The 57,553-nt window shown below is 67.0% G+C and carries 50 protein-coding genes (2 of these 50 cut by a window edge); 22 read left to right on the top strand and 28 right to left on the bottom strand.

Translation table 11 applies throughout. From position 1 onward, the window contains the following. Positions 1–467 carry the 3' portion of a carboxymuconolactone decarboxylase family protein gene (locus CFB47_RS26760; protein WP_089457971.1) on the top strand. It extends 88 nt beyond the left edge of the window, so 467 of the gene's 555 nt are visible here — the last part of the coding sequence; its start codon lies beyond the left edge, outside the window; it ends in the stop codon at positions 465–467. Between the two features lie 160 nt (positions 468–627). After that, the gene (locus CFB47_RS26755; RefSeq protein ID WP_089462824.1) at positions 628–1,407 is read left to right on the top strand and encodes an extensin; all 780 of its coding nucleotides are present in this window, start codon (positions 628–630) and stop codon (positions 1,405–1,407) included. A gap of 95 nt (positions 1,408–1,502) precedes the next feature. Here the strand turns inward: CFB47_RS26755 and ahpF are convergent, their stop codons facing one another. The 4 genes from ahpF to CFB47_RS26735 form a co-directional block, all read right to left on the bottom strand. Continuing rightward, on the bottom strand, positions 1,503–3,101 hold the full coding sequence (ahpF, locus tag CFB47_RS26750) for an alkyl hydroperoxide reductase subunit F (protein ID WP_089457973.1): 1,599 nt from the start codon (positions 3,099–3,101) through the stop codon (positions 1,503–1,505). A 128-nt stretch (positions 3,102–3,229) separates the two neighbouring features. After that, positions 3,230–3,793, bottom strand: a complete 564-nt coding sequence (gene ahpC / locus CFB47_RS26745; protein WP_034179823.1) for an alkyl hydroperoxide reductase subunit C — start codon at positions 3,791–3,793, stop codon at positions 3,230–3,232. Positions 3,794–4,063: 270 nt separating this feature from the next. Further along, positions 4,064–4,273 (bottom strand): hypothetical protein, encoded by a 210-nt coding sequence (locus CFB47_RS26740; RefSeq protein ID WP_089462823.1) that lies wholly within the window; start codon positions 4,271–4,273, stop codon positions 4,064–4,066. 128 nt (positions 4,274–4,401) lie between these two features. Next, the gene (locus CFB47_RS26735) at positions 4,402–5,298 is read right to left on the bottom strand and encodes a LysR substrate-binding domain-containing protein (protein ID WP_089442808.1); all 897 of its coding nucleotides are present in this window, start codon (positions 5,296–5,298) and stop codon (positions 4,402–4,404) included. Between the two features lie 178 nt (positions 5,299–5,476). Here CFB47_RS26735 and CFB47_RS26730 point away from each other — a divergent pair, with 178 nt between their 5' ends. Genes CFB47_RS26730 through CFB47_RS26720 form a run of 3 tightly spaced genes read left to right on the top strand, consistent with a single transcriptional unit; the run spans position 5,477 to position 8,480 of the window. Beyond that, a complete protein-coding gene (locus CFB47_RS26730; protein WP_089462822.1) occupies positions 5,477–6,643 on the top strand; it encodes a branched-chain amino acid ABC transporter substrate-binding protein in 1,167 nt (388 codons plus the stop codon). Between the two features lie 54 nt (positions 6,644–6,697). After that, positions 6,698–7,222: an L-2-amino-thiazoline-4-carboxylic acid hydrolase gene (locus CFB47_RS26725; protein WP_089462821.1), complete on the top strand. Its 525-nt coding sequence runs from the start codon at positions 6,698–6,700 to the stop codon at positions 7,220–7,222. After that, complete coding sequence (locus tag CFB47_RS26720; RefSeq protein WP_089462820.1) at positions 7,215–8,480, top strand: Zn-dependent hydrolase; 1,266 nt, start codon at positions 7,215–7,217, stop codon at positions 8,478–8,480. The genes CFB47_RS26725 and CFB47_RS26720 overlap by 8 nt, the downstream gene beginning before the upstream one ends. A gap of 90 nt (positions 8,481–8,570) precedes the next feature. Here CFB47_RS26720 and CFB47_RS26715 read toward each other — a convergent pair whose 3' ends face one another. Both CFB47_RS26715 and CFB47_RS26710 read right to left on the bottom strand, forming a co-directional pair. Further along, entirely contained in the window at positions 8,571–9,050 is a 480-nt protein-coding gene (locus tag CFB47_RS26715) for a GNAT family N-acetyltransferase (protein ID WP_089462819.1), read from the bottom strand. 34 nt (positions 9,051–9,084) lie between these two features. Next, positions 9,085–9,918 (bottom strand): cytochrome c, encoded by an 834-nt coding sequence (locus tag CFB47_RS26710; protein ID WP_089462818.1) that lies wholly within the window; start codon positions 9,916–9,918, stop codon positions 9,085–9,087. 130 nt (positions 9,919–10,048) lie between these two features. On the opposite strand from CFB47_RS26710, the gene CFB47_RS26705 reads away from it, so the two are divergent. Continuing rightward, positions 10,049–10,234, top strand: a complete 186-nt coding sequence (locus CFB47_RS26705) for a hypothetical protein (protein ID WP_143330870.1) — start codon at positions 10,049–10,051, stop codon at positions 10,232–10,234. 49 nt (positions 10,235–10,283) lie between these two features. On the opposite strand, the gene CFB47_RS26700 is transcribed toward CFB47_RS26705, so the two are convergent. From CFB47_RS26700 to CFB47_RS26655, 9 genes are all read right to left on the bottom strand, one after another. Beyond that, positions 10,284–11,552: a hypothetical protein gene (locus CFB47_RS26700; RefSeq protein ID WP_089462816.1), complete on the bottom strand. Its 1,269-nt coding sequence runs from the start codon at positions 11,550–11,552 to the stop codon at positions 10,284–10,286. Further along, a complete protein-coding gene (glmS, locus tag CFB47_RS26695) occupies positions 11,549–13,372 on the bottom strand; it encodes a glutamine--fructose-6-phosphate transaminase (isomerizing) (protein ID WP_089442801.1) in 1,824 nt (607 codons plus the stop codon). Before glmS ends, CFB47_RS26700 begins: the two co-directional genes overlap by 4 nt. A 118-nt stretch (positions 13,373–13,490) precedes the next feature. Next, positions 13,491–13,979, bottom strand: coding sequence for a Biofilm PGA synthesis auxiliary protein PgaD (locus CFB47_RS26690; protein ID WP_089442800.1), 489 nt, complete (start codon positions 13,977–13,979; stop codon positions 13,491–13,493). Then, on the bottom strand, positions 13,957–15,228 hold the full coding sequence (gene pgaC / locus CFB47_RS26685; protein ID WP_089442799.1) for a poly-beta-1,6-N-acetyl-D-glucosamine synthase: 1,272 nt from the start codon (positions 15,226–15,228) through the stop codon (positions 13,957–13,959). The genes CFB47_RS26690 and pgaC overlap by 23 nt, the downstream gene beginning before the upstream one ends. Continuing rightward, positions 15,225–17,315, bottom strand: coding sequence for a poly-beta-1,6-N-acetyl-D-glucosamine N-deacetylase PgaB (gene pgaB / locus CFB47_RS26680; RefSeq protein ID WP_089443355.1), 2,091 nt, complete (start codon positions 17,313–17,315; stop codon positions 15,225–15,227). Before pgaB ends, pgaC begins: the two co-directional genes overlap by 4 nt. A gap of 18 nt (positions 17,316–17,333) precedes the next feature. Then, positions 17,334–20,060 carry a poly-beta-1,6 N-acetyl-D-glucosamine export porin PgaA gene (gene pgaA, locus CFB47_RS26675; RefSeq protein ID WP_089462815.1) on the bottom strand — a complete coding sequence of 909 codons (2,727 nt, stop codon included), beginning with the start codon at positions 20,058–20,060 and terminating at the stop codon, positions 17,334–17,336. A 105-nt stretch (positions 20,061–20,165) separates the two neighbouring features. Further along, positions 20,166–20,969: a hypothetical protein gene (locus CFB47_RS26670; RefSeq protein WP_089462814.1), complete on the bottom strand. Its 804-nt coding sequence runs from the start codon at positions 20,967–20,969 to the stop codon at positions 20,166–20,168. 63 nt (positions 20,970–21,032) lie between these two features. Then, positions 21,033–21,476 (bottom strand): hypothetical protein, encoded by a 444-nt coding sequence (locus CFB47_RS26665; RefSeq protein WP_089462813.1) that lies wholly within the window; start codon positions 21,474–21,476, stop codon positions 21,033–21,035. A gap of 712 nt (positions 21,477–22,188) precedes the next feature. After that, the gene (locus CFB47_RS26655) at positions 22,189–23,187 is read right to left on the bottom strand and encodes a LysR substrate-binding domain-containing protein (protein ID WP_089432519.1); all 999 of its coding nucleotides are present in this window, start codon (positions 23,185–23,187) and stop codon (positions 22,189–22,191) included. A gap of 600 nt (positions 23,188–23,787) precedes the next feature. Here CFB47_RS26655 and CFB47_RS26645 point away from each other — a divergent pair. The 7 genes from CFB47_RS26645 (at position 23,788) to CFB47_RS26615 (ending at position 35,042) form a co-directional block, all read left to right on the top strand. Further along, entirely contained in the window at positions 23,788–25,203 is a 1,416-nt protein-coding gene (locus tag CFB47_RS26645; RefSeq protein WP_046547558.1) for a circularly permuted type 2 ATP-grasp protein, read from the top strand. Between the two features lie 64 nt (positions 25,204–25,267). After that, on the top strand, positions 25,268–26,209 hold the full coding sequence (locus CFB47_RS26640) for an alpha-E domain-containing protein (RefSeq protein WP_089462811.1): 942 nt from the start codon (positions 25,268–25,270) through the stop codon (positions 26,207–26,209). A gap of 8 nt (positions 26,210–26,217) precedes the next feature. Next, positions 26,218–27,213 (top strand): transglutaminase family protein, encoded by a 996-nt coding sequence (locus tag CFB47_RS26635; protein ID WP_089457988.1) that lies wholly within the window; start codon positions 26,218–26,220, stop codon positions 27,211–27,213. Between the two features lie 96 nt (positions 27,214–27,309). Beyond that, positions 27,310–30,723, top strand: a complete 3,414-nt coding sequence (locus CFB47_RS26630; RefSeq protein ID WP_089462810.1) for a DUF2126 domain-containing protein — start codon at positions 27,310–27,312, stop codon at positions 30,721–30,723. A gap of 214 nt (positions 30,724–30,937) precedes the next feature. After that, complete coding sequence (locus CFB47_RS26625; protein WP_242808639.1) at positions 30,938–33,544, top strand: circularly permuted type 2 ATP-grasp protein; 2,607 nt, start codon at positions 30,938–30,940, stop codon at positions 33,542–33,544. After that, the gene (locus CFB47_RS26620) at positions 33,538–34,584 is read left to right on the top strand and encodes a transglutaminase family protein (protein WP_089462809.1); all 1,047 of its coding nucleotides are present in this window, start codon (positions 33,538–33,540) and stop codon (positions 34,582–34,584) included. The genes CFB47_RS26625 and CFB47_RS26620 overlap by 7 nt, the downstream gene beginning before the upstream one ends. A 185-nt stretch (positions 34,585–34,769) precedes the next feature. Next, positions 34,770–35,042, top strand: a complete 273-nt coding sequence (locus CFB47_RS26615; RefSeq protein ID WP_089442789.1) for a hypothetical protein — start codon at positions 34,770–34,772, stop codon at positions 35,040–35,042. Positions 35,043–35,109: 67 nt separating this feature from the next. Here CFB47_RS26615 and pip read toward each other — a convergent pair whose 3' ends face one another. Then, on the bottom strand, positions 35,110–36,042 hold the full coding sequence (gene pip, locus CFB47_RS26610; protein ID WP_089462808.1) for a prolyl aminopeptidase: 933 nt from the start codon (positions 36,040–36,042) through the stop codon (positions 35,110–35,112). Between the two features lie 289 nt (positions 36,043–36,331). On the opposite strand from pip, the gene CFB47_RS26605 reads away from it, so the two are divergent. From CFB47_RS26605 to CFB47_RS26570, 8 genes are all read left to right on the top strand, one after another. Then, a complete protein-coding gene (locus tag CFB47_RS26605) occupies positions 36,332–36,580 on the top strand; it encodes a helix-turn-helix transcriptional regulator (protein ID WP_089442787.1) in 249 nt (82 codons plus the stop codon). Between the two features lie 7 nt (positions 36,581–36,587). Then, the gene (locus CFB47_RS26600) at positions 36,588–36,743 is read left to right on the top strand and encodes a LuxR C-terminal-related transcriptional regulator (RefSeq protein ID WP_236862379.1); all 156 of its coding nucleotides are present in this window, start codon (positions 36,588–36,590) and stop codon (positions 36,741–36,743) included. Between the two features lie 169 nt (positions 36,744–36,912). Beyond that, on the top strand, positions 36,913–37,275 hold the full coding sequence (locus CFB47_RS26595) for a hypothetical protein (protein ID WP_089462807.1): 363 nt from the start codon (positions 36,913–36,915) through the stop codon (positions 37,273–37,275). A 110-nt stretch (positions 37,276–37,385) separates the two neighbouring features. Then, on the top strand, positions 37,386–38,693 hold the full coding sequence (locus CFB47_RS26590; protein ID WP_089462806.1) for a DUF2589 domain-containing protein: 1,308 nt from the start codon (positions 37,386–37,388) through the stop codon (positions 38,691–38,693). A 61-nt stretch (positions 38,694–38,754) separates the two neighbouring features. Next, on the top strand, positions 38,755–39,606 hold the full coding sequence (locus CFB47_RS26585) for a hypothetical protein (protein ID WP_089462805.1): 852 nt from the start codon (positions 38,755–38,757) through the stop codon (positions 39,604–39,606). After that, complete coding sequence (locus CFB47_RS26580) at positions 39,575–40,252, top strand: DUF2589 domain-containing protein (protein ID WP_143330869.1); 678 nt, start codon at positions 39,575–39,577, stop codon at positions 40,250–40,252. The genes CFB47_RS26585 and CFB47_RS26580 overlap by 32 nt, the downstream gene beginning before the upstream one ends. Continuing rightward, positions 40,249–40,488, top strand: a complete 240-nt coding sequence (locus tag CFB47_RS26575; protein ID WP_089442781.1) for a hypothetical protein — start codon at positions 40,249–40,251, stop codon at positions 40,486–40,488. The genes CFB47_RS26580 and CFB47_RS26575 overlap by 4 nt, the downstream gene beginning before the upstream one ends. 235 nt (positions 40,489–40,723) lie before the next feature. Next, complete coding sequence (locus CFB47_RS26570; protein ID WP_089463561.1) at positions 40,724–41,875, top strand: acyltransferase; 1,152 nt, start codon at positions 40,724–40,726, stop codon at positions 41,873–41,875. A gap of 37 nt (positions 41,876–41,912) precedes the next feature. Here the strand turns inward: CFB47_RS26570 and CFB47_RS26565 are convergent, their stop codons facing one another. The 11 genes from CFB47_RS26565 to CFB47_RS26515 all read right to left on the bottom strand — a co-directional run bounded on the left by CFB47_RS26565 (position 41,913) and on the right by CFB47_RS26515 (position 53,861). Beyond that, positions 41,913–42,752, bottom strand: coding sequence for a multidrug ABC transporter ATPase (locus CFB47_RS26565; protein WP_179258985.1), 840 nt, complete (start codon positions 42,750–42,752; stop codon positions 41,913–41,915). A 224-nt stretch (positions 42,753–42,976) separates the two neighbouring features. Beyond that, positions 42,977–43,717 (bottom strand): GntR family transcriptional regulator, encoded by a 741-nt coding sequence (locus CFB47_RS26560; RefSeq protein ID WP_089462804.1) that lies wholly within the window; start codon positions 43,715–43,717, stop codon positions 42,977–42,979. Then, positions 43,714–45,096, bottom strand: a complete 1,383-nt coding sequence (locus tag CFB47_RS26555) for an aspartate aminotransferase family protein (protein ID WP_089462803.1) — start codon at positions 45,094–45,096, stop codon at positions 43,714–43,716. The genes CFB47_RS26560 and CFB47_RS26555 overlap by 4 nt, the downstream gene beginning before the upstream one ends. A gap of 10 nt (positions 45,097–45,106) precedes the next feature. Further along, positions 45,107–46,441: a glutamine synthetase family protein gene (locus CFB47_RS26550; protein WP_089462802.1), complete on the bottom strand. Its 1,335-nt coding sequence runs from the start codon at positions 46,439–46,441 to the stop codon at positions 45,107–45,109. A 189-nt stretch (positions 46,442–46,630) separates the two neighbouring features. After that, positions 46,631–47,695 (bottom strand): 2-aminoethylphosphonate aminotransferase, encoded by a 1,065-nt coding sequence (locus CFB47_RS26545; protein ID WP_089462801.1) that lies wholly within the window; start codon positions 47,693–47,695, stop codon positions 46,631–46,633. Next, positions 47,695–48,876 carry a phosphonopyruvate decarboxylase gene (gene aepY, locus CFB47_RS26540; protein WP_089462800.1) on the bottom strand — a complete coding sequence of 394 codons (1,182 nt, stop codon included), beginning with the start codon at positions 48,874–48,876 and terminating at the stop codon, positions 47,695–47,697. The genes CFB47_RS26545 and aepY overlap by 1 nt, the downstream gene beginning before the upstream one ends. Next, positions 48,873–50,558, bottom strand: coding sequence for a phosphoenolpyruvate mutase (gene aepX, locus CFB47_RS26535; protein ID WP_039357130.1), 1,686 nt, complete (start codon positions 50,556–50,558; stop codon positions 48,873–48,875). The genes aepY and aepX overlap by 4 nt, the downstream gene beginning before the upstream one ends. After that, positions 50,555–51,322 carry an NTP transferase domain-containing protein gene (locus CFB47_RS26530; RefSeq protein WP_089462799.1) on the bottom strand — a complete coding sequence of 256 codons (768 nt, stop codon included), beginning with the start codon at positions 51,320–51,322 and terminating at the stop codon, positions 50,555–50,557. Before CFB47_RS26530 ends, aepX begins: the two co-directional genes overlap by 4 nt. A 36-nt stretch (positions 51,323–51,358) precedes the next feature. Continuing rightward, complete coding sequence (locus tag CFB47_RS26525; protein WP_089458001.1) at positions 51,359–52,360, bottom strand: HpnL family protein; 1,002 nt, start codon at positions 52,358–52,360, stop codon at positions 51,359–51,361. Further along, a complete protein-coding gene (locus CFB47_RS26520; protein ID WP_089442773.1) occupies positions 52,357–53,166 on the bottom strand; it encodes a 2OG-Fe(II) oxygenase in 810 nt (269 codons plus the stop codon). The genes CFB47_RS26525 and CFB47_RS26520 overlap by 4 nt, the downstream gene beginning before the upstream one ends. Further along, entirely contained in the window at positions 53,163–53,861 is a 699-nt protein-coding gene (locus CFB47_RS26515; RefSeq protein WP_089458003.1) for a CDP-alcohol phosphatidyltransferase family protein, read from the bottom strand. Before CFB47_RS26515 ends, CFB47_RS26520 begins: the two co-directional genes overlap by 4 nt. 653 nt (positions 53,862–54,514) lie before the next feature. Here CFB47_RS26515 and CFB47_RS26510 point away from each other — a divergent pair. Continuing rightward, complete coding sequence (locus tag CFB47_RS26510) at positions 54,515–56,029, top strand: acetyl-CoA hydrolase/transferase family protein (protein WP_089462798.1); 1,515 nt, start codon at positions 54,515–54,517, stop codon at positions 56,027–56,029. 37 nt (positions 56,030–56,066) lie between these two features. Here the strand turns inward: CFB47_RS26510 and CFB47_RS26505 are convergent, their stop codons facing one another. Then, on the bottom strand, positions 56,067–57,553 hold the 3' portion of the coding sequence (locus CFB47_RS26505; RefSeq protein ID WP_089462797.1) for a DHA2 family efflux MFS transporter permease subunit. The gene runs 43 nt beyond the window's last position; 1,487 of the gene's 1,530 nt are visible here — the last part of the coding sequence; its start codon lies off the right edge, out of view; the stop codon is at positions 56,067–56,069.

Raw genomic sequence — 57,553 nt, 5'->3', positions numbered from 1 at the left:
GCAACCTGAACGGGCCGTTTCTCGGCTGGATCGCGAGCCCCGAGCTGGCGCAGCACGCGCAGAAGCTCGGCGCGTTCTGCCGCTATCGCACGGGCCTGCCGCTGCGCCTGTCGGAACTCGCGATTCTCGTGACGGCCGCGCGCTGGCGCTCGCAGGCCGAGTGGCACATCCACCATCCGATCGCACTCGACGCGGGCGTGCCGGCCGCGACGGCCGATGCGATCCGGCGCGGCGTCGCACCCGCATTCGAGTCGGACGACGATGCGCTGATCCATGCATTCGCGAGCGAGCTGTACGACACGCGGCGCGTGAGCGATGCGACGTTCGCACGGGCGCAAGCGCGCTTCGGCCACGAAACCGTCGTCAATCTCGTTGCGTTGCTCGGCTACTACGCGCTCGTCGCGATGACGCTGAACACGTTCGGCATGCGCGCGCAAGGGCAGACCGAACTGCCGTTTCCGGAGTGATGCCCGCGCGTTGATCGTGCCGGAGCAGCGGAAGCGATACGTCTGACGAACGTGTTGCCGACCTGTTCCGGCACAATGCAACCAAATGTATTCGTGCGGGATCGACGGCCCATCGCCGCGTATGATGGCTTGTTCACGTCGATATGAGCGGTGAGCAAGCATGACGAGTACCCGCAAAACCTTGATGATCGCCGGTGGGCTCCTGGTAGCCGCCGCCGGCACTGCCTACGTGATGCTCCTGCGTGCGGATCACCGCGCGATCGAGGATGCCGGCATCGGCGATTCGGCCGCGCCCGTTGCCGCGGCGCCCGCAGGCAACGATCACGCGGTGCAGGGCACCATCGCGCCGCCGGCCCCGGCCGCGGCGATGGCATCGAAACAGGCGGCTGTCGCGCCGCCGCCCCCCGCACCGGCGGCTGCTGCGCCGGCCGAAACCGCGCGCGTCAGTGCAGCGCCGGCCGTGCCGGTTGTCAGCGACAAATCGCAGCCGGTGACGAAGCCGAGCGCGCCGCCGCCGAAGGTCACCGTCGTGACCGTCGATGCGCAGGATTCGACCCCATCCGCACCGGCGCCAGCCGCCAAATCGGTTCAGCAGGCCGCACCGGCTCCGGCGCCCGCGCAGGTCACGCAACGCGCGGCGCGCAAGCGCGACGGCCTTGAACGCCACGCCGCCGCCGCACCCTCCGCAACGAAATCCGAAACGCCGGAGACGGCCGCGCTCGTCAGGGAATCGGCGAAACTCGACCCGTCGTTGCCACCGCCGTCGATGTCATCGGTATCGTCGATGTCGGCGGGCACCGGTTCGTACCGGCAGGGCAGTTCGTCATCGGGTGCGAATCCGGTTGCCGCCGCGATGACCGAGCAACTGGTCAGGCAGTCGAGCAGTTTCAAGTCGACGGCGCCAGCGCCAGCGGACGGCGGCCCGACTGCGACCAAGTAACCGCGAACGCCTTCGGCATAAAAAGGACCCCGCATGCCGACCAAAGCATGCGGGGCCAAGAGAGACAAACTGTTGTGCCGGCGGGCTGACGCGCGTTACGCGGCGACGGCTTCCTCGGCCTGCGGCTGCGCGGCGGCAGCCGGCGCAACGTCCTGGCGGATCAGGTGGTCGAATGCGCCGAGCGATGCCTTCGCGCCTTCGCCCACGGCGATCACGATCTGCTTGAACGGCACCGTCGTCACGTCGCCGGCCGCGAACACGCCCGGTACCGACGTCGCGCCGCGCGCATCGACGACGATCTCGCCGTGCTTCGACAGTTCGACCGTGCCCTTCAGCCATTCGGTGTTCGGCACGAGGCCGATCTGCACGAACACGCCTTCCAGGTCGATGCGCTGCGTGTCACCCGAGCGCAGATCCTTGTAGACGAGCCCGTTCAGCTTGCTGCCGTCGCCGGTCAGCTCGGTCGTTTGCGCCTGCGTGACGATCGTCACGTTCGGCAGGCTGCGCAGCTTGCGCTGCAGCACTTCGTCCGCGCGCAGTTGCGCGCCGTATTCGATCAGCGTGACTTCCTTCACGATGCCGGCGAGGTCGATCGCGGCCTCGACGCCCGAGTTGCCGCCGCCGACCACCGCGACGCGCTTGCCCTTGAACAGCGGGCCGTCGCAGTGCGGGCAGTACGCGACACCGCGGTTGCGGTATTCGCGCTCGCCCGGCACGTTGATTTCACGCCAGCGCGCGCCGGTCGCGAGGACGATCGTCTTCGCCTTCAGCACCGCGCCGTTCGCGAGGCGGATCTGGTGCACGTCGCCCGGAATCAGCGCATCGGCGCGCTGCACGTCCATGATGTCGACGTCGTACTGCTTCACGTGCTGTTCGAGCGCGGTCGCGAACTTCGGCCCTTCGGTTTCCTGCACCGACACGAAATTCTCGATCGCCATCGTGTCGAGCACCTGGCCGCCGAAACGCTCGGCCACGACACCCGTCGCGATGCCCTTGCGCGCCGAGTAGATCGCGGCCGCCGCGCCTGCCGGGCCGCCGCCGACGATCAGCGTATCGAACACCGGCTTGGTCTCGAGCGACTTCGCGGCACGTGCGCTGGCGCCCGTATCGAGCTTCGCGAGGATTTCCTTCACGCTGCTGCGGCCCTGGCCGAACGAGGCGCCGTTCAGGAACATCGTCGGCACGGCCATGATCTGGCGCGACTCGACTTCACCCTGGAACAGCGCGCCGTCGATCGCGACGTGACGGATGCGCGGGTTGATCAGCGACATCACGTTCAGCGCCTGCACGACTTCCGGGCAGTTCTGGCACGACAGCGAGAAATACGTCTCGAACGCGTAGTCGCCGTCGAGCGCGCGGATCTGTTCGATCACGTCGTCGTCGAGCTTGATCGGATGGCCGCCCGTCTGCAGCAGCGCGAGCACGAGCGACGTGAATTCATGGCCCATCGGGATGCCGGCGAAGCGGATGCCGGCCGGCTTGCCGGGCTCGCCGATCGAGAACGACGGCTTGCGCTCGGCGTCGTCGCGGCGTTCGGTCACGGTCACGCGATCCGTCAGCGACGCAATCTCGTTCAGCAGCGCCAGCAGTTCCTGCGATTTCGCGCTGTCGTCGAGCGAGGCGACGAGTTCGATCGGGCGCGTGATCTTTTCGAGGTACGCTTTGAGTTGGTTCTTGAGATTGGCGTCGAGCATGGCGTTTCGGATTCCGTATTAATGATTCTGGTCGGGCACGTCGTGCCGGAGGAGGGCGCGGGCCGCATGCCGCGGCGGCCCGTCATCGGGAGGCTCGCGCGCCTCGTGCGAGGCGCGCGGCGCGATCGTCAGATCTTGCCGATCAGGTCGAGCGACGGGGTCAGCGTTTCCGCACCCGGCGTCCACTTGGCCGGGCACACTTCACCCGGGTGCGCCGCGATGTATTGCGCCGCCTGCACCTTGCGCAGCAGTTCGCCTGCGTCGCGGCCGATGCCGTTGTCGTGGATTTCGCACAGCTTGATCTCGCCTTCCGGGTTGATCACGAACGTGCCGCGCAGGGCCATCCCTTCTTCCTCGATCAGCACGTCGAAGTTGCGCGACAGCGTGAGCGTCGGGTCGCCGATCATCGGGTACTTGATCTTGCCGATCGTGTCCGACGTGTCGTGCCATGCCTTGTGCGTGAAGTGCGTGTCGGTCGACACGCCGTAGATTTCGACACCCAGCTTCTGGAATTCCGCGTAACGGTCGGCGAGGTCGCCCAGCTCGGTCGGGCAGACGAACGTGAAGTCGGCCGGGTAGAACACGACGACGGACCACTTGCCCTTGAAGTTCTCTTCCGAGACGGGCACGAATTCGCCGTTGTGGTAAGCGGTTGCCTTGAACGGCTTGATTTGAGTGTTGATGATCGGCATCTGGACAATTCCTTTTCGTCAGGGGTGAGTGGAGTGTTGCCAGTATCCGGGTTCACCCTGAGCTTGTGAAATTGCTTGTTTCAATCCGGGGCATCAGGAATTTCTATCTGCTTCCGGCCCTTGATTGGCAGGGGGGCGGGGGAGGTCATTGACGCGCGGGTGTGTGGACGAGCGGTAACCGGGCGGAGATGCGGCGAGCGGGAATGCGCAGAAAGTCAAAAGCCGCGGTGGGTCGGCTCCAGGCGGCACCGAAGGTCGTCAGGGGCGCGTTCACCACTCCGAGCGCAAGTCTTCCTGGGTGACGGCATTGCACCCCTTCCAGAGGCCGAACACATTGTCAGCAAGTGTCCGGTTCCGTAGCGCGATGTAGGCGTCGATCGCGTCCCGGACGACCTCGGCTGAGGATCTGTTCTGGTGCGTGGCGATGCGGGTCAACGCGGCATGCTGGTCATCCGATAGATCGACTGGAATGCTGTCCATTTCAACCTCCGTGACGGGACACGACCATCGTGGCGATCCGGTCGGCCAAGTGCAAGTGCGCGGCACGTCCGATGCGAATGCGGCTTCCCGATTCGGCCGGTTGTCGGAGCGGCGTCTTCGTGCTCCGCTCAAATCCCCGCCATCTTCCTCAGCCACGCCGCCAGCCGCCTGGCCCCGTCCGGCATGTCCGCGTCCTCGCGCGTGCACAGGTAGTAATCGCGCCCGTCGTCGAGCGCGTGATCGAACAGCTTCACGAGCTCGCCATTCGCCAGCTCGCGCTCGACCAGCGGCGCGCGCAGCAAGGCCGCGCCGAGATCCGCGCGCGCGGCGCTCAGCGTGAGCTGGCCGTCCTCGAACATCGGGCCCACCGCATGCGACACATGCTTGACGCCCGCGCCCTGCAGCCAGTTGACCCACGTGCTGCGATCCTCGTCGTGCACGAGTGGGGCGCGCGCGAGATCGGCCGGCGTGCGAAACGGCCCGTGGCGCTTCAGGAACGACGGGCTGCACATCGGCACCATCGCGCCCGGCAGCAGCCGTTCGCAGCGGTAGCCGGGCCAGTCGCCGGTGCCGAAGCGGATCGACAGGTCCGATGCGTCGCTGCGGTAGTTGCGGTGATGCGCGTACAGCACGGTCACGTCGACATCCGTGTTGTCGGCCAGGAACGCGTGCAGCCGCGGAATGAACCAGCCGATGCCGAGCAGCGGAATCAGGCTGACGGTGATCTGCCGCAGCGACGAGCGGTCGCGCACGAAGCGCGTCGCACTGCGCAGCACCGAGAACGCGGCGCTGATCGAGCGGTAGTAGTCGCGGCCTTCGTCCGTGAGCGCGAGCAGCCGACCCTCGCGCACCGTCAGCGGCGTCTGGATGAACGCTTCGAGCAGTTGCAGCTGATGGCTGACCGCCGACGGCGTGATGTCGAGCTCGCCCGCCGCGGCCGTGACCGACCCGAGACGCGCGAACGCTTCGAACGCACGCACCGCGCGCAGCGGTGGATCGTGCGGTAATTGTTCGATATTTTTCATGTATCGAATTTTATCGAAAAGTCAGGGTAAGCGACAACACAAAAATATCCCGTGTTTACAGTGGTGTGCGTTAATGTGTCGGGAACGGCATAAGCATCCAACAATTGGATATTTGGGGTTTGGGTGCTGAATATTTAATATTTTTCATGTTTTGATTCGACTCACCGATCCCCCACACATGAAAATCGCCTTTCTTCTCGCCAGCCTCGCATTCTCGGCGGCCGCCCTGGTCGCCTCCGTTCCCGCGTTCGCACAATCCGCGCCGCAGACCGTCCTGATCGGTCTCGCTGCGCCGCTCACCGGCCCGTCCGCGCGGATCGGCAAGGATCTGCAGAACGGCGCGCAACTCGCGATCGACGACGCGAACGCGAAGCATCCGACCATCGGCGGCAAGCCGGTCGTCTACAAGCTCGTCGCGGCCGATGATCAATCCGATCCGCGCACGGCCGTCGCGGTTGCGCAGCAGCTCGTCGACCAGCACGTGATCGGCGTCGTCGGCCACTGGAACACGGGCTGCAGCGTGCCGGCGTCGCGGGTCTACCGCGATGCGGGCATCCCGGAGATCGCGCCGGCGTCCACCGGCCATCAATACACGCAGCAGGGCTACGCGACGGCCTTCCGCATCATGGGCCACGACGATGCGGGCGGTAATTTCACCGGCGCGTATGCGGTGAAGACGCTGAAGGCGAAGCGCATCGCGGTGATCGACGATCGCACGTCGTTCGGCTCGGGCCTGGCGGACCAGTTCATCAAGGGCGTGCAGGCGAACGGCGGCACGATCGTTGATCGCCAGTACGTGAACGACAAGACGACCGACTTCAGCGGCGTGCTGACCGCGATCAAGGGCAAGCGCGCGGATCTCGTGTTCTTCGGCGGCCTCGATGCGCAGGCCGCGCCGATCTCGCGCCGGATGCGTCAGCTCGGCGTGAACGCGCCGCTGCTCGGCGCGGGCGGCTTCGTGAGCCAGACCTTCCTGTCGCTGGCCGGCAAGGACGGCGACGGCGTGACCGCGCTCGAACCGGGCCTGCCGCTCGACCGGATGCCGGGCGGCAAGGCGTTCGACACGCAATACCAGGCACGCTTCCGTGCGCCGATCGAGCTGCATGCGCCGTTCGCGTACGACGCGGCCGCCACGCTGATCGCGGCCGCGCAGAAGGCCGGTACGACGCAGCCGGCGAAACTGGTCGCGGCGGTGCGTGCGATCGACCGGCCCGGCGTGACGGGGCGGATCGCGTTCGACAACGCAGGCAACCTGAAGGACCCGGCCTTCACGATCTACCAGGTGCGCAGTGGCAAGTGGGCCGTCGTCGACGTGCTCGGCGGCTCGCGTACCGCGACCAAGTAAGCGACCCATCGCGACAGAGCACGACACCGCGATAAGACAACCAAGACGATCCCCATGACCGAAGCCACCCAGACATCCGCCGCCGCACCCGAGGACACGCGCCTCGGGATCCTCGCGCGGCGCCGCATCGAAGCGGAAATCATCAAGCCGATCTACGAGATCATGAAGCGCGAGTTCGGCGCCGAGCGCGCGCAGGCCGTGATCGCGGAAGCCGTGCGCGGTGCGGCAGTGGAGGCCGGCCGCACGTTCGCCGCGCAGGAACCCGGCGGCACGAGCGTGAAGTCGTTCATCGCGCTGCAGGTGTTGTGGGAGAAGGACGATGCGCTCGACGTCGAGGTGCGGCGCGCGGACGACGCGCATTACGACTACGACGTGCATCGCTGCAGCTATGCGGAGATGTATCACGCGATGGGGCTCGGCGAGATCGGACACCTGTTGAGCTGCGCGCGCGACAGCTATTTCATCCAGGGCTATGCGCCGGACATCGCGCTCACGCGGACGAGCACGATCATGCAGGGCGGCAAGCGCTGCGATTTCCGTTACGCGCTGCAGGCCGCGCCGGAGAACGGCGATGCGTGACGACACCACGATTGCCGAACGCGTGAGCGCGCCGCGCGTCGACGGCGCCCGCCTGTGGGCGTCGCTCGAGCGGATGGCGCAGATCGGCGCGACGCCGAAGGGCGGCGTCTGCCGCCTCGCGCTGACCGATCTCGATCGCGAGTCGCGCGACCTGTTCGTGCAGTGGGCGCAAGACGCCGGCTGCACGGTGCGCGTGGACCGGATGGGCAACGTGTTCGCGCGCCGCGCGGGGCGCAACCCCGACGCCGCGCCGGTCATGACCGGCTCGCACGCCGATTCGCAGCCGACGGGCGGCCGCTACGACGGCATCTACGGCGTGCTCGGCGGGCTCGAGGTCGTGCGCGCGCTGAACGACGCGGGCATCGAGACCGAGCGCCCGATCGACGTCGTGATCTGGACCAACGAGGAAGGCTCGCGCTTCGCGCCGGCGATGGTGTCGGCCGGCGTGTTCTCGGGCGTCTATACGCTCGAATACGGGCTGTCGCGCACCGATGGCGCAGGCAGGACGATCGGCGAGGAACTGGCGCGGATCGGCTACGCGGGCGCCGAGCCCGTCGGCGGCTATCCGGTGCATGCGGCGTACGAACTGCATATCGAACAGGGCGCGATTCTCGAACGAGCCGGCAAGACGATCGGCGTCGTGACGGCCGGGCAGGGGCAGCGCTGGTACGAGGTGACGCTCACCGGTGTCGACGCGCATGCGGGCACGACGCCGATGGAATTCCGCCGCGATGCGCTGGTCGGCGCCGCACGGATGATCTCGTTCGTCGAAGTGCTCGGCCGCCGTTACGCGCCGTACGCGCGGGCGACCGTCGGTATGATCGAGGCTCGGCCGAACTCGCGGAATACCGTGCCGGGCGGCTGCTTCTTCACGGTCGAATTCCGTCATCCCGATGACGCGGTGCTCGACGAGCTCGACGCGACGCTGCGCGCGGAACTCGCACGGGTGGCCGACGAAACGGGCCTCGGTGCGCAGATCGAGCAGATCTTCACGTATGCGCCGATTCCGTTCGCGCCGCGTTGCATCGACACGGTGCGTGAGGCGGCGCAGGCGCTCAGGCTGTCGCACATGGATATCGTGTCCGGCGCCGGTCATGACGCGTGCTATGTCGCGCGCGTCGCGCCGACGGGGATGATCTTCGTCCCGTGCGTCGACGGGCTGAGCCACAACGAAGCCGAAACGATTACGCCCGAGTGGGCGGCGGCGGGCGCCGACGTGCTGTTGCGTGCGGTGCTGCGGAGCGCGCAGGAAAGCTGAACCGGAGTGTGACGGTAGTGGTCCGGCGGGAGCATCCGCGCCAGGCTGCGCCGGTCAATGCCTGACGATGCGAACGCGTGGGTTGCGTCGTCAGGCGCCCGGCGAATGCCGATCGATGTACCGCCGCATCACATGAAACGCGAGATCGGTGCGCTCCGGAATCGTGATCGTCGCGTCATCGGCTGCGAAGCCGAGTTTTTCATAGAACCGGTACGCGGATTCGCGTGCCGTACACCACACGAGTGCGGCCCCGTGTGCTTCCGCGTGCCGTACGCAGACCTGCACCAGCACACGCCCGAAGCCCATGCAACGGACGGCAGGATGGACGGCCATCCCGCGAAGCCGCCACGCCGGTCGCGCGGGATCGTCTTCGCGCACCTCCTCGCAGATCGACGCAACCGCGACGATGCCCGACGAATCACGGACGCCAACGTGCAGCGTCGTCGGCGCATGGTCGCCGGCCAGGTCGCACGCGTTCAGATCGTCGTTCAGCAGGATCATCGCGCGGAGCGGGTGCGTCTGCGCGGCATCGATCGGCGCGATGGTGAACAGCGTGTCGCCTGACGTCATCAATCTTCCTCGAGTCATTCGATTCAGCCGCGCGTTACTGAGCGGCCTTGCGCCGCGCCATATACGCGAGATACGCGACGATCTGGTCGAGCTCGCGGTCGCTCAGCTGGTCGGGCGGAAACGCCGGCATGCTGCGGCCCGGCCAGTCGCGCACCGACGCCGGGTTGCGGATATAGCGGCGCAGCGCGGCGGGCTGGAAGTAGTCGACCGGGTTCATCGGCGTGTTCAGGTCGGGGCCGGCGTGGCTGCTGCCCGCGCCGTCGAGGCGGTGGCACGCGAGGCATTGCGTGACGAACAGGCGCTGGCCCGCGCGAGCCGGATCGTTCGCGGGTAGCGCGGCATCGACGGCGAGCGACGGCCAGCGCGCGAGCGGCGACGATTCGATCGTGATGCGCACGATCTGGTACGGCCACTGCTCGCCGCGCACCGACGACGCGTCCGGCCCGAGCCAGACCAGGTAGAACGGCCCGGCGCTGACCTGTTTGCCGGGCAGCTTCGGCCATGGATGCGCCGGATCCTCGATCGCGAGCCACGGAATGGCGCCGGCCTGCGGGCGGCGGCGCACGAGATCCAGCGGCAGTTGCGCGGCGAAGCCGTCGGCGGCGCGGGTTTCGAGCACGCCGTCGGCCGGCAGCGTGTCGCCGAGCAGGTCGGCGAACGGCACCGCGCGGAACGTCATCGGCCGGCCGTACGCGATGTCGCGCGGCACGTGGATGTCGGCGGCATCGGGGCGCGCGAGCAGCGTCTGCCGGGTGAGGGCGCGGGCCGTGCCGTCGGTCTCGAGTTCGAGCGCGGACTGGGCCGACGCGCGTTGTCCGATCAGGCAAACCGTCAGCAGCAAAAGCAAAAACCACCGGCGCTTCAGCATTCGTTCTCCGGGAAAGGGCGTTCCGGCGGCGACCGGAGTGGCTGGCCGCGGCCGATGGAAGGAATCGGGCGACAGTCTATCCGGTACGCGCGGCGCTGGCGACTGCGGCGCGGGGATGGGGGCGGCGGTCATGATCGGGCCGTCCGGCGGCAGCGCGGCTGGCGGCCGGCCCGCGAGAGGGAGGCAGCATTGCGGGGCGAGGTTTGAGCACGAAGGAGCGGAAGAGGCGGAAGAGGCGGAAGAGGCGGAAGAGGCGGAAGAGGCGGAAGAGGCGGAAGAGGCGGAAGAGGCGGAAGAGGCGGAAGAGCCGGGGTGAGCGCATGCCGGCCCGCCGCGTCCACGGCGATCGCGCTACAGAGCCACCGTCAATGACTCGAACAAGTCACTTCGTTCTTCGGCAACGGCATTTCGTGCGCCGGGTCGAAATCGGCTTCGCGCGTGCCTGACGGCGTCAACGACACGAAATGCATCGCGGTGCCGCTTCCGGGGAAGCCGGCGATACCGGTCAACCCCCACGGAATCGGCGACCGCTGCACGCCGCTCGCTGAAATGTTCGCCGGCCCGAGCGCCAGCGTCAGCAGCCGCCCGTCGCGGATCGGTACGTACGCATGCGAGCCGGACACCCCGATACCGGATTCGCGCACCGACGCCGGCAGGCAGTCGAGCGTCGCCGTGCGGCGGCCGTCCGGCGCGATCAGCATCGCGACGCCGCGATCGTCCGCCGTCGTCGTGACGACGATGAAGCGGTCGATCTCCGGCACGTAAGCCGACGAATACACGTAGTACTGGATCGCGTCGTTCAGCGTCCCCAGCTTGTCCAGCTTCGCCGTGACGGGGTCGAACATCGCGTATTCGAGCGTCGCGTCCGTGCTGCCCTCGATGTATTTCTGCCAGACGAGCAGCGCGGTGTGCGGCGAGCCCGCGACGACGGGCCACCACTCGCGGCGGCGCGGCGCGACCGCGACATGGTTCAGCACGCGCCCGGCCGCGTCATAGGTTTTCACGTACACGCCGTTGCCGGTGCCGAGGTTGTCGACGCCGCCGCCGTCGACCCAGTCGGCGGAATAGAACACCACGAAGCGGTCGGCCGCCGTGGCGACATGCCCCGAGTGGCCGCCCGATTCGACGTCGTTCGGGTAGGGCTTGATCGGCTTCAGGTCGCGGCGGTAGACGCCGTAGCGCTGGCTGACTTCCTGCGGCGCGTTCCAGCCGTCCTCGAACGTGACGAAGATGTCGCCGCGCGCGTTCTGCGCGATCGACACGGGCTCCTGCGCCTCGGGGCGGCTGATGAACGTGTGGACGTGCAGCAGGTTCGGCTTGCCGGGCAGCCATTCGCCGACGTACACGTCATGCGGCCAGCTGCCGCCGCGCATCGCGCCGCGCGGCACGGTTCCCGAGCTGCTGAAGAACACCCAGCGCTTGCCGTTGCCGGCGTCGGCCACGCCGATGCCGTGCATGAAGCTGCGCGGATCGACGGCCGGGCGAGATGAAGGCGCGCCCTGCACGGTGACCGTATGCACGGCCGGCGTGGCGGCGAAGGCGGGCGGCATCGCCGTGACGATGCCGCATGCGCCGCACAGCACGGCCGCGACGCACTGCGCGACCGACTGTGCCGGGCGCGTTCGTCCCTTCATTCGACGGTCACCGATTTCGCGAGGTTGCGCGGCTTGTCGACATCGGCGCCGCGCGCGCAGCCGACGTGATAGGCAAGCAGCTGCAGCGGAATCACGTTGACGATCGGCGACAGCACGTCGCCCGATTCGCGCACGCGGATCAGGTGCGTGTCGCGGTCGGCGTCGATTCCGAGCTGGTCGCCGGCCAGCACGTAGAGCCGTCCGCCGCGCGCGCGTACCTCGGCCATGTTGGATTTCAGCTTGTGGAACAGGCGGTCGTCCGGCGCGATCGTGACGACCGGCATCGCGCTCGTGACGAGCGCGAGCGGGCCGTGCTTCAGTTCGCCGGCCGCATAGCCTTCCGCGTGGATGTACGACACCTCCTTGAGCTTCAGCGCACCCTCCATCGCGATCGGGAAATGAATGCCGCGCCCGAGGAACAGCGCATTCTCGGTGCGCGCGAACTTCGTGGCCCAGCCCATGATCTGCGTTTCGAGCGCGAGTGCATGGCCGATGCGCTCGGGCAGCGCATGCAGCTGCTTCAGGTGCAGCGCGACCTGCTTCGCGTCGAGCCGGCCGCGCAGCTGTGCGAGCGTCAGCGTCAGCACGAACAGCGCGACGAGCTGCGTGGTGAACGCCTTGGTCGACGCGACGCCGAGCTCGATGCCGGCCCGCGTCAGGAACCGCAGCGGCGCGTTGCGCGCGATCGTGCTGGTCGCCACGTTGCAGATCGCCATCGACAGTGCCTGGCCCATGTCGCGCGCCTGCTCGATCGCGCCGATCGTGTCGGCCGTCTCGCCCGATTGCGAAATGCCGACGACGAGCGTGCGCGGATCGGGTACCGTCTCGCGGTAGCGGAATTCACTGGCGATCTCGACCTGGGCGGGCACGCCCGCGATGGCCTCCAGCCAGTACTTCGCGGTCAGCCCCGCGTAGTAGCTGGTGCCGCAGCCGAGCAGCAGCACGTTCCTCACTCGCGACAGCAGCGCGCGCGTGTCGTCGGTCGCGTCGAACAGCGCCGGCGAAATCGTGTCGATGCCGTCGAGCGTGCTGGCGATCGCCTTCGGCTGCTCGAAGATCTCCTTCTGCATGAAATGCTGGTACGGGCCGAGCGCGGCGTCGCCTTCGCGCGCCTTCACCTGGCACAGCGGGCGCTGGGCCTCGTGCCCGCCCGAGTCGACCACGGCGATCCGGTCCGGCGTGATCAGCGCGACGTCGCCGTCTTCCAGGTAGACGAAGCGGTCGGTCAGGTCGCCGAGCGCCGCGCAGTCCGACGCGAGGTAGTTCTGTTCGGCGCCGATGCCGATCACGAGCGGCGAGCCGGCGCGCGCGGCGACGAGGCGCTGCGGCTCCTTCGCGCTCAGCACCGCGATCGCGTACGCGCCATGCAGCCGCTTGACGGCGCGCACGACGGCGTCGAACAGGTCGTCGCGATAGAGGCTGTGGATCAGGTGCGCGATCACCTCGGTGTCGGTCTGGCCGCGAAACGTATAGCCGCGCTCGCGCAGCTCCACGCGCAGCGCGTCGTGGTTCTCGATGATGCCGTTGTGCACGACCGCGATCGTGTCGCCCGACATGATCGGATGCGCGTTCATTTCGGACGGCGCGCCGTGGGTCGCCCAGCGCGTATGCGCGATGCAGGTTTGCGCTTCGAGACCCAGCGTCAGCACGCGGGCCTGCAGGTCGGTCACGCGCCGCAACGTGCGTTCGCTGCGCAGGCGGCCGTCGTCCTGTACGGCAATGCCGCACGAATCGTAGCCGCGATACTCGAGCCTGCTCAGCGCATTGACCAGTTGCGGCACCTGATTGTTCAGGCCGCTTGCTCCGACGATTCCGCACATGATTCACCTCGTCCACAAAAGGTTGCCGGGCTGCCGGCGAAGTGCGGCAGCGCGGTATCTGGAGTGGCGCCGCGTCGCACGAATGACGTCCCGTGCGCAGCGACGCGTCTCCGCTGACCTACTCGCGGGGCTGCGGCCCCGCATGGGCTACCCATTCGATGTCGGAAATCGAGCCGTTCGCGTCGTGCGACGCGACGAGAATGCGCGTCGTGCGCCGCGCGCCGCGCCGGCGGGCGCTTGCCAGCACGGTCGGCGGCACCGAGCGCACCTTCGCGCTGGCCGAGCGCCGCAGCATCTTCGACACGCGCAGCCGGTAGGCCAGCGGATGCACGACGCGTCCGGCGATCAGCCACATGACGATGGTGCCCGCGATGAGCGCGATGCTGGTCGCGTAGAACACCATCTGTTCGATCGGCATCTCGGCCGGATTGAACGGCAGCAGGTAGCGGTACGTGTAGATGCAGATCGATGCCCACACGGCGCCCACCAGCGCCGGCCGCAGGAGCCGGAACCAGATGGTCAGCACGGACCCGACGACGCGGCCGCGCTCGGCGATCAGTTCGCGCGGTGCGCGCAGGGAAAGGTCAATAATCGGTGCGTTCTTCATGTTGAATGCCTCGGTCGGGGCTGACCCATACGGCCCGCTTGCCGCGGCCCCGCAGCACGATGGCTGGCAGGGCGACGACGGTGGTGATCATGCTGATCAGCCAGAAGGCGACGGGATACCAGATGGTGTCCAGGAAATACATCAGGAGTTTTTCGTCGTAACGACGATCGATCATGCTGCCGATGATCAGTTGCAGGATGCAGGTGGCGACCAGCAGCATGCCGTGCCAGTGCGGCACGACCGATACGTGCCAGTCTTGCGGCAGCGGGTACACGACATTGATGAGCGCGAGCAGCAGGATGAACGTCATCGAGTACGCCCACGCGATGCCGATCAGGTACTCGGCGAACAGCGGCCACATCATCATCTGCGTCGGCCGCGCGAGCGTGCCCGCGTACTTCATCAGCACCTGGATGCCGCCTTTCGCCCAGCGTAGCCGCTGCCGGTACAGGCCCTTCACCGTCTCGGGCATCAGGATCCAGCTCAGCGCGTGCGGCTCGTACACGACGCGCCAGTCGCGGCACTGCAGCTTCCAGCTGATGTCGATGTCCTCGGTCAGCATGTCCGAGCTCCAGTAGCCGACGTCGGCGAGCGCGGTCTTGCGGAACATCGTGATCACGCCGGATACCGTGAAGATGCGGCCGTACACCTGCTGCGTGCGCTTGATCAGCCCGACGATCGACGAGAATTCGCCGACCTGCATGCGGCCGAGCAGCGACGTGCGCGTGCGGATGCGCGGGTTGCCGGTCACGGCGCCGACGCCCGGATCGGTCAGGAAATGCTCGAGCATCCAGCCGATCGCGTCGTGCGCGAGCAGCGCATCGCCGTCGATGCAGAGCAGGTATTCCGCGTTCGACACGGCCGCTGCGGTCGTGAGCCCGACCGCCTTGCCTTCGTTGCGCGCGTGATGGATCACGAGCAGCCGCGGGATCTCGACGGCCAGCTCGTTGAGGATCTCGCCGGTGCGATCCTGGCTGCCGTCGTTGACCGCGATGATGTCGTAGTTCGGATACTGCATCCGGTCCAGGTGGCTGATCACGCTGCGCGCGTTCGCGGCTTCGTTGAAGCAGGGCACGACGATCGAGATCTTCGGAATGCCGCTCGACGCGATCGTCCGCGTGGACAGCTCGCGGCCTTCCTCGAGCAGGAAGTAGTGCACGACGCCGCCGATCATCCACAGGTACGACATGAAGAACGGGTAGTAGAAGACGAAATCCTGCAGGCGCTGGATGATGCTGTGGGTGGTCATGGCGTCTTCGTCCCCTGCGTATGTTGTTGCATCAGCGCGTTGATCGAGGTCGGGTCGAGGCGCGACTTCAGCGACATCACGTCGCGCATCGCGTCGAGCTCCGGCTGCCCGTTCAGGAAGTTGTCCGGGTAGTAGCCGAAATTCACCGCGCCTTCGCTGCGCAGCCGCCGCATCTGCGCGAGCAGCGTGCTGGCCGGCACCGGCTTCTGTGCGTGCCAGTCGTACGACTGCAGTTCGAACACGGTGCGCTGCAGCCCGCGCTGCTTCGCGTGCACGGCTTTCACGAGCTGGTCCAGCCAGCCTTCGGGATCCTTCGCCTGCTCCATGTACGGCATCGCCATCAGTGCGACGTAGTCGTAGCTGGCGAGGAAATCGTCGTAGTTCTGCGCGTACCACGCTTCCGATTCGGGCTTGAGCACCGGCATCGCGAAGATGTTGCGCGCGGTCAGCACGTCGCCCACGTTCTGATGGGCCAGCACGATCTGCTCCAGTTGCCTGGTCAGGTCGATCAGGTAGCGCGACTTCTGCCGGGTCCAGCGCTTCAGCAGGTCGGGGTTCTCGCGGATCTTGCCGACGTCGGCCGGCAGCCCCCATTGCGAATAGATGCGCAGCGCGTGCCGGCCCGCATCCTCGTAGTCGTCGAGCACCGCGTCGTCGCTGAACAGGATGCCGCTGAACGACGCGTGCTTGCTGAGATCCTCGTAGACCTGCTGGATCATCAGCCGCGCATCCGGGTCGAACGGGCTCAGCCGGAACGTGCGCGTGCCGTTCTCGCGGGCCGGCGCGCCGCCGTAGGCGCTCACGGCCTCGAGCCCGCGCAGCTTGTCGGCCGGCGGCCGGAACGCGAGCACCGGCATCCACGCGTACACCTGCACGTTGGCGCGCGTATTGAGCTGCCACGCGGCACGCGAGAACAGGTCGGCGCGCATCGGCAGGTGCCGGTTCGGGAAATACACGGATTCGGCCACGCCGGTGCCTTTCGGGTCCGCATACGCCTGCAGGTACACCGATTTGGGCTGCATCCGGTAGATGCGTTCGATCAGCTTGCCGAGATTCGCTTCCTGCCGCGCGGGGTCCGGATCGTAGACCTGGTCGAGATCGACCTGCACGGTGCGCTCGGGCACGTCGACGTCGCCGCGGTTCGACGCCGGCTCGCGCATCGAGCGCTCGAACCCGCCGATGTCGACGTCGTACATCATCAGGATCCGCCGCAACCGGTCCAGTGGCACGTCCGGCGTATTCGGGCCGGCATCGAGACTGAACTGGATGTCCATCCCGAGCGACGTCGAGATCCGGCGCACCGGCTGGTTTTCCGCGCCGTATGGCCACACCATCGACCGTGCGACGATGCCGGTCCGTTCGCGGATCTGCCGCACGCAGGTCTGCAGGTCGTTGTGCACGCGCGCTTCGAATTCGGCGTCGGTTTCATAGCGCTTCTGGTCTTGCAGGTAGAGATGCGACGTGGTCGCCGGCAATTCGTTGCCCTGCGGATTCGCGACCGCGCCGTGATGGAGGTTGTGGGTGTGGCAACCGAGCTCGACGAACTCCGACTGGCCGAGTTTCTTCACCTCGTCCCACGACAGGAAATAGTCGCGCGGCACCTGGACCTTGTCGCTGATGCGGATCGGCGTATCGGGCGGGGTGTCGATCCACGCGGTGACGAGGCCCATCACCGCCGGATACTTGAAGCGCTCGAGCAGCGGCAGCACTTTCGTGTAGTGGCTGCGAAAGCCGTCGTCGAACGTGAGCAGCACCGAGCGCGGCGGCAGCGGCTTGCCGCCGTGCCGCGACTCCTCGATCTGCTTGACCGTGATGGTGTGGTAGTTGTTGGTCTGCAGCCACGAGAAGATGGCGGTCAGCGTGCCGGTATCGACCGCGAACGCGTCGACCATCGCCGTACCGGAGTTGAACGTCGCCATCAGGTTGTCGCGCACGTCATGCATGCAGATCACGCGAAACGTCTTGCCGTCGGCCGGATCGGACGGCGGAAGCAGGTCGATCATCCTGGCGCTGGTCACGCCCGGAAACAGCGAACAGGCGGCAAATGCGCCCATGCATCCGCACATGAAGGTCCGTCTGGATTGCAGCATGGCTCGATCTCCTTGCTAGAACGGCAGGTTGACCGACATGAAGCCGGTTTCGGAGCGTTCGCGCTGGCCGTCGTACGCGTGGCTGCCGACCTCCACGCCATAGCTCAGCGTGATGTCGTGCTTGAAGGTCCACGCGTGCTCGAGGCGCGCGCTCCACAGGGCGCTGGTGCCGAAGCCGCGCTCGTTGTACATGCCGCCGGACACCGAGACGCGCTGCTGCAACCCCATGTCGCCCTTCTTCCACAGCGTCAGCTGGTGCATGACGGTGGCCGCGGCCGCGTAGTCGCGGCCCGGGCTGAAGTAGGGCGCGTTCGTGCGCGTGTTGCTGTCGGTGCCGAGATCCAGCGAGACGTTGACCTGCTGGGTGGCGGTCGTGTACACGCGCTGCGTGGCGGTCGCCGAGATCTCCTGGTGGAAGTTCGAATCGCTGTAGCGGCTCACCCCGTAGCTCAGCTTGACCTCGCGACGGTCGTTCTGGCGATACACCACCGACACGTTCGCCGAGCGGCCCCAGATGTGCGCGGCGTACGCCTTCCACGGCAGCGAGTTGTCGTTGGAATCGAGTCCGCCGCTGACGGTCCAGTAGTCGTTCAGCGCATACGCGATCGATCCGCGGCCGCCCGTGCGTCCGTCCCCGCCGAGCGAGCGCGTGACTTCGCCCTGCACGGTGAGCGGCCCGTGCCGGTAGTCGCCGCCGATGCCCGTGCGCGTGCGGCTGACGCTGCCGCCGTCGGTTTGCGCATGGCCGTAGAACGTGTGCGCGAAGACCCGCCAGTTGTCGCCGAACGGTTGCGAATAGAGGTAGCTGTCCGACGTGAAGCTGTTGTCGGCCAGTGCGCTGTTGCCGTGCTCGAAGCTCAGGTCGGTGGTGAACACCGGGCTGCGGTACGCGTTGTAGTCGCGCTTGAAGCCCCGCACGGCGCCGCTGTCCGGGAACGTGTTGTCCAGCGTCTGGTCGACGTACTTCGCGGTCGCGTAGTCGTCGGCCGTGAGCGATGCGCGACCGAGGCCCGCGAGCATCTCGACGCTGTCGGGGTGGTCGGTCAGCGACGCGCGATACATCGCGATCGCCTGGCGCGGATGCGCCTGGCCCGACACCGCGTCGGCGTGCGCGGCGCGAACCTCCGCGTTGAACGGCACCTCTTTCTCGAGTTCTTCGAGTGCGGCGATCCCTTCATCGGGGTGGCCCGTGAAGACCAGGTATTGCGCACGCAGCCGGTAGTAGCGCAGATAGTCGCTTTCTCCCGGACCGACGTTGGTCACCTGCTTGGCCGGTGGCAGCGACGCGCCCATGTCGTCGAGCGCCCGCTTTGCGTCCGCCGCGCGTCCCTGGTCGACGTACGACCAGAACAGCCCTTCGCGCAGTTCGATCGGACGCGTGCGCTCGCCGTACTGGAAGCCGCGGGTCGCGCGATCCGTCGGCGACGCGGTGGCCTGCTTCAGCGCGCGCTGGTACACGGCATTCGCCTTGCCCGGTTCGCTCAGGTACAGGTAGGCGTCGCCCACGGCCGCCAGCGCGTCGATCGAGATTTCCGCGTTGGACGGAATCGTCTCGAACGTCGCGACGGCCTGCTTCATGTCGCCGCGTGCCGCAAGGGCGACCGTCCGGTCGCCCGCGAGCGCAGTCCTGACCGGCGTGTACTCGGGCGTGGCCGGCATCCGCTTGTCGAGGTCGTCTGCCGCGCGCAGTGCGTTGTCGATCCCGTCGAAGCGGTCGGCACTCGTCATCGAGCGCGACTTGTCGCGGCCGCCGCGCACCTGCTGGCGAATCGACAGTTCTTCCAGTTGCGCGATGTCGACGGCGGAGAACGCATCGGGGCGGGCCTTCGCTTCATCGAGCGCCTTGACCGCGCCGCCGCTCGCCGCGAGGCCGAACACGTCGTTGCGCACGGTCTCGACGTCGGCGGTACGCAGATTCGGTGCCTGGGCATTCGGCGTCTCGACGTCGGGCCCCTGCGATCGCTGGGTCGGCTCGCCGGGCAGCTGGGCGCCGGGCGTCTGCGCGTTCGGCGCCGGGGACGACGGCGGCGGCGCGCCAGGCATCTGGGGAACGGGCGCGGGCGAGTTCGGCATCGGGGTGCCGGATACTTGCGCGGTTTGCATCGGCGCGAGCGGCGGCGTGGCGGGTGCGGCTTGTTCGCGCTTCGGCGGGGTGGCCGAAGGCGGCGCGATCGGCGTCGGCGAAGGGGAGGCGGACGTGTCGGACATCGTCGAGGCGGCAGACGTCGTCGCTTCGGGCGGGCGGGCGTTCTCGGCCTGCGCAAGCAGCATCGGCGCTGTCGATGTGTGCGCGACCGGTGCCGGCGTATTCGCCGTATTCGCCGCATGCGCCGTATGCGCCGACTCCGTCGATCGCGCATCCGGTGCCGCGGCGCTCGATTGCGGCGCCTCCGGTTCCACTACGACCGTGGTCGGCAGGGTCGGCGGCTGCGGGTTCGACGCCTGCGCGATCTGCATCGACGCATCCGAAGCCTGCGCGATCGGCGTCGGCGCATGTGGGGGCGGGGGGACCTCGGCCTGGGCAATCTGGATCGACACGACCGTCGGCTGCGCACCGCGCGGCACCGCATCCGGGGTGTCGTGGGTCCCGGCGAATTCATTGACGCGGCCCGCTTCCGGATCGCCGTCGGCGGCGAAGCAGGGGCCGGACGCGACGAGCAGCAACACCAGCGGCGCATGCTGGAGGAGCCGTCGGCTGGACGGAGCGACGGTGGTGCATTGTTGTTTCCGATTGTTGTCCACGAGGTGTCCTCCTGTTGAAACGATCACGTCGGTGGCCCGCGTGACGACGCATGTCGTCGCACGTCGCGCGGCCGGGCTGCGAGCGCCCGGCGATGCGGACCCGACTTACAGCCGGTTGCGGATCGCCTGACCGAGCAACGCTCGCGATTCGCTGTTCCTGGGGTCGATCGCGAGCGCCCGGCTCGCGTTGTGTTCCACACAGTCCCATTCGTCGATCACCGCGCACGAGCGGGCCTTCGCCAGCGCACGCGCGCTTTCCAGCTCCGCATGCGTGATGCTGGCCGTCTGCATGCGCAGGGTGTCGGTGCCATACGGTCGGGGCTTGGGCGCGAAATCCATGCGCCTGCTCGTGCCGGCCAGCGCTTCGGCACGCTGCGCACGATGCGCGGCCCCGTGCCGCGTGGCGGCGCGACCGTAGGCCGATGCCGCATGCGTACCGGCCGCGAGCGTCACGGGCGGCGCATGCGCCGACTGCCCCTGTTTCGCGACGGCGTGGGGGGCGGGCTGCGGCGCGGTGTCCGGTTTGACCGCGAGGGTGACGGGCGGCACGGTGGAGACCTCGGGCGCACCCGAAGTCGACGCGATCTGCGGCAGCGGCGCGGGCGGTGAGGCCTGCGCGTGTGTCGCGGCTGGCCCGGGCTCGGCCGATGTACCGGACGTACCGGTTGCGGTTGCCCTCGACGCAAGCGTCATGATCGCGTTGCGGGTTTTCCCGACGGCGGTGCCGATCGCGCCGGCAATGTCGTGCGTCACGCTCGCATGGCCAACCGTCGTGTCCCGTTCGGCGTACGCGAAGATGCCGAAGATCGCGGCGAATGCGGCGAAGCTGAGCGCCGCGTTCTTTCCGGGACCCCAGGAGGGTTTCGGCTGGTGGGCGGGCGAGCCATCCTGTCGTTCTGCACGCGTCATTCATGTCTCCTCGGTTCGATACGGTGTGATGTAAGACCGTGATGGGGTGCGCTCAGATGGCGCTCACCATTTCAACTGCGTGGTCAGCGCACCGGTTTCGACGATCGCGAACTGGGTCGCGCCCTGATAGGTTCCTTCGACCCGGTAGCTCGCATCGGGCACGCTGAACAGGCAACGCGACCCTGCGGCATTGAATTCGACGAGTACGCGGCCATGTCGCCGCAGGCGCACCTGGACGTTGGAGAGCGGCTGCCCCGTCTTGGCCGAAGCAAACGACACACCCAGGTTGTACGGCCGGCCGTCGGGCGGCAGCGGCGCGGTACCGTCGATCCGCGCATCGCCGCAGATATACGAAATGACGTAGCGATCCCCACCCGGGCCGGATGCAGGCGCGGGCGCGGATGCGGGTGGCTGGGACGCGAGCGTCTGGGCCATTGCATTCATGCAGAGCGTGCCGATGAAGACGCCCAGCAAAGGGCGAGCATGCTGTCGAAACGAGGAAGACATCGCAACCTCCCGTCCGGAATGAATGGCGAGCATTTATTCCGAGTCAGATTTGCCAACGTTCTTTTTGCGACACGCTATTGATACACGATGGCTTTTGAACCAACAACCGCGTGTGGCCTGAATGGGACGCCGTTAAATGATCCTATTTAAATAGGATAACGACGGATTTGTATGATTCTCTTAACTATGAAGAAAGTCGATATTGCCGAATATGAAAATTGCTATTCGGTAGCGATGATCCTGCACGCATTGAATCACGTCGGATGTATCGACATTCGTGCCGAAAAATAACGACTGATAAAAGGAATTTTTGCGACTGTGTCCCGGCAGAATTGATATCGATCCAGATACAGGTCGCGCAATATGAAACGCGGAAGAGGTGTTGTTGGTAGTTTAGATTGTTACAGGTAAATCGAAACTTTTAATTTGTTCTGTAACAGGTTATTTCTGTCCAGATAATCAGACGGAAAATGCCGGTGTGCGCTGTCGGACGTAAAAAGTTCATCTTCGGAATGCAAACGATTGCGATTCGTCTGATATCGATTACGCGTCCGGAACGGGCATTTTTCAGGCTAAAGCGGGATCGTCGCTTGCTACCGAAAAGCGGGTCGTGTACTGCGGGAAGCGGCGCTGCGCGCATGCACGCGCATATCGGATTTCCGCCAACCGGACTGCGTTCGCGTCGTCCACGGGAACGACGCGAACGCGACGATCAGCGGCTGCCGCCCGCGCTGCGCCGGGCGATGCGCATCGCCGGTGCGGCTGCGGGTTCGGCCGCGCCGGCGGCCCCGTCGACCGCCGTGCGCGGCCGGTTCATGATGTAGGTCCACAGCTGCTCGGCCGCGAGCCCGCGCTTGCGGGCCGACCGGTACAGGCGGATTTCGAGCTCGGTGATCCAGTCGCCGGAACCCGCGCACACGAGCGTGCCTTCCGCGAGTTCCTTCGCGACGCAGCTTTCCGGCAGCCAGCCGATCCCGTGCCCGGCCACGACCATGCCCTTCAACGCCTCGGACATGTGCGTCTCGAAGCAGCGATGCAGCACGTACGGCTCGGTGGCGTTCAGCAGCAGCATCTCGACGATGTTGCCGAGAAACGCGCCCGACGAATACGCGAGCAGCGGCAGCGGGGCATCGGGGGTGCCCGGCAGCTGGAACACGGGCTTGCCGCGCGCATCGGGTGTCGACACGGGCAGGATCCGTTCGACGCCGAGGCTGACGAACGGGAAGTGGTTCGGGTCGAGCACGATCGGCAACTGCGGATGATGGTAGCCGAGCAGCAGGTCGCATTCGCCTTCGACGAGCTGCTGCACGCCTTCCGGCACGTTCACCGCGTTGACGCGCGCGGTGACGTGGCCGACTTCGCCGTTGAGCTGCTTGAGCCATTCGGGAAACAGCGTGAAGACGAGCGTATGGGCCACCGCGAAACGCACGACCTGGTCGCTGGCCGCGAACTGGTCGTAGCCGTTCACGAGATTGCGCGCCGCATACATGCTGCGCAGGATGTCCGCGGCGAGGCCGCGGAACATCTGGCCGGCTGGCGTGAGCGTGATCGGGTTGATGCTCCGGTCCACCAGCTTCGCGTCCATCCAGGTTTCGAGTGCCGCTATTCGTCTGCTGAATGCCGATTGCGTGAGGTGCCGGTTACGCGCGGCCCGGGAAAAGCTCTTGGTATCCGCAAGGCTCAGGAAATCTTCCAGCCACTTTGCTTCCATTTCGATCTTCGCTTTTTATAGTCGGGCGCCTGAAAGGCGGCGGCACCGTGTGCTGCACGAACGTTCTAGCGTACCGCGCCTCGCGCCGCTCGGCCCGATGTTTTTTTTCGATGGGTGTCAGTCGAAATATGCATGGGCGTTGTCGGCGGGATTACGGCTGCATAGCGTTGAGGTGCCGGACCCGGCTAACCGGACAGTTCATCGCGTCGAACTGCCGGTGCGGCCGCAGACGGTACTTCCCCCAGGGCCGGTTGCGCCGTGCGCGTGCCGGCCCGCCTTCCCAGTCTTTCGTTCCGGTGGCCCGGTGCCGGGGCGAGCCGTTTTTTGTGCAGTGCAGATTGCACATTCGTGACACGCGGGGGAACTATGTTCGACAGACGCGGCGCAGCATGAACCGTGCGCGCCGGCGACGCACCGTCGTCGCCCGTTGCGTCGGACGCTGCACCGTGATGGTGCGCAATGCCGCGCGGGCGTGCCCGGCGCGGCGCAAAAACGGGGGGATATCGAGGGGATCGCGCAAGGCACGTTCCTTGCAAAGCATTCATTACGCCGGTCCGGCATGCGCAATGCCGGGGAAAACGATCGATGGAGAAAAGATCGATGAAGCCATTCGATGAAATGCTGCAATCCGGCGACATGGTAAGGGCGCCCTACGCGCGCCTGAAGCAGTGGCTCGACACGCAGAATCCCGCGAGCCTCGCCCAGAAGGCCTACGACGCGGAAGGCGTGTTCCGCAAGACGGGCATCACGTTCGCCGTCTATGGCGACGCGGAGGCCGCCGAGCGGCTGATTCCGTTCGACATCGTCCCGCGCATCATCTCGGGCGCCGAATGGAGCCGGCTGTCGCTCGGCATCGAGCAGCGCGTGATGGCGCTCAACGCGTTCCTCGACGACATCTACCACCGCCAGGAAATCGTCCGCGCGGGCATCGTGCCGAAGCACCTGATCGCGCACAACGAGGCGTTCATCCCGGAAATGATCGATTTCCGGCCGCCCGGCAACGTTTACACGCACATCATCGGCGTGGACATCGTGCGCACCGGCGAGAACGAATTCTATGTGCTGGAGGACAACGCGCGCACACCGTCCGGCGTGTCGTACATGCTGGAAAACCGCGAGACGATGATGCAGCTCTTCCCGGAGCTGTTCCAGCAGGTGAAGGTGCGCCCGGTCGAGACCTATCCGCAGATGTTGCGCCAGTCGCTCGCGGCCGTGTGCCCGCCGGGCGGCAATGCCGACAACCCGACCGTCGCCGTGCTCACGCCCGGCATCCACAATTCCGCGTACTACGAACATTCGTTCCTCGCCGACCAGATGGGCGTGCATCTCGTCGAGGGCAGCGACCTGCAGGTGATCGACGGCCGCGTTGCGATGCGCACGACCGAAGGCTTCCAGCCGATCGACGTGCTGTATCGCCGCGTCGACGACGCGTTCCTCGATCCGCTCACGTTCCGCCCCGATTCGGTGCTCGGCGTCGCGGGGATCATGGACGTGTACCGCGCGGGCAACATCACGATCGCGAACGCGCCCGGCACCGGCATCGCCGACGACAAGGCGATCTACTCGTACATGCCGGAGATCGTCGAGTTCTACACGGGCCGCAAGGCGCTGCTGGAGAACGTGCCGACCTGGCGCTGCGGCGAAGCCGACAGCCTGAAATACGTGCTCGACCATCTCGACGAACTGGTCGTGAAGGAAGTGCACGGCTCGGGCGGCTACGGGATGCTGGTCGGGCCGTGCGCGTCGAAGGCCGAGCTCGAAGCGTTTGCCGCGAAGCTGCGCGCGCGCCCCGCGAACTACATCGCGCAGCCGACGCTCGCGCTGTCCACGACGCCGATCCTGACCGAAGCCGGCCTCGCGCCGCGCCACGTCGACCTGCGGCCGTTCGTGCTGGTGTCGGACCGGATCCGCATCACGCCGGGCGGGCTGACGCGCGTCGCGCTGAAGGAGGGGTCGCTCGTCGTCAACTCGAGCCAGGGCGGCGGCACCAAGGACACCTGGGTGCTGGCCGACTGAGCCGGACGCGACCGCGCGCCCCGCGACCGGGGCGCCAACCGAACGAAGACGGAGTGGACACGAGATGCTTCTGGGACGTACTGCAAGCGGTCTCTACTGGATGTACCGCTATATCGAGCGCGCGGAGAACATCGCGCGCATCGTCGATGCCGGGCTGCGGATGGCGCTCACGCGCACGTCCGACGCGCCGGCCGAATGGTCGTCGGTGCTCGTCAGCTCGGGCACGGACGACGGCTACCGGCAGAAATACGACGTGTATGCGGCCGATACCGTGACCGACTACCTGCTGCGCGACCGCGACAACCCGTCCAGCGTGCTGTCGTGCATCGACGCCGCGCGCTCGAACGCGCGGATGGTGCGCACGGCGCTCACCCGCGAGGCATGGGAGAGCGTGAACGGTGCGTGGCTCGCGCTGCGCCGCGCGCTCGCGCAGCCGGTGCCGGAGAGCGAGCTGCCGGCCGTGCTCGACCAGGTGAAGCGCGAAACCGCGCTGATCCTCGGCAGCTTCTACAGCACGATGCTGCGCAACGAGATCTTCGATTTCGCGCAGATCGGCGCCTTCGTCGAGCGCGCCGACAACACCGCGCGGATCATTGACGTGAAATACCACCTGCTGCTGCCGTCGGTGTCGCACGTCGGCACGATCCTCGACAACTACCAGTGGGAGACGATCCTGCGCTGCGTCGCCGCGCACCGTTCGTACCGCTGGGTGTACGACGTGCAGTACAAGCCGATGAACATCGCCGACTACCTGATCCTGAACGGCCGCATGCCGCGATCGCTGCGTTATTGCTACGGGCGCGTCGTGTCGAGCCTGAACCTGCTCGCAAAGGATTACGGCGTGACACACCCGTGTCACGACACGGCCACGAAGATCCTGCAAATGCTGTCCGATACCTCGGTCGAGCGGATCTTCAAGAGCGGCCTGCACGAGTTCCTGACCGACTTCATCGGCCGCAACAACAGCCTCGGGCTCGAAATCGCCCAGGCTTACAACTTCGACTGAGACTTGCCATGCGACTCGCCATCCGACACATCTCGCGTTATCAGTTCGACGATCAAGCCACCCATGCGCTGCAACGGCTGCGGCTGCGCCCGCAGTCGGGCCCCGGGCAGACGGTGCGCGCGTGGCAGGTCACGATCGACGGCGTCGAGCCGTCGCTGTCCTATGCCGACGGGCTCGGCAACCGGATCGACCTCGTGCGGCACGACCGCGGCGCGAAGGCCGAGATCGTCGTCGTCGCGGCCGGCGTCGTCGAGACGCAGGACCGCGCGGGCATACTCGGTCATCCTGAAGGTTATGCACCGCCGTGGATCTTCGAGCGCGAAACGGCGCTGACGAAGGCGGGCGACACCGTGCGCGCACTCGCGCAGGCGCTGCCGATCGAGCCGCACAGCCTCGACGCGCTGCACTGGCTGATGACGGAAGTGCACGACCGTATCGCGTATGCGCCGAACCTGGCCGCCGACGCTCCGGTCGACGCGGAAACCGCATTGCAAAGCGGCGAGGGCACGAGCCGCGACCATGCGCATGCGTTCATCGCGGCCGCGCGCGTGCTGAAGATTCCGGCGCGCTACATTTCGGGTTACGTGCTGGCGGACAGCGCGATGCAGCGCATCGCCGACGCGAAGCAGAACGCGGGCGACGTCGAGGAGGAAGAAGCGCTCGCGCTGCAGAGCGGCGAGGGCATGCAGCAGGTGCTCGGTGCATCGCATGCCGCGCAGTCCCAATCCCAGTCGCAATCGCAGGGGATGCCGCAGCCGGCGCACGGCGCGCAGTCGCAGGCGGCCGGGCTGACGCAGCAGCCCGCTGGCCATGCGTGGGCCGAGGCGTATGTGGAGGGGCTCGGCTGGGTCGGGTTCGATCCGTTCATGAATCGCTGCCCGGACGAGCGCTACGTGCGCATCGCGGTCGGCCTCGACTATCGCGACGCGCAGCCGGTGACGGGGCTCGGCGCGACGGCCGTCGGTGTCGAGATCAGCGTCGTGCAGACGCCCGAGCTCGTCTGACCTCGCGCACGTTTTCGCCGAATCCGCCAGGCCGGGGTGCCGCGTCGCATCGAGCGCGACGCGGCGCGCGGCCGGCCCAACCCGAACCGAGCTCCCATGTCCATCCACGTCGCGCTGCATCACACCACCCGCTATCGCTACGACCGGCTCGTCAATCTCGGCCCGCAGGTCGTGCGCCTGCGGCCCGCGCCGCACTGCCGGACGCCGATCCTCGCGTATTCGATGACGGTCGAGCCCGCGCAGCACTTCATCAACTGGCAGCAGGACCCGTTCTCGAACTATCTCGCGCGGCTCGTGTTTCCGGAGCGCACCGAGCACTTCGAGATCACGATCGATCTCGTCGCCGAGATGTCGGTGTACAACCCGTTCGACTTCTTCCTCGAAGCCAGCGCGGAGCAATACCCCTTCAGCTATGACGACGCGCTGAAGACCGAGCTCGCGCCGTATCTCGTGTGTGATCCGCAGACGAGTGCGTCGGCGCTGTTCCGCGCGTATCTCGACGGCGTCGACCGCACGCCGGCCGGCACCGTGAACTTCCTCGTCGCGCTGAACCAGCAACTGCAGCACGACATCGGCTATCTCGTGCGGATGGAGCCGGGCGTACAGACGCCCGAGCAGACGCTCGAACTGGCCTCGGGCTCGTGCCGCGACAGCGCATGGCTGCTCGTGCAGCTGTGCCGTCATCTCGGCATCGCCGCGCGCTTCGTGTCGGGCTACCTGATCCAGCTGACGCCCGACGTGAAGTCGCTCGACGGCCCGAGCGGCACGTCGGTCGACTTCACCGACCTGCACGCATGGTGCGAGGTGTACCTGCCGGGCGCCGGCTGGATCGGCTTCGATCCGACCTCCGGCCTGCTCGCCGGCGAAGGCCACATTCCGCTGGCCTGCACGCCGCAGCCGACCAGCGCCGCGCCGGTCGAGGGGCTGATCGACGAGTGCGAGGTGTCGTTCGAGCACGAGATGACCGTGACGCGCGTGTACGAATCGCCGCGCGTGACGAAGCCGTACACGGAATCGCAATGGGACGGCGTGCTGGCGCTCGGCACGCAGGTGGACGGCGCGCTGGCGGCCGGCGACGTGCGGCTCACGCAGGGCGGCGAGCCGACCTTCGTGTCGATCGACGATCGCGACGGCGCCGAGTGGAACACCGACGCGCTCGGCCCGACCAAGCGCGGCTATGCAACCGAACTCGTGCAGCGGCTGCGCGCGGAATATGGTGACGGCGGCTTCCTGCATTTCGGGCAGGGCAAGTGGTACCCGGGCGAGCAACTGCCGCGCTGGGCGCTGTCGATCTTCTGGCGTGCCGACGGCCAGCCCGTGTGGCACGATCCGTCGCTGTTCGCCGACGAGCGCGAGCCGTCCGCCTATACGACCGACGACGCGAAGCGCTTCATCGATGCGCTCGCCGCGCGGCTGAACCTGACCGACGAATTCATCCGGCCCGGCTACGAGGACGTGTGGTACTACCTGTGGCGCGAGCGCCGGCTGCCGGTCAACGTCGACCCGTTCGACTCGCGTCTCGACGACGAGCTCGAACGCGCGCGGTTGCGCAAGGTCTTCGAGCAGCAACTCGACAGCGTGGTCGGCTACGTGCTGCCGGTCAAGCGTACGGAAGCCGCGCCCGGCCTCGACGGCCCGCGCTGGCAGACGGGCCCGTGGTTCTTCCGCGACGAGCGGATGTACCTCGTGCCCGGCGATTCGCCGATGGGCTATCGGCTGCCGCTCGATTCGCTGCCGTGGGCGAGCCGCGCCGACTATCCGTATCTCGTCGAGCGCGACCCGTTCGCGCCGCGTGACGCGCTGCCGGATGCCGCCGCGATCCGCGCGCGCTACGCAGGCCCGGCCGATGCGCCGCGCTACCTGTCCGGCGTGCATCGCGAGGCGTCCGCGCAGACCGTGATGCAGTGGCGCGACGACGGCACGGCCGGCAACGGCCGGCCGGCCGCGCGCGATCCGGGTCGCCAGCCCGAGCGCTTCGAATCGGCCGCGTGGATCACGCGCACCGCGCTGTGCGTCGAAGTGCGCAACGGCATCCTGTACCTGTTCATGCCGCCGCTTGCCGCGCTCGAGGATTATCTCGAGCTGCTCGGCGCGATCGAGCTGACCGCGCACGCGCTGGGCGTGAAACTCGTGCTGGAAGGCTATCCGCCGCCGCGCGACGCGCGGCTGAAGCTGCTGCAGGTGACGCCCGATCCCGGCGTGATCGAGGTGAACATCCATCCGGCCGGCAACTTCGACGAGCTCGTCGACCACACCGAATTCCTGTACGACGCCGCGTGGCAATCGCGGCTGTGCAGCGAGAAGTTCATGGTCGACGGCCGCCACGTCGGCACGGGCGGCGGCAACCACTTCGTGCTCGGCGGCGCGACGCCGGCCGACAGCCCGTTCCTGCGCCGCCCGGACCTGCTCGCGAGCCTGATCGCGTACTGGCACAACCATCCGTCGCTGTCGTACCTGTTCTCCGGGCTCTTCATCGGGCCGACGAGCCAGGCGCCGCGTGTCGACGAGGCGCGCAACGACCAGCTCTACGAACTCGACATCGCGTTCGCCGAGATCCAGCGCAACAAGCTGCTGTTCGGGCAGGACATGCCGCCGTGGCTCGTCGACCGTGTGCTGCGCAACCTGCTGATCGACGTGACCGGCAACACGCACCGCAGCGAGTTCTGCATCGACAAGCTGTATTCGCCGGATTCGTCGACCGGCCGGCTCGGCCTGCTCGAACTGCGCGCGTTCGAGATGCCGCCGCATGCGCGGATGAGCATCGTGCAGCAATTGCTGCTGCGCGCGCTGGTCGCGCGTTTCTGGGCCGCGCCGTACACGACGCCGCTCACGCGCTGGGGCACCGCGCTGCATGACCGCTTCATGCTGCCCGCGTTTCTTCAGATGGATTTCGACGACGTGTTGACCGAACTGCGCGACGCCGGCTTCGCGTTCGATCCGGCATGGTTCGCGCCGCACTTCGAATTCCGCTTCCCGCTGTTCGGCCAGATCGCGGTGAACGGGATGCAGCTGTCGCTGCGCGGCGCGCTGGAGCCGTGGCACGTGATGGGCGAGGAGGGCGCGCCCGGCGGCACGGTGCGCTACGTCGATTCGTCGGTCGAACGGCTCGAAGTGCGCGTGACGGGCCTGAACGACAACCGGCACGTCGTGACGGTCAACGGCCGCGCGCTGCCGCTGCAGCCGACCGGCACCGTCGGCGAATACGTCGCGGGCGTGCGCTACAAGGCGTGGTCGCCGCCGTCCGCGCTGCATCCGACCCTCGGCGTGCACGCGCCGCTCACGTTCGACATCGTCGATACGTGGCTGCAGCGTTCGCTCGGCGGTTGCCGCTACCACGTCGCGCATCCGGGCGGGCGCAACTACGCGACGTTCCCGGTCAATGCGTACGAGGCCGAGAGCCGCCGGCTCGCGCGCTTCGTCGAGATGGGGCATACGCCGGGGCGGATGGATGTCGCGGCTGCCGCGCCGAGCCGCGAATTCCCGTTCACGCTCGACCTGCGGCGGCCGTGACCGGACGATGACGACGCGGATGACGATGCGCGGTTCGCGATACCCGGCGGTTTCGGTCGCTGGCGGCCGTGCCGGAATGCTAGGATGCGGGCAGATTGCGGACGCGCGCCGCAGCCCGCTGCCCGGGTGGCGGCGCGCGTGCGCGGCCGCGCCCTGACGACGGAACGACATCGTGCCGCCCATTGACACCGATCATCTCGCCGCCCTCGACGCGATGCCCACGCTTTTCGATACCGGCGCGCAGCCGGATGCCGCGGAACTGGCCGCCGCGCTCGCGGCGCCGGCTGCCGCCGGCCGCTACGACGAACTGCGCGGCAGCGCGGCCGGCCTGAACGCGCCTGCGCTGGCGCCCGCGTGGCGCAGTTTCTTCACGTCGATCGGCAGCGACGGCGTGGCCGACCTCGATCGCCGCGCCGACGCGCTGCACCGCCGCATGCGCGAGAACGGCCTGTTCTATCAACTGCACGAGCAGCGCGCCGGCGACGGCGCGGCCGGCCCGTGGTCGCTCGACCTGCTGCCGATGATCGTCACGCCCGAGGACTGGGTCGCGATCGAGCGCGGCGTGCTGCAGCGCGTGCGGTTGCTCAACGCGACACTGGCCGACCTGTACGGGCCGCAGACGATCCTCGAGCGCGGGCTGCTGCCGCCCGCGCTCGTCACCGGGCATCCCGGCTACCTGCGCGCGATGCGCGGTGCGCGCGTGCCGGGCGATACCTGGCTGCACGTCGTCGCGTTCGACCTCGCGCGCGGCCCGGACGGGCAGTGGCGGATCGTCGCGCAGCACACGCAGGGCGCGGCCGGCCTCGGCTACCTCCTCGAAAACCGCCTGATCGTGTCGCGGCTCTTTCCGCGCGGGTTTCGCGGGCTGCGCGTGCAGCGGCTCGCGTCGGCATACCGCGCGCTGCTGCAGAGCATGCAGGCGCTCAGCCCGACCCGAAAGAATTCGCGGATCGTGCTGCTCACACCGGGCCCGCACAGCGCGACGTATTTCGAGCACGCGTATCTCGCGCGCTACCTCGGCCTCACGCTCGTCGAAGGCGGCGACCTGACCGCACGCGACAACCGCGTCTTCCTGAAGACGCTGGCCGGGCTCGAACCGGTGCACGGCATCCTGCGGCGCGTCGACGACGCGTGGCTCGATCCGCTCGAACTGCGGCCCGATTCGATGCTCGGTGTGCCGGGGCTGCTGCAGGCGGTGCGCGCGGGCAACGTGCTGCTCGCGAACGCGCCGGGCTCGGGCTTCCTCGAATCGCCGGCGATGCTCGGCTTCATGCCGCGTCTCGCGGAAGCGCTGCTCGGCGAAACGCTGACGCTGCCGGCCGTGCATTCGTGGTGGTGCGGCGAGGCGGCCGCGTGCGACGACGCGCTGCCGCAGCTCGCGCGCGGCATCGTCAAGGCCTCCTATCCACCGGACGTGCAGGCCGGCGGGCCGTTCGAGCCGGTGATCGGCGCGCGGCTCACGCAGGCGCAGCTGGCCGAGTGGCGCGCGCGGATTCTCGCGCGGCCCGAGCACTACACGGTGCAGGCCGACCTGCCGCTGTCGCAGGCGCCGACCTGGCCGGGCCACGACGCGCCCGACAGCAACGGCGGCGCGCGTATCGTGCCGAAGCCGATGCTGCTGCGCGTGTTCGCGCTCGCCGACGGCGCGCAGCGCTGGCGGCTCCTGCCCGGCGGGCTGTCGCGGGTCGGCACGCGCGACACGCTGTTCAACGCGCCGATGCCGCGCGGCGGCAGTACCGTCGATACGTGGGTGATGACCGAGGGCATCGTCGATTCGACGACGCTGCTCCAGACGCACCTCGGTCCCGACGATCTCGTCGAACGCCCGCGCGCGATCGCGAGCCGCGCGGCTGAAAACCTGTTCTGGCTCGGCCGCTATACCGAGCGCGCGACCAACCTGATGCGCCTCGCGCGCGCAGCGCTCGAACGGCTGCGCGGCGAGGACGACGTCGACAGCCCCGCGCACCTGGAACTGCTCGACACGCTGTGCCGTGAGACGGGCCTGATCGCGGCCGACGCGCCGAACGCCGTCGATGCGCCGCGTGCGTTCCAGCACACGCTCGCGACGTCGCTGACGCGCGGCGCGGATCGCACGTCGGGCATTGCATCCTGCCTGTTCGGCATGCGGGGCGCGGCCGCCGCGATCCGCGAGCGACTGTCGAGCGATCAGTGGCGGCTGATCGACGACGCGACCCAGCTGTTCGCCGACAGCGCGGGCCTGCCGGAAGCTGAGGAGCAGATCGGCAACGAGGCGCTGCAGTTGCTGGAGCGCCTCGGCCTGCTGCTCGGCGCGATCACCGGCGCGCAGACCGACAACATGACGCGCGACGACGGCTGGCGATTGCTGTCGATCGGCCGGCAGATCGACCGGTTGGACTTCCTGTGCAGCGTGCTGAAGGCGGCCTTCGACGAAGGCGCGGTGCACCGGCAGGACGGCTTCGAGCTCGTGCTGGAACTGTTCGACAGCACGATCACGTTCCGCTCGCGGTTCCAGCGCGGCTTCGACGTCGCGCCGCTGCTGTCGCTCGTCGTGCTCGATACCGACAATCCGCGCTCGCTCGGCTGGGTCGTGCAGGCGCTGCGCGGCCGGTTGACGAAGGTCGAGCGCAGCGAAGGTTATGCGCTGTCCGAGCTGGCCGAGACGATTCCCGACGTTCCCGCATGGTCGCTTCACGAGCTATGCGAGACCGCCGACGGCGGCCGGCACGACAAGCTGCTCGAAGCGCTCGACACGACGGTGAAGGCGGTATGGGAATTGTCGAACCGGATCGGCGAGCGCTATTTCAGCCACGTGCGCGAGGCGGGCAGGACGTTATGGTGACGACGAAAGGCGCGGCGAAAGCGCCGCACGGTTCGGGCACGGCGCGGAATACATCGGCACCGCCATCGGCGCCGGCCGCAAAGGCCGACGTTGCGCCCGGCAGGTTGCTGCGCGTCACGCACGACACCGAATACCGTTACGCGGCGCGCGTCGAATCGGCGCAGCACCAGGCACGCCTGCAGCCGCTCGTCACGCCGCGCCAGCAGGTGCTGTCGTTCGCGCTCGACATCGACCCCGCGCCGGAATCCGTCGGGACCGAAGTCGACGCATTCGGCAACGCGCGCGCGTCGTTTGCGTTGAACCAGCCGCACGATGCGCTGCTCGTGCGCAGCCGCAGCACGGTACGCGTGACGCCGCCGGTGTGGTCGCGCGGGGCGCGCGGCGAGCCGCCGCCCGCCATCGCGAAACCCGACCCAAAACAGGCGATGGCGTGGGAAGCGGTGCGCGACCGCTTGCGGTTCCGCGCGGGGCAGCCCTACGACGCGGCGAGCGAATTCGTGTTCACGTCGCCGCATGTCGCGTGCGATCCCGAACTCGCCGCGTATGCGGCGTCGAGCTTCACGCCGCAGCGGCCGCTCGTGCAGGCCGCGTGGGAACTGATGCGGCGGGTGCATGCCGATTTTGCGTACACGCCGAACAGCACGGACATCACGACGTCGGCGCTCGACGCGCTGCGCTTGCGCAAGGGCGTGTGCCAGGATTTCGCGCACGTGATGATCGGCGCGCTGCGCTCGCTCGGACTGGCCGCGCGTTACGTGAGCGGCTACCTGCTCACGCAGCCGCCGCCCGGGCAGCCGCGATTGATCGGCGCCGACGCGTCGCATGCATGGGTCGAGGTGTACGACCCGGCATGGCCCGAGGACAACGGCTGGCTGCAGCTCGACCCGACCAACGATCGCGCGCCGGGCGACGACTACGTGATGCTGTCGATCGGCCGCGACTATGCGGACGTGACGCCGCTGCGCGGCGTGATTCGCGGCGGCGGCGCGGATCAGGAGCTGAAGGTCGGTGTGACGGTGGAGCCGCTCGACGCGCCCTGACGTATGCGGCATGCCGCGCGCCCACGCGATTGCCGTTTAAGTCTTCGTTAATACTGCACGCCTAGCATGATCATGCCGGCGAACGGATCGGACTCGATCCGGGGCACCGGCGGCACGCGCGGGTGCGTCGACGTCACGGCGCCGCACCGTCGCGCATCGCCATTCCCTTGCAACGGCGGCGGATCATGATCAAGAACTTCGACTACACACTCGGCAGCGACACGATTGCACTCTGCGCGAGCTTCGGCGCGGGGCCGGCGTGGCGCCGCGTGCTCGTGAGCCGTGCGGATTCGATGGAGACGCTGGTGGTGCTCGACGCGCGCGGGCTGTCGGGCTTGCTGAAGGTGGCGACCGAGGCGCCGGAAGGATTGCTCGACGATGCGATCCGCAAGGTCGGCGACGAGCAACTCGTCGAGCGGGCGATCAGCGGCAAGGCGATCGTCGAAGCGTCGCTTTGACCGGGCGGTGCGTGAGCGTGCCGACAGGCACGGCCGCACGCACCGCGTTGCATTGCGTTGATGACGCTTACGCGGCGAACCGGTCTGTCGCCGCGACCAGTGCTTCCAGAATTCCCGGCTCGTTGTACGCATGCCCCGCACCGGGCACGATCTCGAACGTCGCATCGGGCCACGCCTTCGACAACTCCCATGCGGTGCGCGCGGGTGTCGCGACGTCATAGCGACCCTGCACGATCACGCCCGGGATGCCGGCGAGGCGATGCGCGTCACGCAGCAACTGGCCTTCCTCGACGAAGCCGCGGTTCACGAAGTAGTGGTTCTCGATCCGCGCGAACGCGAGCGCGTAGTGACCGTCCGCGAAGTGCGCGGCGAGTTTGGGGTCGGGCAGCAGCGTGATCGTGCGGCCTTCCCAGATACTCCACGCACGTGCGGCTTCGAGCTTCACGGCTTCGTCTTCGCCGGTCAGCCGGCGATGGTAGGCGGCCATCAGGTCGCCGCGCTCGGCTTCCGGGATCGGTGCAACGAAGTCTTCCCACAGGTCGGGGAACAGCCACGATGCGCCTTCCTGGTAGTACCACAGCAATTCCGCGCGACGCATCGTGAAGATGCCGCGCACGACCAGTGCGCTCACACGCTCCGGGTGCGTCTCTGCATAGGCGATCGACAACGCACTGCCCCACGAGCCGCCGAACACGAGCCACTTTTCCGCGCCGACCATCTCGCGCAGGCGTTCGATATCGGCGACCAGATGCCAGGTCGTGTTGTTCTCGAGGCTGGCGTGTGGAGTCGAGCGCCCGCAGCCGCGCTGGTCGAACAGCAGGATGTCGTAGCGCTCGGGATCGAACAGGCGGCGATGGTCGGGGCTGCAGCCGGCGCCGGGGCCGCCGTGCAGGAACACGGCGGGCTTGCCGGCCGGGTTGCCGCAGCGCTCCCAGTAGATGCGATGGCCGTCGCCGGTGTCGAGGTGGCCGTGGGCGTAGGGTTCGATCGGTGGGTACATGACGTTTCCTGATTGAAAGGTCGGTGGGGTGCAGGGCAGCCGGTGCCGAAAGCAGTACGCCATTATGCCCAACTCGTCGAAATGGCGCGTTCCGGTTCCCGCATGCGGGACGACTGCCGCGTGGTCGATCGGTAATGAAAAAATCCGTAAAAAAACGCATCGCATCGGTCACGCATTCCGATTCAATATGCCTGTGTATTTCATGTGCGTGCCACACGTGAAATGCACTCATGACGCTGGCCATGCGTCGCGGATCAATGAGAAATCAAAATAATTCCGGGGATTGTGAATGGATAGCGATTCTCTGACGAGGAAGGAGCGCGAGATCGTGTCGTTGATCGCACGGGGGATGCGCTGTACGGAGATTGCCGCGGCATTGGGAGCCGCGCCGATGACGGTGCGCAAGCATCGCGCGAACATCGTGCGCAAGCTCGGCCTGACCGGCACCGCGCAACTCGTGGCCTACGCGGTCGAACACGCGCCGCCGCTCGCGGACGACGTCTCTCCTTGCGAAGATCGCCGCGCTCGGGCCGCGTGAGCGGGATGTGCTGCGCCTGATCGGCGCGGGTCTCGCGAGCAAGGAAATCGCAAGATTGCTCGATGTCAGCCCGCGCACGATCAGCAAGCATCGTGAAAACATCATGCGCAAGCTGTCCATTCACGAACTTGCCCGTCTGGTGAAAATCGGTCGCGAATTGTGATTCCGGTGATCCGTATTTTCGCTACGCAATCGGAGGTATTGAGGGGTATTCGCATTCGGCGCAATTTGAATGCCGAGCGGATATTGCATTGCATTCGCTCGCGGACGGGAGAATGCGCGATATTCCGAGGGCGAATTCACCCGATTTTCATCATGAAAAGGAGTGAAAAATGGAAAGCGAAAAAGTGATTGTCTGGAAGGACGATCGGGCCACTCAGGTCGAGGTGGCGACATTCGTCAATCAATCCACTGCGGCATTCGTGGTCGATGTCACCGAACCGCAGCAAGTCAAGGAGTGGACGAAACTGCTCGAGTCGACGACCGCCGACGATCACGCGCAAGGCGATGCCGCGCTGCTTCCGTGGCCTCGTCGCGTGCCGAACGCCGCGATCTATGGCGGGGTGGTGGTCACGACGGTCAGCACGTTCGCGCTGCTGACCGGCTTTGCGATCTGGCGGCGCTACACGGTGGATGCGGAACTGAGCCAGAACCGCATGCGCTTCCGCCTGCGCCCGCCGCCGCAGCAAGCATAACCGCCGGCCCGGCCGTCGCCCGATCGGGCGCGGCGGCCGCGTGACGCACCGCACGCGCCGGCGGGACAGCACGGCGGCGCGTGCGGAACCGGAATCACAGGAGATCAATCATGCCAGTTGACAATTCGGCGGCCGAGTCCGCCCGGAGTCTGTTGAACGGTATCGACTACAGCGCCCTGATCGGCGGCCCGTTGCAGGCCGCGATCACCGCGCAGGCGATGGCCGCGAAATCCACCTATGAGTTCATCGACAAGGTCGGCCTCACGACCGACAAGGACGGCGTGAAGCAGGCCGTCAACGTCACCTTCCTGTACCAGAAGGACGGGCAGATGGTGAAGCTGATCGTGCCGCTGCTGACGATCGTGCCGGTGCCGCTGATCCTGGTCGACGAAGTGACGATCCAGTTCAAGGCGAACATCAACGCGGCGGCGTCGTCGACGTCGGAAGAGTCGAAGTCGGAGGCGATCGCGGGTGAACTGTCGGCGCAGGGCAAGATCGGCTGGGGGCCGTTCAGCTTGTCGGCGCAGATGAAGGCAAGTTACTCGAGCAAGAAGGATTCGAAGGCGACGCAGGATTCGCGCTATTCGGTCGAGTACACGCAGGACGTGTTCGTGCATGCGTCGCAGGCCGGCGTGCCGGCCGGGCTCGCGACCGTGCTCAACATCCTGTCGAGTGCCGCGACCGGTGCGAGCCGCAACGGGGACATGCAGGTCAGCCCGGCGTTGTCGACCGTGATGTCCGGCGATCCGTCGCAGCAGCAGATGCTGCAGGTGCGTCTGCAGAATTCGAGCGGGCTGTTCGCCGGCGATACGCAAGTCGTGTTCCAGATCGATCCTGCGCTCGCCGACAAGTTCCGCATGAGTCGGGCGCCGTTCGGTTCGACCATCCCGTTCGATCAAACCGGCAAGATCGCGTCGTTCAAGACCGACGGCGACGGTTCGTTGTCCGTCCTGTTCTGGGCCGAAGGCGAGGTCGCCGCGCAGGCGATCGACCTGACGGTGTCCGCGTCGATCCCCGCACCGGACGGTGGCAACGCCGACGCAAAGACAGTCGTCGTGCCGGTGCGCGTGCTGCACCGGTTGCCGCCGCCGGCGGCACCGTCGCTCAAGAGCGCGCAGGCGATGCTGTCGATCGCCAAGGGGGACACCGGCAAGGACGTCCTGACCGCGCTGAAGCCGGACGGCACACCGGCGGTGGACGTCGAGCTGAATTTCACGTTCGACACCGGCGGCGCGGCGTTCGAGGTCGAGGCGAACGGCAAGAGCGTGGAGGGCAATTCGCCGAAGACGGATGCCAACGGCCAGGTCGAGATCGTCTGCAAGGCGCTTGACGACAGCAGCAAGTCGGTCATGACCGTCAACGCGACGATCGACGGCGCCACGGCGTCCACGAGCATCACGCTGCAGGCCAAGCCCTGATCCGCCCGATGTGACAACCCGCCCGCGCCGGCCTGCCGGCGCGGGTTAGAGGAGAACACCGATGACCAATCTGCGGGATATCGCCGCCGCGTTCCTCGACAGTCTCGCGGGCGCGCAGCACGAAGCGAACCTGTATTCGAAGCGCCTTGCGGTGCAGTATCGCGAGGATCCGTTGCTCAAGTATTTCCCGGTGCCGAACGGCCTGCTCGACGAAGCGAACGTGACGCTGCGCTTCGCGGTGCCGCCGGGCGCCGACGGCGACGAACGGGCTTCGCGGCTCGACGCGGATACGCCGGCGGCCGATGCGTTGCCGTCGCAGGTCGCCGTTGCCGATCTGGCGACGGAGGCCGGCGCGCTGCTGCTGCGGGATCTCGCCGACGCGCTCGGCTCCGTGCGCGGTGTGAGCGGGGCGGCCGGTGAGAGCACCGACCCGATCCGCGACCGGATCGACGCATTGCGTTCGTCTCGCGTCGCGCGCGAGCTGGGCAGCAACCTGCATGCGCTGCTCGGCGACGTACTGACGCAGGCCATGCGCGGTACGGAGCCGTCGCTCGATGCGCTGCGTGCCCGACTGCTCGACGTGCTCCATGCGTCGCTGGACGGCAGCCTGGCGGACGTGTTCGACGCAGACGGTCGCACGGACGCGGGACGCGCGTCACTCGCTGCGGCGGTCGATGCGAGCTGGGAGGCGCTGCGCGGCCTGGTCGACGCGGCCGCCGAGCGGCAGCGCCGGATCCAGGCGGAGACCGCGCGCGTGCCGTCGCTCGCGGTGACTCTGGATCCGGCCGCGCTGCAGGGCATTCCGGCCGAATTCGTGCAGACCTTGACGCTGCGCGCGAAGCTGCGCAACTACAAGTGGGTGCTCGTCGGCGAAGGCGGCCGTGAGCGCGACGAACTGGTCGTCACGGAGTGATGCCATGACCGATTCCATCAGCCCCGTCGTCGATCTGCAGTACTTGTTTGCCGCGCCGATCGAGGCCGTGATCGAGGCCGACTTCATGGCGGCGCGTCAGTTCGTCCGGTACGTCCGCGAGTTTGGCTTCGTGCAGAACGCGTCCATTGTCTGCGAACCGGGCGACCCGAATGGCACCGACTTCGGCGAACTGAGGATGATCACGTTCTTCTACGAACAGGTGGTCGGCAAGGACAAGACCGAATGGCGCCGCGTGCAGGTTCCGGTGCTGTCGCTGATTCCGCTGCCGCTGCTCGAAGTGAAGACCGCGACGTTCGATTTCGGCGTGCGTCTGCTGCTCGCAGAGCGCGTGCAGGCGCCGTGCGCGATCCCGCTGCTGCCCGACGATGCGGACGACACTGCGCCGCGCCGGTATCGCTGGAGCGCAATGCTCGCGCGTGGCCGGCCCGAGGCCGGCAGCCACGCGCGCGAGGACGTGTCGCCGTTTCTCGAGGCGAACATCGGCGCCAAAGTCGAAGTCGGGCAGGCCGGCATTCCGGCCGGCATCGGCAACCTGCTGGCGCTGCTGGGCATGAATACCCAGGTAAGCGGCGTCGGCACCCAGGCCACCGGCGACGGTGGCGACCACTCCAGGAGGGAGTCATGAAGACGAGCGAGAAGATGCTGAACGACGCGCCGGGTTTTGCGTGCCCGGTTTGCGCACGCGGGCGGGTGAAATTGTCGCTGGCGGATTTTCTCGGCAGCAGCGAGGTCCGCTGCCCGATGTGCGGCACGTCGTTCCAGATGGACAAGACGGGCTGCGAGGAACTGGTGGATCGGCTGCAGGATCTCCAGGTCGCGCAGCAGAACGTCCGGCTGCTGGAGAAGAAAGCCGACCGGTGAAAACGGCACCGCGACTTTGCTGCGGCCCGCGGGTCGTTGCGCCGCAGCAGACGGTCAACCGATCGCCACCCGCCCCGGGCGTCCCGCCGGGGCGGCCTGCGTGCCGGAGTGGCATCGGGAATTTTGAAGCAATTTCATTCGGATATTTTTCATACAAAATCGCGGCGACGTGTCGACCGGCCAGTTGGGCGTCGACCGAATCCTCTTCCTTTACCGTGCCAACGGAAACCAGCCGATGAACCATCGCGTCACGCAGTTGACCGGGTTGCGCGCCGTCGCGGTCGCGATGGTGGTGGTCGGACACGCCGAGCACGTGCTGCCCGGCGGCTACACGGGCTGGTACGCGCCGTTGCGGCTGATCGCCGACGGCCGGCTCGGCGTGCTGATTTTCTTCGTCCTCAGCGGCTTCCTGATCACCAACGTGTTGCGCGCCGAGTTCGCGCGCACGGGCGGCATCGCGCTGACGTCGTTCTACGTGCGCCGCGCGCTGCGGATCTGGCCGGCCTGCTATGTCTATCTCGCGGCGGTGGCGATCGTGGCCTTCACCGGCTGGTTCGACGTCGATCGACGACAGTGGCTGTATGCGGCGCTGCACCTGTGGAATTACTCGGCGTGGTTCGGGCTGACCGGCGACAACGCGCTGCATCCGGACGGCGCGTGGTATCTCGGCCATTTCTGGTCGCTCGCGCTCGAGGAACAGTTCTACTGGTTCTGGCCGCTGCTGTTCGTGTATGGGATGCGACGCGGCGGCACGCGCTGGCTGGCCGCGTTGATCCTGGTCGTGCCGCTGGTGCGCGCCGTGACGTATTTCGTTGCGCCTGCGCTGCGCGGGCAGCTCGGGATGATGTTGCACACGGGCGTCGATCCGATCCTGATCGGCTGTTATGTGTCGCTCAATCGCGAGCGGCTCGAAGCCTGGATTCGTACGTGGCGTGGCGAGGCGCGGATCGTGACGGCGATCATCGTTGTCGTGCTGATCGGCATGCCGCTCGCTGAACATCGGCTCGGCGGGTTCTGGAATGCGACGTACGGCGTGACGGTCGAAGCCGCGTTGATCGCGATCGTGATCGTCGTGCTGAATTTCCGCAGCGAGTTCTGGTGTGCGCGGTGGTTGCGCGCGCAGCCGGTTGTGTTCGTCGGCACGATCTCGTTCAGTCTTTATCTGTGGCAGCAGCCGTTCGCGAATCCGGGGCTGCGGGTTCCGCATGCGTTTCCGCTTGGGATCGTGTGGGCGTTGATGGCGGCGACGGCCAGTTACTTCCTGGTCGAGAAACCGTTCCTGCGGCTGAAGGATCGTTATTCGGCACGCGAGGCGCGACGCGTTCGGGACGACGCGCTGCGGATGCCGGCGTCGGGCGAGGCGATCGGAGCGAAGGTGGCGGAGTAGATGGGTGGGGCGGAATCACCGCGTCTTCGCGTCCCCGTCATCTGAATCGCTTCTTCGAGGCGGGCGAATACCAGAAGTCCCGGTACATATCGCTCCCGTATGATTTGCCGTCGTATTTGACGATCGTGCGCACGGTGCGTTTTCCCGCGTCCGGTTGTTTGTCGTCGTTGCTTTCCGCGTTCATGACGTGTGCCGTAATCGACAGGTCCGCAAAGCCGTTGTGCGACGTCTTCTCGACCGCAATCGTCATGCGGGCGGACTCGCTGCGCAGGTCGCTGGTATCAGGGCCGCACGCGGTGCCTGTGGTGGCGACCCAGCCATTGAGATTGGTACCAAACACGGGGCGGATACGGGCGCCTTCGCGAATCCACAGTGTCAGTTCGTTCTCCATGTAGGCATCCGGGCAGCTTGGCCCGTGCGCGGTGCTGCTGAACACGACGCCGAATGCCCGTACATCGGGCGAGAGTCGGTACGGTGCAGTATCGATCCGATAGCTGTTCTCGCCGATCTGTATCGCCGCATCTTCCTGGATCACTGACTTTTCGGCCGCCACGACCTTGCCGCCTTCGACGAGCGCGATGACCTGCAGCTTGTTGTTCTCGTCCGGGTTCTTGCTCTTCGGGAGCGAATCGAACGCGACGGCCGCGATCGTCGTTTCCGGCGCGTTCGGCATGGCCTTGCATGCCGAGGCGACGACGAGCCGGTTCGCGTCGCGCGTGGCGATGCGGGCGCTCGCGATGCGGGCCCAGTGGGCGACCGAAACGACGGTCGCGTCATCGCATACCTGATTGTTGGCAGCCTGAACGGCGGGGGCTGCGACGAGCGCCATTAGCGGGATGAGGCGGAGGATGCTGATGTTCGCGATCGGTTTGTTCATGGGTGTCCGTAGATGTCCTTGCCGACCCAATGCGGCCAGATGGGATCAGGAATTCCGATGGCAGCTTCCGGAGTCAAGCGGTCCCTCAAAGCGAGGGGGCGGCGGCGCTGCGTCAGGCAAAGGCAACGTTGAACTGCCTTTCGGCGAACGACCGCTGCGCAGCGTACGGCGGTCTCTCGCTTGAGACGGTAGATGCGCGTCCATGCCGGCCGTCGCGCTCGCGATCAATCGCGTTTTAGCGTCGACTTCAGAAACTGTCCCGCCACGAAGATGTCGCGCTCCACAGCTCGCCGCGCCGCGGCGGCATCCCGCCTGTCCAGCGCATCCATCAGGTCTTCGTGGGCGTCGTTCAACACGGCGGACGCTTCCGACGTGTCGAAGAGGCGATTCGAGATTGGGCCGGCCTTCAGCCACAGCGTATCGATGAGTTCGAACAGCAAGGGCGAGCCGGCCGCCTTGTAGAGCAGGACATGGAAGTCTTCGTTGGCGGCCAGGTAATCGGTGGCTTGGTCGGCTCTCAAAGAAGCGGCAGGCTGCTTCAGCGTGTGTTTGCCTCCCTCGGGCGTGCTGCTGCGAGGCGGCTGATCCGTGAGGTTTTTCAACGCCTTCGCCATGCGCTGGCAAAGCTTGCGCAGTGTGGCGAGTTCGGCTGGCTCCAGCCTCAGGCAGCCACGCTCGGTGGCCTCGCCTTCGAGCAGCATGCGCATTTGCAGCAGATCGTCGAACTCGGGCAGCGTAAGCCTGGGGACGATCATCCCGGCGTTGGGCACGTTCACCAGCGCACCTTCGGCAGCCAGACGCTGCAGCGCGGCGCGCACCGGCATCTGACCCACCCCCATCTCGGCTGCCACGTTGCGGATCTTCAGGCGCTCGCCGGGAAGGAAGCGGCCTACAGTGACCCATTGCCGCAACGTGGCGTAGGTCGTGTCTTGCTGAGTGGTGGTGGGCTCGATGTCGTTACTCATGAATCGCTGGTGGCGGTGAGCGAAGTCAGCACGGCGTCGAATGCAGTGAGCAGGCGCTGCACGTGCGTCGGGGTCGTGTCAGGGCAAACGAGCATCATATTGTGAAAGGGCGTGATCAGCACGCCGCGGTTCAGCAAGGCCAGATGCAGGGCGTGCTCCAGTTCGGCATCCATGACCGCCTCGGCCTGGCTGCCGTTGCGCGGCGGCTGCGGGCAGAACTGGAACTCTACCCGGGCGCCGACCTGGGTGACGCACCAGGGCAGGCCGTGGCGGGCGAGGAGGGTGCTCAGCCCGGCTGCCAGTTGCTCGGCCAGGGCGTGCATGGGGGCGAAGACCTGGGGCGTCATCAAGTGGGTAAGGGTCGCGCGCATCGCCGCCATGGCCAGCAGGTTGGCGGTAAGCGTGGTACCAATGCCCGAGTGGCCCGACGGTGCCGTTCGCTTGGCGTTTTCGGCGCGCTCGGCCAGCGCGGCGCTGAAGCCATAGGCCGCGCACGGCATGCCGCCGCCCAGTGCCTTGCCCACGACCACGGCATCGGGCTGCAGGCCGTGAGCGCGCGCGTAGCCGCCGGGGCCGCTGCTGAGCGTGTGGGTCTCGTCCAGCACCAGCAGGCTGCCGTGGCGGCGGATGATCTCTTGCGCCTGCGCCCAGTAACCCGGTTCGGGCAGCACCATGCCGATGTTGGTCATCACCGGCTCGGCCAGAACGCAGGCCACGTCACCCGGTGCCAGCGCGGCTTCCAGCGCGGCCAGATCGTTGAATTCCACCACGCGTGTGGTGGTGGTGAGATCGTGCACCTGGCCCAGCAGGCTGGCGCGCTGCGCGGGTTGGCCGTCCACCAGGTCGACGAAGACGTCGTCGACCGTGCCGTGATAGCAGCCGTTGAACACCAGCAACGTACGTCGCCCGGTGGCGGCACGTACCCAGCGCAGCAGGAAACGGTTGGCGTCGCTGGCGGTCATGGCGAACTGCCATTTTGGCAGTCCGAAATGCTGAGCCAGCAATTCACCCACGGCGGCTGCGTCCTCGCTGGGCAGCATGGTGGTCAGGCCGTGCCGTGCCTGGGTCGCCAATGCCTCGGCAACGACGGCCGGCGAATGGCCGAACATGGCGCCCGTGTCACCCAGGCAGAAGTCGGCCAGCGTGTGGCCGTCCACGTCGGTGAGTTGTACCCCCCGGGCCTGGGCCACGTGCAACGCGAACGGCGTGGACCAGTCGTTCATCCAGTGCAGCGGCACGCCGAACATCAGTTGGGGCGCGGCGCGTGTGGACATCACTTGGGACTTCGGATTGCGTTGCGCGTATTCGGCGCGTTCGCGTGCGAGCAAGGCCTGTACACGTTCGCGCTCGATGCCGGTATGTCGAATGGTGTGGTTCATTGCGGGCTCCTCATACCAGCAGTAGCAGGTGCTCTCGTTCCCACGAACTGATTACCCGGTTGTAGGTGGAAAATTCCAGTTCCTTCACGGCGCAGAAGGCGTCGACGAACGTTTCGCCCAATACCTCCTTCATGGCATCGCAGGCGCGCATGGCCTTGATGGCGTCTTCCAGATGGCGCGGCAGTTCGTGGGCGACGTTCCAGGCGCTGCCGTCGGTGGGCTCGCTGGGCTGTAGCCGGTCGCGCATGCCGACGTAGCCGCAGGCCAGCGTGGCGGCCATGGCCAGATAGGGATTGGCGTCGACGCCGGGCACACGGTTTTCGACCCGGCGGGCGCTCGGGCCGGACTTGGGCACGCGGATACCGCAGGTGCGGTTGTCCTGGCCCCAGCGCACATTGATGGGGGCCGACATGTAGGGCGCCAGCCGCCGGTACGAATTGACGTAAGGTGCCAGCATGGGCATCACCTGCGGGATATAGGTTTGCAGCCCGCCGATGAAGTGGTGGAAGTGTTCGCTGGCTGTGCCGTCGAGGTTGCTGAAAATGTTGCGGCCTTCGCCGTCGTTGATGCTCTGATGGATGTGCATGGCGCTGCCGGGTTCGCCCTCCATGGGTTTGGCCATGAAAGTGGCAAATACGCCGTGGCGCAGCGCCGTCTCGCGCACCGTGCGCTTGAACAGGAAAACCCGGTCGGCCAGATCAAGCGGTTCGCCGTGGCTGAAATTGATCTCCATCTGCCCCGGGCCTGCCTCGTGGATCAGCGTTTCCACGCCTAGCTGGTGCTGATCGCAGAAGGCCGACAGTTCCATGAAGAAGGGATCGAAGTCGTTCACCGCGTCGATGGAGTAGCTCTGCCGCCCCACCTCAGGCTTTCCAGTGCGCCCAAGCGGCGGCTGCAGCGGCTCGTGCGGGTTCTGATTGCGCGCTACCAGATAGAACTCCATCTCGGGCGCCACGACGGGCTGCCAGCCGCGTGCTTCGTACAGCGCCAGCACGCGGCGTAGTACCGCGCGAGGCGAGAGTTGCACCGGCTGGCCGTCCCACTCCAGGCAGTCGTGGATGACCACGGCCACCGGCTCGGCTGCCCAGGGGACGATGCGCACGGTAGCGGCGTCGGGCTTGCAGACCATGTCGGGGTCGGTATCGCCCACGAAGGGGCCGTTGTCGGGCTGTTGCCCGTTCACGGTATTGAGCAGCACGCTTTTGGGGATGCGCATCTCGCCCGACGCCATGAACAGATCGCGCGGCAGGATCTTGCCGCGCGCGATGCCCGTCATGTCGGGGATGACACACTCCACCTCGCGGATGCGGTGCTGGGTCAGGAAGTTGCTCAAAGCATCAGTCATGGCGCGTGCCTTGTGATGTGATCACAAAAATAGATATTTGCGCATGGTATCGCAAAAATAATGAATTTTGTGATCACAAGAATGGCTCGAGCTGGGCGAATGCCGACACGATGCCCAGCGTTTCCGAAAAATCCGCGAAGAATAAAAAAGGCCCTTGCGGGCCTTTCATAGACACATGTCCGGGAGCAATTACCGCGTCAACGCGGTAAACCCCTCCAGCAACCGCTCGACGTCCGCCGCCTGAATCGCGCCCATCGTCGAAATGCGGAACAGTTCCTTCGACAAGCCGCCTTGCCCCGCATAGATCACGAATCCACGCGCCTTCAGCCCGTCATGCAGCGTTTCGTACGTCACACCTTGCGGCAACCGATACGCACGCAGCACAACCGACGATTCACCTTCCGGCAGCACCAGCGGCATCCCGCGCGCCGCGAGCCCGGCTTGCGCCTGATCGGCGAGCGCCTTGTAGTGCGCATGCCGCGCACGCCAGCCGCCAGCCTCGTCAAACTCGCGCAGCGCCTCGACGAGCGCGTAATACGCATGCACGGAAGGCGTGAACGGCGTATTGCGCTGATCCTGCAGCTTCGCGAGACGACCGAGATCGAGGTAATAAGTGCGGCTTGCGGCCTTCGCGAGCGCACTACGACGCACGATCACGAACGCTGCGCCCGGCACACCATGCAGGCACTTGTTCGCGGTCGCAGCCACAGCATCGATATCGCCACCGGCAAAATCGATCGCTTCCGCGCCAAAGCTGCTGACGCCGTCGACGAGCATCTTCACGCCACGCGAACGGCAGACTTCCGCGATCGCGCCGAGATCGTTCAGGCGACCCGTCGTCGTTTCGTGATGGATCACAGCGACGTGCGAATACCCACCCGCGTCGAGCTTCGCACCAATCTGCGCAAGATCAGGCGCCTGCATCCACTCATGCTTGAGCACATCATGCGCGATCCCATACTGCGTCGCGATCTGCGTGATCCGCTCGCCATAAACACCGTTCTCGATCACGAGCAGTTTGCCGTCTTTCGGCACGAGCGCCGCGATCATGCTTTCAACGGCAGCCGTGCCCGACCCAGTCATCAGCACAGCCGTCCACTCAGCCGGATCAAGCTCATACGCAGCAACGAGCCGCACGCGCGCCTCATCCTGCAGATCGAAGAATTCGCTTTCGCGATGGCACAGGTCGGGTTGCAGCAGGCTGCGGCGCACGCGTTCGGTGAGCGTGACCGGGCCGGGGTTCAGCAGCAGCATCAATGGGCTCCTTCAACGTGGGCTTCGGTCTGCGCGGCGCCGATGTGCCGCATCAGACGGGTCTTGACCTCGACCGGCGTGACGGTCGGGCGGGGCAGGCCGTCGGGCACGCCGGTGCGGATCGCAACACGCACGAACTGCGCGCCATCGGCCGACGAAGCAAGTGCCGTATCGAGCACGTCGAGCGTATCGCCTTCGACCGCCGACGCATACCCGCACGCGGCAGCCACACCCGCGAACGAAACATGTTGCGACACCGTCGCCTGGCCGCCCGTCGATTCATGCGCGCCGTTGTCGAGCAGCACGTGCGTGAGGTTGGCCGGGCCGTAGGTGCCGAGCGTCGCGAACACGCCCATGCGCATCAGCGCGGCGCCGTCGCCGTCGACCGCAACCACGCGCAGGTCGGGGCGCGCAAGCGCGAGACCGAGCGCCATCGGCGTCACGCAACCCATCGAGCCGACCATGTACAGCTGGTTCGGGCGATCGTCGATCGCGTAAAGCTCGCGGCCGCAGAAGCCGGTCGACGCGAGTACGACGGTCGAATCGACCGGCGTGTGCGCGATCACGCGCTGCAGCGCGTCCTGGCGGGTCGGCCAGGCTTCGGCCGACGCGGCGTGCGACGACGCTTGCGCGGCGACATGCGCACGCGGCTTCACGGCCGGGTTCGATTTCAGTTCATACGGCGCGACGCTGCCTTTCTGCATCACGAGCGCGTACGGGCGGCCCGTCGCGTCCATGTGCGCAATCGCGCGGTCGAGTGCCGGGCCGACCTGTTCGGGGTCGGTCGGGAACGTCTCCCACGGGATCTCCATCGTGTCGAGCATCGCGGGCGTGATCGGGCCCATCAGCGCGTGCTGCGGCTCGTCGGCCACGCCCGGCTGGCCGCGCCACGTGACGATCAGCAGCTGCGGCAGCCGGAACGTCCACGTGAGCGACGTGAGCGGGCTCACCGCGTTGCCGAGCCCCGAGTTCTGCATCATCGCGATGCCGCGCTTGCCGCCGAGCGTCGCGCCCGCGATCAGCGCGACCGCGTCGCCTTCGTTCGCGGCCGACACGTAATTCAGCGTCGGGTCCTGCAGCACGTAATTGATGAACGGCGTCAGGTACGAGCAGGGCACGCCCGCGTACCAGTCGAAACCGCGCTCGCGCGCGGCCTCGACGAACTGGGCCGCTTCGATCATTGCGCGCCCCCGTTGCCGGCACCCGGTTCGGACAGCGGCGTCTGGCCGTGCGCGAAGTCGCCCGCGCGGCGGAAGTCTTCGAGATCGTTGACGCCGCGCCAGTGGCCGTGCACGTACTGCACCTCGATCTTCTCGCCGGCGGCGATCAGTTCGTTGAGCAGCGACGGGATGTCGAGCGTGTCGAAATCAGGGCGCGCCTGCAGCGTCGCGAGCATCGCCTTCAGGCGATCGACACCGGCGCCGCGCACGTTCAGCAGGCCGATCCAGCGGCCGTGCGGCGTGCCTGCGGCGACGTCGCTCGATACGCGTTGCAGGTAGGTCTTCTGGCCGAACAGGCCGCGATCGTCTGCGGCGGAGCAGAGTGCGAAATCGCGCACGCTCTGGTTGGTCTCGGTGAGCGACGAATCGACCACCACGCTGAACTCGGCCTCGCTCTCCGCGAGGTCGCGCACGATGTAGCTGCGGAACAGCAGGTCGCCGTACGAGATCACGGTGTCGCCGGTCAGGCGGTCGGCCGCGCAGGCGAGCGATGCGAGTTCGCCCGTCTGTGCATGGCGTTCGTTGACGACGAGCTTGATGCCCGACGTGTCGATCGCGTCGGCGCGATAGCCGCCGACCACGGTGATGTCGTTCACGCCGTGCGTCTTGAAGCCGTCGACGAGCCAGCGCAGCAGCGGCTTGCCGGCGACCGGCAGCATGACCTTCGGCTTGTCTTCGGTCACGGCTTCGAGGCCCTTGCCGCGGCTCGCGGCGAGCACGATCGCCGCGTTCGACGCGCGCGACGACGACGACAGGTAGATACGCTCGGCCGCCGAGTATTCGTCGGCGTCCTGCAGGCGGAAGATCTCGTTGACCGAGGCAACGCGGTCTTCGACGTTGATCAGCGTTTCGCTCTCGTGGATCTCGCGTGCGGTCGCCTGCATCGCGGAGGCCGACGCGCGGATCAGGTGGTTCGCCCAGATCACGGTGCTGATGCCGGCCTGGCGGAACACGTCGGTCGGCGTGCTGTAGTACTTGGTCGGCACGATCACGAGCGGCGCCTTGCCGCTCCATTCGCGCGCGAACTGCAGGATCTCGTCCGGGCGGGACAGTTTGCTGTGGATCAGGATCGCGTCGGCGCCGGCTTCCGCGTACGCATTCGCGCGGCGCAGCGCCTCGTCCATCCCCCAGCCGGCGATCAGCGCTTCGACACGCGCGACGATCGAGAAGTCGGGATCGGTCTGCGAATCCTTGCCGGCCTTGATCTTGCCGCAGAATTCGTCGATTTCCGCGAGCGGCTGACGCTCGCCGCCGATGAAGCTGTTGGTCTTCGGGAACTGCTTGTCCTCGATACACACGCCCGCGATGCCGCGCTGCTCGAGCTTCTTGACGAGGCGGCGCACGTTGTTGAAGTTGCCGTAGCCGGTGTCGCCGTCGAGCAGGATCGGCAGGTCGCTCGCGTCGGCCATGAATTCGAGCACGTCGACGACCTGGGTCCAGCTCGCCTCGTTGTTGTCACGCACGCCGAACTGCGCGGAGATCGCGAGGCCCGATGCCCAGATGCCCTTGAAGCCGGCTTCGCGGACGATCCGCGCGGACAGGCCGTTGTGCGCTTCCATCAGGAATTCGAGGTCGCTGCTGACGAGCATGCGGCGCAGGCGTGCGCTGCGCGATTCGGTGAAATTGGGTTCGCGTGCGTTCATCGTGCGACTCCTGCGGTAGTGCGTTGAATCAGGGGGAGGATTTCCTGCGTGGCGCGAGCGACGTCGTTCGGGAAGTCGATCTCGATCCACGGCGAGCCGGTGACGTCGGCGACGTCGAACGAGTGACCGCCTTCGAGCAGCAGGTCGCGCACGGCTTCTTCGTGCGGCATGTTCGCGCGGCCGCTGTCGACGTAGCCCGCGACGATCATCGCGAGGCGGCGCGCGGTGCCTTCGGTGAAGCGGAAGAAGCCGACCGATTCGCCGATCGTGTCGTAGTCGAGATCGACTGCAAGCTGCTTGCGCAGCTCGACCGGCACGCCGTTCTTCAGGCACAGCTTGACGGGCTCGTCGCCGGCCTCGAAGTCGCGATCGATCAGCAGGCGGTCGACCGCCTTGTCGGAATCGGCCACCAGCGCGTGCAGGATGTTCTCGTCATACAGCACGTCGGCGTCCATCAGCAGCACGTCGCCGCCGCGCGTCATCGCATCGGCGACGGTATGCACGGTCAGCACGCTGCCGAGGTCGTAGCGGTCGTTGATCACGATCTCGGCCTGGCGGCCGAGACGCTTCAATTCCTGCTCGACCTTCTCGTGCTGGAAGCCCAGCCCAAGCACGATCTCGTCGACGCCCGCGGCGTCGAGTACGCGCAGATGGCGCTCGAGCAGCGACACGTCGTCGAAGCGCAGCAGGCACTTCGGGAACTGCGCCTCGGGCGGTTGTTGCAGGCGCAAGCCGAGGCCTGCCGCAAGAATGATGGCTCGCATGGGTTCTCCAACCAAAAAGCCGGCGGATCTGAACGATCAGTCGGCGAGCGGCTGCGGCGCACGGCGCCGCTGCCAGTTTCTTTCACTGAAATGCAGATAGAGCAGGCCGGGCAGGCCGAGCGCGAGTTCGCGCGCGCGTTTCGCAAGCGACAGCGCGAGCGCCGCGTCGGGCGGCAGTCCGACCAGCGGCGCGAGCAGCAGGTAACCGCCTTCCTGCGCGCCGAGCGAGCCCGGGATCGCGAAGGCCGCGCCACGAATGGCCTGGCCGACACTCTCGAGCAGCAGCGCGTCGAGCCAGCTCACCGGATGCCCGAGGAAGTGCAGCGCGAGCCACACTTCCGCGGTGCCGACGATCCAGCCGACGAGACTCAATGCGAAGGTCTTCGCGACCTTCGCACGATCGCGGTACAGCGCGCCGACCGCATCGTCGATCGCGTCGGCGCGGGTGGCCAGCGACGACCAGTCGCGCGGGCCGAGCAGCTTCGACGCGAGGCGCAGCCCGCGGCCGAACAGCCCGCGCCGCTGTGCCGCATAGAACGCGACGGCGAGGGCGCCGAGCACGCCGGTGGCGATCAGCGCGGGCGTGCGCAGGTGCGCGACCGATTCGTGCGTCGCATACAGGCTGAACGCGGCGATGCCGATCAGCGCGAACGCCATCTGCGAGAGCGCCTGCATCGTCGTGCTGACCGTGACGGCTGCCGCGGCGTCGGCCATTCGCGTGCCGCGCTGCGCGAGGTGGCGCACCATCAGCACCGGGCCGCCGATCTGCCCGGCGGGCAGCAGGCTGTTCACCGATTCGCCGACCCAGCGTGCGCGCAGCGCGTTGCCGAGCTCGGCGCCCGGCTGGCCGGGGCGGAACATCACGGAGATCGCGATCGCGTCGATCACGAGCGGCACGACGTGGAACGCCGCGACGAGCGCGAGCCCCCAGCCGGCCGCGAGGAACGTGGACGCGACCGCGCCGACGCCTTGCCAGGCAAGGAGTGCAACGAAGAGTGCGGTCCCGAGGGACAGCAGGATCAGGCCGGCGCGTGTCATGACCCGGTCGTGCGTCGCGTCGCCAGTTGCTTGAACACCTGGCGGAAACCGAAATACGCGATCGCGTCCTTCATGTTCGAGATGAAGCGCTTCCACGGCCGCATGCCGGGGTTCGTCACGTATTCGAAGGTGAGCGACACGCGCATCTCGTTCTGGCCGAGCGGCGTGATGCGGTGGCGCAGCTTGTCGCCGTCGAACAGCACGATGCCGCCATCGGCGATCTGCACGGAGCCCGGTTCGTCGGCGACGTCCGGATTGCGCGTGTGCAGCTCGTAGTCGAGCCGGCACGACGATTCGTCGATCACGCCGATCAGCAGCGTGTAGCGGCGGCCGTCGTAGTACGACGTGTCGTAGTGCCAGCCGATGTGGTCGCCGGGCTTCGTGTAGTAATACAGCGCGTACGCGTGCGGATCGTCGTCCGGCGACAGCATCAGCTTGTCGCCCGTGACTTTCTCGAGGAACGAGATCAGCGCCTTCGAGCGATACAGTTCGGCGATGTACGGCGCCTGCTCGTCGATCGTATGACGGCTGACGCTGCCGCCCTGCTTGTGGCCGGGCAGGTAATTGCGGTTCAGGCCGGCCTGCATCGCGCGGGCGGCGTCGGCCAGCTTCGCGTGCGCGTCGGCCGGCAGGAAGGTGTCGAGATAAAGGAACGAGCCCTGGCGCGTGTAGTCGCCGCGCAGGCGGTCGAGGTCGAGCTGGCCGACGCGGTCGGCCACGGTGCGATCGGGGTCGGCTGCGGCCGCGCGCACGGGCGCGGGGCGTGCCGGGCTCAGCACGGAGTCGTCGCGCGTGCTAGGAGTCATTTGGAAGCCTGGATTTCGGTTGGGTTCTGCGTGGCGGCCGGGTTCTGCGGGAGGTTGCCGCGCCGCACGATGCGCCACCAGTCGAACACGACCCACGCGGCGAACAGCGGGGCGCCGATCGACGCCGCGAGCAGGAACGGCTCGACGCCGTCGAACAGCGTCACGAGCGGCAGCAGGTACAGCACGTCTTCGGTCTCGAAGCCGCCGGCGAATGCCTGCTTGGTGCCGGCCTTGCCGGCGAACGATTCGATCCGCATGCGCAGGAAGAAGATCAGCGCGACGGCGGCGCCGGCCACCGCGCCGAGCAGCACCGGCGACGCGGCCATCTGGCCGCCCTGGGCGACGATGCCGACGCCCATGCTGACGAACAGCGCGACCGTGACGAGCGCGTCTGCCGCGAGGTCGTAAAAATGACCGATTTTGCTGGATTTCCCGCTGATGCGCGCGAGCTCGCCATCGGTGTGGTCGACGAAGTTCGACAGCACGATCAGGAACGCGCCTGCATTGCTCCAGCCGAAGCCGCCGTGCGCGAGGCACCAGGCGCCGGCGAGGCCGATCAGCAGGCGAACGGTAGTGAGGTGATTCGGGGTGACGGGCGTGTCGACGAGCGGTCGGACAAGCGAGCGCGCCAGCCGCGCATCCCAGGTGCGCGGCAGGGGCGGTTCGGAGCGTGTGGCGGTTTTTCTTTGGTCCATCGGCGAAATATATACGGAATTGTAATTTGGTGCTTTTTATTCGATCAATGTCCTGACATGAAGGAGTGTTACCGCGTCTTGTCGCGATCGGCCGGCCGAAAAACGCGTGCGCGAAAGGGTGGCCAAACGGGGCGGCGGCATCCGTATTCCAGTGTGGTTCGCGTCGCGCGACTGTCAAGGACGGACGGGCCTCACAGGCCGGTGCGGCGGCGCGTTTCGCGCTTCCTGATGCGCATCGCGCGGCGCGTGCGCGCTTGACGTGCGTCAGGTCGGGACAAGCCGCATCGGGTGACAATTGGCCGCGCCGGACGAGCGTCGGTCATTGCCGATCCGCAGGCGATAAAGCGCGGTGGAAATTCATCGATTGATGCGCGTGAGTTGTCGATCGGTCACCGTCTTTCTGTCCGATGCTTTCGCGTACCTTTCGTGGGCCTTCGATTTAAACGGCGCGCCTGTCACAGAACGGTCGTTCGATACCCGGCAAATCCGGCAAGGATCTTTTGCATTTAGCGGACATTTCGCGGCGATGGCCTCTGCGATACTCCGACCGTGCCTGTGGTGCCGGCCGCCCCTCGCGGCCCCAAGGGCTTCATGTCGCTCAGGAGACACCCCCCGCGACGTCAACGACAGACCCCACGCGTCAGAAACCAGCCATGTCTTCATCACGCATCCTCGCTCCCGCCCTGCGTTCGCTCGTCCGCACCGCCGACGAAGCCGCCGCGCTGATCCGTCCCGGCATGACCGTCGCCATGAGCGGCTTCACGGGCTCCGGCTATCCGAAGGCCGTCCCGGCCGCGCTTGCCGCCCACATCGACGCGGCGCACACGCGCGGCGAGGACTTCCGGATCAACGTACTGACGGGCGCATCGACCGCGCCGGAACTCGACGGCGCGCTCGCCCGCACCAACGGCATCTCGATGCGCCTGCCGTACCAGTCCGACCCGACGTTGCGCGACAAGATCAACGGTGGCGAAGTCGACTACCAGGACGTCCACCTGAGCCACGTCGCGCAGTACGCCTGGTTCGGGCTGTACGGCGATCTCGATGTCGCGATCGTCGAAGTCGCGGGCATCCCCGAGGACGGGTTGCTGATTCCGTCCGCGTCGATCGGCAACAACAAGACCTGGCTCGAACGCGCGAAGCATGTGATCCTCGAAGTCAACTCGCGCCAGCCGCTCGGTCTCGACGGGATGCACGACGTCTATTACGGCACCGCGCTGCCGCCGCACCGCAAGCCGATCCCGCTGACGAAGAGCGACGACCGGATCGGCGAGCCGTACCTGCGCTGCCCGGCCGACAAGATCGTCGCGATCGTCGAGACCGACGCGCCGGATCGCAGCAATGCGTTCTCCGCGCCGGACGCGACGTCCAGGCAGATCGCGCTGCAACTGATCGACTTCCTGCGCCATGAAGTGAAGCGCGGCCGCCTGCCGGAGAACCTGCTGCCGCTGCAGTCGGGTGTCGGCAACATCACGAACGCGGTGCTCGCGGAGCTCAGCTCGGCCGGCTTCTCGAACCTGACCGCGTACACCGAAGTGATCCAGGACGGCATGCTCGACCTGCTGCAGGACGGCACGCTGAGCTTCGCGTCGGCCACCGCGCTGTCGCTGAGCCCGGCCGCCGTGCAGCGCTTCGCCGACGAAATCGCGACGTTCCGCGAGAAGATCGTGCTGCGCCCGCAGGAGATCAGCAACCATCCGGAGCTCGTGCGCCGGCTCGGCTGCATCGCGATGAACGGGATGATCGAGGCCGACATCTACGGCAACGTGAACTCGACGCACGTGATGGGCACGAAGATCCAGAACGGCATCGGCGGCTCGGGCGACTTCGCGCGCAACGGCTACCTGTCGTGCTTCATGTCGGCGAGCACCGCGAAGGGCGGTGCGATCTCGCGGATCGTGCCGATGGCGAGCCACGTCGACCACACCGAGCACGACGTCGCGGTGGTCGTCACCGAGCAGGGCCTCGCGGACTTGCGCGGCCTGTCGCCGAAGCAGCGCGCACGCAAGGTCATCGCGACCTGCGCGCATCCCGACTACCGGCCGATGCTCGAGGATTACTTCGAGCGCGCGTCGCGCGAAAGCTTCGGCAAGCACACGCCGCACCTGCTCGCCGAGGCGCTGTCGTGGCACGAGCGCTACGTGCGCACGGGCACGATGAAGGCCTGACGCGGGGCGAAGCGGGCGCGCGCCGTGCGTGCGCCCGTCAATCCATCGCCGCGTGCGCGATCTCCACGCTCGCCGCTTTCTGCGGTGGGCGGATCAGCAGCAACAGCGGAATCATCAGCAGCGTCGCGACGAACATCAGCTTGAAGTCGTTCAGGTACGCGATCATCGACGCCTGCTGGTTGATCGTGCGGTCGAGCAGCGCGATGTCGAGGCGGCTGCCGGCCATCGCCTGCACGGCCGGGTTGAACGGCGTGATGTGGGTCGCGAGATCGGCATGCGCGACCTGCGTGTTGCGCGTCATCAGCGTCTGCACGATCGAGATGCCGATACTGCTGCCGATGTTGCGCATCAGGCTGTAGGTGGCCGTGCCGTCCGCACGCAGCTCGGGCGGCAGCGTCGAGAACGACAGCGCGCTCAGCGGCACGAATACGAGCCCCAGCCCGAAGCCCTGCACCACGCCGGGCCACACGATGTCCGCTTCGGACAGCACGACCGTGTACTGCATCATCTGCCATAGCGCGAGCGCGGAGATCGACAGCCCCGCGAGCAGCAGCAACCGCGCATCCACGTATTTCAGCAGCCTGCCGACGAACAGCATCGCGATCATCGTGCCGGCACCGCTCGGCGCGGTGACGAGGCCCGTCGTCGCGACCGGATAGCCCATCAGGTTCTGCAGCATCGGCGGCAGCAGCGCGCGGGTCGCGTACAGCACCGCGCCGACCACGAAGATGAACAGCGTGCCCGTCGCGAAGTTGGGGTCGCGCAACAGTTCCGACTTGAAGAACGACGCCTTGCCGACGGTCGCCGTATGCACGAGGAAGAACGCGAAGCTGAGTGCCGCGACGATCGCCTCGATGCGGATCTCGTACGAGCCGAACCAGTCGAGCTGTTCGCCGCGGTCGAGCATCGCCTGGAACGCACCGATCGCGAGCGCCAGCGTCGCGAAGCCGAATGCGTCGAATTTCACGTGCGGGCGCGGCGCGCGTGCGGGCAGGAAGGTCATCACGCCGGCGAGCGCGAACGCGCCGATCGGCACGTTGATGAAGAACACCCAGCGCCAGTTGTAGCTGTCGGTGAGCCAGCCGCCGAGCGTCGGGCCGAGGATCGGGCCGACCATCACGCCCATTCCCCAGATCGCCATCGCCTGGCCTTGTTTCTCGCGCGGATTGATGTCGAGCAGGATCGACTGCGACAGCGGCACCAGCGCGGCGCCGAACACGCCCTGCAGCAGGCGCGCGCCGACGATCTGCACGAGCGTCTCGGACAGCCCGCACAGCGCCGACGCGACCGTGAAGCCCGCGATCGACACGATCAGCAGCCGTTTCACGCTGAGCCGGTCGGACAGCCAGCCGGTGAGCGGGGTCGCGATCGCCGCGGCGACGATATACGAGGTCAGCACCCACGTGATCTCGTCCTGCGACGCGGACAGCGTGCCCTGCATGTGCGGCAGCGCGACGTTCGCGATCGTGCTGTCGAGGGTCTGGATCAGCGTGGCGAGCATGATCGACAAGGTCAGCATCGGCC

Origin of the sequence: Burkholderia sp. AU27893 (assembly GCF_002223205.1) — a bacterium.
Classification (GTDB): Bacteria; Pseudomonadota; Gammaproteobacteria; order Burkholderiales; family Burkholderiaceae; genus Burkholderia.
Note: the sequence above shows the minus strand (reverse complement) of the source record. Positions and strands in the feature narration are given on the sequence as shown.

Coding starts and splice junctions, on each gene's coding strand:
- CFB47_RS26755 (WP_089462824.1), top strand. CDS start 628: ATGACGAGTACCCGCAAAACCTTGATGATCGCCGGTGGGCTCCTGGTA.
- ahpF (WP_089457973.1), bottom strand. CDS start 3,101: ATGCTCGACGCCAATCTCAAGAACCAACTCAAAGCGTACCTCGAAAAG.
- ahpC (WP_034179823.1), bottom strand. CDS start 3,793: ATGCCGATCATCAACACTCAAATCAAGCCGTTCAAGGCAACCGCTTAC.
- CFB47_RS26740 (WP_089462823.1), bottom strand. CDS start 4,273: ATGGACAGCATTCCAGTCGATCTATCGGATGACCAGCATGCCGCGTTG.
- CFB47_RS26735 (WP_089442808.1), bottom strand. CDS start 5,298: ATGAAAAATATCGAACAATTACCGCACGATCCACCGCTGCGCGCGGTG.
- CFB47_RS26730 (WP_089462822.1), top strand. CDS start 5,477: ATGAAAATCGCCTTTCTTCTCGCCAGCCTCGCATTCTCGGCGGCCGCC.
- CFB47_RS26725 (WP_089462821.1), top strand. CDS start 6,698: ATGACCGAAGCCACCCAGACATCCGCCGCCGCACCCGAGGACACGCGC.
- CFB47_RS26720 (WP_089462820.1), top strand. CDS start 7,215: ATGCGTGACGACACCACGATTGCCGAACGCGTGAGCGCGCCGCGCGTC.
- CFB47_RS26715 (WP_089462819.1), bottom strand. CDS start 9,050: ATGACGTCAGGCGACACGCTGTTCACCATCGCGCCGATCGATGCCGCG.
- CFB47_RS26710 (WP_089462818.1), bottom strand. CDS start 9,918: ATGCTGAAGCGCCGGTGGTTTTTGCTTTTGCTGCTGACGGTTTGCCTG.
- CFB47_RS26705 (WP_143330870.1), top strand. CDS start 10,049: ATGATCGGGCCGTCCGGCGGCAGCGCGGCTGGCGGCCGGCCCGCGAGA.
- CFB47_RS26700 (WP_089462816.1), bottom strand. CDS start 11,552: ATGAAGGGACGAACGCGCCCGGCACAGTCGGTCGCGCAGTGCGTCGCG.
- glmS (WP_089442801.1), bottom strand. CDS start 13,372: ATGTGCGGAATCGTCGGAGCAAGCGGCCTGAACAATCAGGTGCCGCAA.
- CFB47_RS26690 (WP_089442800.1), bottom strand. CDS start 13,979: ATGAAGAACGCACCGATTATTGACCTTTCCCTGCGCGCACCGCGCGAA.
- pgaC (WP_089442799.1), bottom strand. CDS start 15,228: ATGACCACCCACAGCATCATCCAGCGCCTGCAGGATTTCGTCTTCTAC.
- CFB47_RS26670 (WP_089462814.1), bottom strand. CDS start 20,969: ATGACGCGTGCAGAACGACAGGATGGCTCGCCCGCCCACCAGCCGAAA.
- CFB47_RS26665 (WP_089462813.1), bottom strand. CDS start 21,476: ATGTCTTCCTCGTTTCGACAGCATGCTCGCCCTTTGCTGGGCGTCTTC.
- CFB47_RS26655 (WP_089432519.1), bottom strand. CDS start 23,187: ATGGAAGCAAAGTGGCTGGAAGATTTCCTGAGCCTTGCGGATACCAAG.
- CFB47_RS26645 (WP_046547558.1), top strand. CDS start 23,788: ATGAAGCCATTCGATGAAATGCTGCAATCCGGCGACATGGTAAGGGCG.
- CFB47_RS26640 (WP_089462811.1), top strand. CDS start 25,268: ATGCTTCTGGGACGTACTGCAAGCGGTCTCTACTGGATGTACCGCTAT.
- CFB47_RS26635 (WP_089457988.1), top strand. CDS start 26,218: ATGCGACTCGCCATCCGACACATCTCGCGTTATCAGTTCGACGATCAA.
- CFB47_RS26630 (WP_089462810.1), top strand. CDS start 27,310: ATGTCCATCCACGTCGCGCTGCATCACACCACCCGCTATCGCTACGAC.
- CFB47_RS26625 (WP_242808639.1), top strand. CDS start 30,938: ATGCCCACGCTTTTCGATACCGGCGCGCAGCCGGATGCCGCGGAACTG.
- CFB47_RS26620 (WP_089462809.1), top strand. CDS start 33,538: ATGGTGACGACGAAAGGCGCGGCGAAAGCGCCGCACGGTTCGGGCACG.
- CFB47_RS26615 (WP_089442789.1), top strand. CDS start 34,770: ATGATCAAGAACTTCGACTACACACTCGGCAGCGACACGATTGCACTC.
- pip (WP_089462808.1), bottom strand. CDS start 36,042: ATGTACCCACCGATCGAACCCTACGCCCACGGCCACCTCGACACCGGC.
- CFB47_RS26605 (WP_089442787.1), top strand. CDS start 36,332: ATGGATAGCGATTCTCTGACGAGGAAGGAGCGCGAGATCGTGTCGTTG.
- CFB47_RS26595 (WP_089462807.1), top strand. CDS start 36,913: ATGGAAAGCGAAAAAGTGATTGTCTGGAAGGACGATCGGGCCACTCAG.
- CFB47_RS26590 (WP_089462806.1), top strand. CDS start 37,386: ATGCCAGTTGACAATTCGGCGGCCGAGTCCGCCCGGAGTCTGTTGAAC.
- CFB47_RS26585 (WP_089462805.1), top strand. CDS start 38,755: ATGACCAATCTGCGGGATATCGCCGCCGCGTTCCTCGACAGTCTCGCG.
- CFB47_RS26575 (WP_089442781.1), top strand. CDS start 40,249: ATGAAGACGAGCGAGAAGATGCTGAACGACGCGCCGGGTTTTGCGTGC.
- CFB47_RS26570 (WP_089463561.1), top strand. CDS start 40,724: ATGAACCATCGCGTCACGCAGTTGACCGGGTTGCGCGCCGTCGCGGTC.
- CFB47_RS26565 (WP_179258985.1), bottom strand. CDS start 42,752: ATGAACAAACCGATCGCGAACATCAGCATCCTCCGCCTCATCCCGCTA.
- CFB47_RS26560 (WP_089462804.1), bottom strand. CDS start 43,717: ATGAGTAACGACATCGAGCCCACCACCACTCAGCAAGACACGACCTAC.
- CFB47_RS26555 (WP_089462803.1), bottom strand. CDS start 45,096: ATGAACCACACCATTCGACATACCGGCATCGAGCGCGAACGTGTACAG.
- CFB47_RS26550 (WP_089462802.1), bottom strand. CDS start 46,441: ATGACTGATGCTTTGAGCAACTTCCTGACCCAGCACCGCATCCGCGAG.
- CFB47_RS26545 (WP_089462801.1), bottom strand. CDS start 47,695: ATGCTGCTGCTGAACCCCGGCCCGGTCACGCTCACCGAACGCGTGCGC.
- aepY (WP_089462800.1), bottom strand. CDS start 48,876: ATGATCGAAGCGGCCCAGTTCGTCGAGGCCGCGCGCGAGCGCGGTTTC.
- aepX (WP_039357130.1), bottom strand. CDS start 50,558: ATGAACGCACGCGAACCCAATTTCACCGAATCGCGCAGCGCACGCCTG.
- CFB47_RS26530 (WP_089462799.1), bottom strand. CDS start 51,322: ATGCGAGCCATCATTCTTGCGGCAGGCCTCGGCTTGCGCCTGCAACAA.
- CFB47_RS26525 (WP_089458001.1), bottom strand. CDS start 52,360: ATGACACGCGCCGGCCTGATCCTGCTGTCCCTCGGGACCGCACTCTTC.
- CFB47_RS26520 (WP_089442773.1), bottom strand. CDS start 53,166: ATGACTCCTAGCACGCGCGACGACTCCGTGCTGAGCCCGGCACGCCCC.
- CFB47_RS26515 (WP_089458003.1), bottom strand. CDS start 53,861: ATGGACCAAAGAAAAACCGCCACACGCTCCGAACCGCCCCTGCCGCGC.
- CFB47_RS26510 (WP_089462798.1), top strand. CDS start 54,515: ATGTCTTCATCACGCATCCTCGCTCCCGCCCTGCGTTCGCTCGTCCGC.